52 protein-coding genes, 1 tRNA gene and 1 pseudogene (1 of these 54 only partly in view) are annotated in these 57,335 nt (G+C 69.2%); 31 read left to right on the top strand and 23 right to left on the bottom strand.

Annotation, left to right across the window (positions count from 1 at the left end; translation table 11 throughout):
* Nucleotides 1-104: 104 nt before the first annotated feature.
* Entirely contained in the window at nt 105-956 is an 852-nt protein-coding gene (locus LX88_RS22810; protein ID WP_258949836.1) for an alpha/beta fold hydrolase, read from the top strand.
* 8 nt (nt 957-964) lie between these two features.
* Here the strand turns inward: LX88_RS22810 and LX88_RS22805 are convergent, their stop codons facing one another.
* The 3 genes from LX88_RS22805 to LX88_RS22795 form a co-directional block, all read right to left on the bottom strand.
* Nucleotides 965-1,393, bottom strand: coding sequence for a hypothetical protein (locus LX88_RS22805; RefSeq protein WP_258949835.1), 429 nt, complete (start codon nt 1,391-1,393; stop codon nt 965-967).
* A 500-nt stretch (nt 1,394-1,893) separates the two neighbouring features.
* Nucleotides 1,894-2,379, bottom strand: coding sequence for a glutathione peroxidase (locus LX88_RS22800; protein ID WP_258949834.1), 486 nt, complete (start codon nt 2,377-2,379; stop codon nt 1,894-1,896).
* Nucleotides 2,380-2,393: 14 nt separating this feature from the next.
* Nucleotides 2,394-2,738, bottom strand: coding sequence for a hypothetical protein (locus LX88_RS22795; protein WP_258949833.1), 345 nt, complete (start codon nt 2,736-2,738; stop codon nt 2,394-2,396).
* Between the two features lie 89 nt (nt 2,739-2,827).
* Here LX88_RS22795 and LX88_RS22790 point away from each other — a divergent pair, with 89 nt between their 5' ends.
* Entirely contained in the window at nt 2,828-3,352 is a 525-nt protein-coding gene (locus LX88_RS22790; protein WP_258949832.1) for a M15 family metallopeptidase, read from the top strand.
* On the opposite strand, the gene LX88_RS22785 is transcribed toward LX88_RS22790, so the two are convergent.
* From LX88_RS22785 to LX88_RS22775, 3 genes are read right to left on the bottom strand one after another with little or no spacing between them, the layout of a single operon-like run.
* The gene (locus LX88_RS22785; RefSeq protein ID WP_258949831.1) at nt 3,349-4,173 is read right to left on the bottom strand and encodes a PaaX family transcriptional regulator; all 825 of its coding nucleotides are present in this window, start codon (nt 4,171-4,173) and stop codon (nt 3,349-3,351) included. The genes LX88_RS22790 and LX88_RS22785 overlap by 4 nt on opposite strands.
* A gap of 44 nt (nt 4,174-4,217) precedes the next feature.
* Entirely contained in the window at nt 4,218-5,075 is an 858-nt protein-coding gene (locus LX88_RS22780; protein ID WP_258949830.1) for a fumarylacetoacetate hydrolase family protein, read from the bottom strand.
* Nucleotides 5,076-5,133: 58 nt separating this feature from the next.
* Nucleotides 5,134-5,550, bottom strand: coding sequence for a RidA family protein (locus LX88_RS22775; protein WP_258949829.1), 417 nt, complete (start codon nt 5,548-5,550; stop codon nt 5,134-5,136).
* 40 nt (nt 5,551-5,590) lie between these two features.
* Here LX88_RS22775 and LX88_RS22770 point away from each other — a divergent pair, with 40 nt between their 5' ends.
* The 5 genes from LX88_RS22770 (at nt 5,591) to LX88_RS22750 (ending at nt 13,455) form a co-directional block, all read left to right on the top strand.
* Nucleotides 5,591-6,073 (top strand): cupin domain-containing protein, encoded by a 483-nt coding sequence (locus LX88_RS22770; protein WP_258949828.1) that lies wholly within the window; start codon nt 5,591-5,593, stop codon nt 6,071-6,073.
* Nucleotides 6,070-6,969, top strand: a complete 900-nt coding sequence (locus LX88_RS22765; protein WP_258949827.1) for an acyl-CoA thioesterase — start codon at nt 6,070-6,072, stop codon at nt 6,967-6,969. Before LX88_RS22770 ends, LX88_RS22765 begins: the two co-directional genes overlap by 4 nt.
* 25 nt (nt 6,970-6,994) lie before the next feature.
* Complete coding sequence (locus LX88_RS22760; RefSeq protein ID WP_258949826.1) at nt 6,995-8,581, top strand: AMP-binding protein; 1,587 nt, start codon at nt 6,995-6,997, stop codon at nt 8,579-8,581.
* On the top strand, nt 8,578-10,935 hold the full coding sequence (locus LX88_RS22755; protein WP_258949825.1) for a bifunctional salicylyl-CoA 5-hydroxylase/oxidoreductase: 2,358 nt from the start codon (nt 8,578-8,580) through the stop codon (nt 10,933-10,935). Before LX88_RS22760 ends, LX88_RS22755 begins: the two co-directional genes overlap by 4 nt.
* Nucleotides 10,936-11,136: 201 nt before the next feature.
* A complete protein-coding gene (locus LX88_RS22750; protein ID WP_258949824.1) occupies nt 11,137-13,455 on the top strand; it encodes a DUF7617 domain-containing protein in 2,319 nt (772 codons plus the stop codon).
* 18 nt (nt 13,456-13,473) lie between these two features.
* On the opposite strand, the gene LX88_RS22745 is transcribed toward LX88_RS22750, so the two are convergent.
* On the bottom strand, nt 13,474-14,106 hold the full coding sequence (locus tag LX88_RS22745) for a response regulator transcription factor (protein WP_258949823.1): 633 nt from the start codon (nt 14,104-14,106) through the stop codon (nt 13,474-13,476).
* On the bottom strand, nt 14,094-16,046 hold the full coding sequence (locus tag LX88_RS22740) for a sensor histidine kinase (RefSeq protein ID WP_258949822.1): 1,953 nt from the start codon (nt 16,044-16,046) through the stop codon (nt 14,094-14,096). Before LX88_RS22740 ends, LX88_RS22745 begins: the two co-directional genes overlap by 13 nt.
* Nucleotides 16,047-16,189: 143 nt before the next feature.
* On the opposite strand from LX88_RS22740, the gene LX88_RS22735 reads away from it, so the two are divergent.
* From LX88_RS22735 to LX88_RS22720, 4 genes are all read left to right on the top strand, one after another.
* Nucleotides 16,190-16,864: a hypothetical protein gene (locus LX88_RS22735; RefSeq protein ID WP_258949821.1), complete on the top strand. Its 675-nt coding sequence runs from the start codon at nt 16,190-16,192 to the stop codon at nt 16,862-16,864.
* Between the two features lie 72 nt (nt 16,865-16,936).
* Nucleotides 16,937-17,008 (top strand) — tRNA-Pro (locus tag LX88_RS22730).
* 22 nt (nt 17,009-17,030) lie between these two features.
* A complete protein-coding gene (locus LX88_RS22725) occupies nt 17,031-19,331 on the top strand; it encodes a hypothetical protein (protein ID WP_258949820.1) in 2,301 nt (766 codons plus the stop codon).
* Between the two features lie 95 nt (nt 19,332-19,426).
* Nucleotides 19,427-19,954: a DUF4232 domain-containing protein gene (locus tag LX88_RS22720; RefSeq protein ID WP_258949819.1), complete on the top strand. Its 528-nt coding sequence runs from the start codon at nt 19,427-19,429 to the stop codon at nt 19,952-19,954.
* Between the two features lie 19 nt (nt 19,955-19,973).
* Here LX88_RS22720 and LX88_RS22715 read toward each other — a convergent pair whose 3' ends face one another.
* From LX88_RS22715 to LX88_RS22695, 5 genes are all read right to left on the bottom strand, one after another.
* Nucleotides 19,974-20,555, bottom strand: a complete 582-nt coding sequence (locus LX88_RS22715) for a DUF3885 domain-containing protein (RefSeq protein ID WP_258949818.1) — start codon at nt 20,553-20,555, stop codon at nt 19,974-19,976.
* 444 nt (nt 20,556-20,999) lie between these two features.
* Entirely contained in the window at nt 21,000-21,350 is a 351-nt protein-coding gene (locus LX88_RS22710; protein ID WP_258949817.1) for a hypothetical protein, read from the bottom strand.
* A 108-nt stretch (nt 21,351-21,458) separates the two neighbouring features.
* Nucleotides 21,459-21,875: a hypothetical protein gene (locus LX88_RS22705; protein ID WP_258949816.1), complete on the bottom strand. Its 417-nt coding sequence runs from the start codon at nt 21,873-21,875 to the stop codon at nt 21,459-21,461.
* Nucleotides 21,876-22,311: 436 nt separating this feature from the next.
* Nucleotides 22,312-23,133: an SGNH/GDSL hydrolase family protein gene (locus LX88_RS22700; RefSeq protein ID WP_258949815.1), complete on the bottom strand. Its 822-nt coding sequence runs from the start codon at nt 23,131-23,133 to the stop codon at nt 22,312-22,314.
* A complete protein-coding gene (locus tag LX88_RS22695; protein ID WP_258949814.1) occupies nt 23,130-23,270 on the bottom strand; it encodes a hypothetical protein in 141 nt (46 codons plus the stop codon). Before LX88_RS22695 ends, LX88_RS22700 begins: the two co-directional genes overlap by 4 nt.
* Before the next feature lie 84 nt (nt 23,271-23,354).
* On the opposite strand from LX88_RS22695, the gene LX88_RS22690 reads away from it, so the two are divergent.
* The gene (locus LX88_RS22690) at nt 23,355-23,948 is read left to right on the top strand and encodes a PadR family transcriptional regulator (RefSeq protein WP_258949813.1); all 594 of its coding nucleotides are present in this window, start codon (nt 23,355-23,357) and stop codon (nt 23,946-23,948) included.
* Nucleotides 23,949-24,423: 475 nt separating this feature from the next.
* Here LX88_RS22690 and LX88_RS22685 read toward each other — a convergent pair whose 3' ends face one another.
* Complete coding sequence (locus tag LX88_RS22685; RefSeq protein WP_258949812.1) at nt 24,424-24,861, bottom strand: MarR family winged helix-turn-helix transcriptional regulator; 438 nt, start codon at nt 24,859-24,861, stop codon at nt 24,424-24,426.
* A gap of 87 nt (nt 24,862-24,948) precedes the next feature.
* On the opposite strand from LX88_RS22685, the gene LX88_RS22680 reads away from it, so the two are divergent.
* The gene (locus tag LX88_RS22680; RefSeq protein ID WP_258949811.1) at nt 24,949-25,758 is read left to right on the top strand and encodes an SDR family NAD(P)-dependent oxidoreductase; all 810 of its coding nucleotides are present in this window, start codon (nt 24,949-24,951) and stop codon (nt 25,756-25,758) included.
* Nucleotides 25,759-26,005: 247 nt separating this feature from the next.
* Here LX88_RS22680 and LX88_RS22675 read toward each other — a convergent pair whose 3' ends face one another.
* Entirely contained in the window at nt 26,006-26,293 is a 288-nt protein-coding gene (locus LX88_RS22675) for a DUF1330 domain-containing protein (RefSeq protein ID WP_258949810.1), read from the bottom strand.
* Between the two features lie 69 nt (nt 26,294-26,362).
* On the opposite strand from LX88_RS22675, the pseudogene LX88_RS44770 reads away from it, so the two are divergent.
* Nucleotides 26,363-27,300 (top strand): annotated as a pseudogene (locus LX88_RS44770) (AraC family transcriptional regulator).
* Nucleotides 27,301-27,440: 140 nt separating this feature from the next.
* Here LX88_RS44770 and LX88_RS22660 read toward each other — a convergent pair.
* Entirely contained in the window at nt 27,441-28,220 is a 780-nt protein-coding gene (locus LX88_RS22660) for an NAD(P)H-dependent oxidoreductase (RefSeq protein WP_258949807.1), read from the bottom strand.
* A 138-nt stretch (nt 28,221-28,358) separates the two neighbouring features.
* Here LX88_RS22660 and LX88_RS22655 point away from each other — a divergent pair, with 138 nt between their 5' ends.
* The gene (locus LX88_RS22655) at nt 28,359-29,201 is read left to right on the top strand and encodes a helix-turn-helix transcriptional regulator (protein ID WP_258949806.1); all 843 of its coding nucleotides are present in this window, start codon (nt 28,359-28,361) and stop codon (nt 29,199-29,201) included.
* A gap of 96 nt (nt 29,202-29,297) precedes the next feature.
* Here the strand turns inward: LX88_RS22655 and LX88_RS22650 are convergent, their stop codons facing one another.
* The 3 genes from LX88_RS22650 to LX88_RS22640 all read right to left on the bottom strand — a co-directional run bounded on the left by LX88_RS22650 (nt 29,298) and on the right by LX88_RS22640 (nt 31,472).
* Nucleotides 29,298-29,726: an STAS domain-containing protein gene (locus tag LX88_RS22650; RefSeq protein ID WP_258949805.1), complete on the bottom strand. Its 429-nt coding sequence runs from the start codon at nt 29,724-29,726 to the stop codon at nt 29,298-29,300.
* Nucleotides 29,727-30,129: 403 nt separating this feature from the next.
* Nucleotides 30,130-30,978 carry a helix-turn-helix transcriptional regulator gene (locus LX88_RS22645; RefSeq protein WP_258949804.1) on the bottom strand — a complete coding sequence of 283 codons (849 nt, stop codon included), beginning with the start codon at nt 30,976-30,978 and terminating at the stop codon, nt 30,130-30,132.
* Nucleotides 30,975-31,472 (bottom strand): SRPBCC family protein, encoded by a 498-nt coding sequence (locus tag LX88_RS22640; RefSeq protein ID WP_258949803.1) that lies wholly within the window; start codon nt 31,470-31,472, stop codon nt 30,975-30,977. The genes LX88_RS22645 and LX88_RS22640 overlap by 4 nt, the downstream gene beginning before the upstream one ends.
* 317 nt (nt 31,473-31,789) lie before the next feature.
* Between LX88_RS22640 and LX88_RS22635 the strand changes: the two genes are divergently transcribed.
* From LX88_RS22635 to LX88_RS44365, 6 genes are all read left to right on the top strand, one after another.
* Complete coding sequence (locus tag LX88_RS22635; RefSeq protein WP_258949802.1) at nt 31,790-33,376, top strand: pentapeptide repeat-containing protein; 1,587 nt, start codon at nt 31,790-31,792, stop codon at nt 33,374-33,376.
* A 104-nt stretch (nt 33,377-33,480) separates the two neighbouring features.
* Entirely contained in the window at nt 33,481-34,380 is a 900-nt protein-coding gene (locus LX88_RS22630; RefSeq protein ID WP_258949801.1) for a fibronectin type III domain-containing protein, read from the top strand.
* A gap of 124 nt (nt 34,381-34,504) precedes the next feature.
* The gene (locus tag LX88_RS22625) at nt 34,505-35,053 is read left to right on the top strand and encodes a TIGR03086 family metal-binding protein (protein WP_258949800.1); all 549 of its coding nucleotides are present in this window, start codon (nt 34,505-34,507) and stop codon (nt 35,051-35,053) included.
* A 174-nt stretch (nt 35,054-35,227) separates the two neighbouring features.
* Nucleotides 35,228-36,391: an IS110 family RNA-guided transposase gene (locus tag LX88_RS22620; protein WP_258949799.1), complete on the top strand. Its 1,164-nt coding sequence runs from the start codon at nt 35,228-35,230 to the stop codon at nt 36,389-36,391.
* Nucleotides 36,392-36,555: 164 nt separating this feature from the next.
* Nucleotides 36,556-37,668, top strand: coding sequence for a tetratricopeptide repeat protein (locus LX88_RS22615; protein WP_258949798.1), 1,113 nt, complete (start codon nt 36,556-36,558; stop codon nt 37,666-37,668).
* A 315-nt stretch (nt 37,669-37,983) separates the two neighbouring features.
* Nucleotides 37,984-38,826 carry a M15 family metallopeptidase gene (locus LX88_RS44365; protein ID WP_258949797.1) on the top strand — a complete coding sequence of 281 codons (843 nt, stop codon included), beginning with the start codon at nt 37,984-37,986 and terminating at the stop codon, nt 38,824-38,826.
* On the opposite strand, the gene LX88_RS22605 is transcribed toward LX88_RS44365, so the two are convergent.
* From LX88_RS22605 to LX88_RS22595, 3 genes are all read right to left on the bottom strand, one after another.
* A complete protein-coding gene (locus tag LX88_RS22605) occupies nt 38,754-39,440 on the bottom strand; it encodes an isochorismatase family protein (RefSeq protein ID WP_258949796.1) in 687 nt (228 codons plus the stop codon). The two genes, LX88_RS44365 and LX88_RS22605, sit on opposite strands and share 73 nt — an antisense overlap.
* A 108-nt stretch (nt 39,441-39,548) precedes the next feature.
* Nucleotides 39,549-40,277, bottom strand: a complete 729-nt coding sequence (locus LX88_RS22600) for a GH12 family glycosyl hydrolase domain-containing protein (protein ID WP_258949795.1) — start codon at nt 40,275-40,277, stop codon at nt 39,549-39,551.
* A 223-nt stretch (nt 40,278-40,500) separates the two neighbouring features.
* Entirely contained in the window at nt 40,501-41,526 is a 1,026-nt protein-coding gene (locus tag LX88_RS22595) for a LacI family DNA-binding transcriptional regulator (RefSeq protein WP_258949794.1), read from the bottom strand.
* Between the two features lie 188 nt (nt 41,527-41,714).
* Between LX88_RS22595 and LX88_RS22590 the strand changes: the two genes are divergently transcribed.
* The 9 genes from LX88_RS22590 to LX88_RS22550 all read left to right on the top strand — a co-directional run bounded on the left by LX88_RS22590 (nt 41,715) and on the right by LX88_RS22550 (nt 56,309).
* On the top strand, nt 41,715-43,619 hold the full coding sequence (locus LX88_RS22590; protein WP_258949793.1) for a glycoside hydrolase family 127 protein: 1,905 nt from the start codon (nt 41,715-41,717) through the stop codon (nt 43,617-43,619).
* 30 nt (nt 43,620-43,649) lie between these two features.
* Nucleotides 43,650-44,924, top strand: coding sequence for an ABC transporter substrate-binding protein (locus LX88_RS22585; protein ID WP_258949792.1), 1,275 nt, complete (start codon nt 43,650-43,652; stop codon nt 44,922-44,924).
* A 5-nt stretch (nt 44,925-44,929) separates the two neighbouring features.
* Nucleotides 44,930-45,889 (top strand): carbohydrate ABC transporter permease, encoded by a 960-nt coding sequence (locus LX88_RS22580; RefSeq protein WP_258949791.1) that lies wholly within the window; start codon nt 44,930-44,932, stop codon nt 45,887-45,889.
* Between the two features lie 14 nt (nt 45,890-45,903).
* Nucleotides 45,904-46,713: a carbohydrate ABC transporter permease gene (locus LX88_RS22575; protein ID WP_258949790.1), complete on the top strand. Its 810-nt coding sequence runs from the start codon at nt 45,904-45,906 to the stop codon at nt 46,711-46,713.
* A gap of 28 nt (nt 46,714-46,741) precedes the next feature.
* On the top strand, nt 46,742-47,578 hold the full coding sequence (locus LX88_RS22570) for a hypothetical protein (RefSeq protein WP_258949789.1): 837 nt from the start codon (nt 46,742-46,744) through the stop codon (nt 47,576-47,578).
* 97 nt (nt 47,579-47,675) lie between these two features.
* Nucleotides 47,676-50,162, top strand: a complete 2,487-nt coding sequence (locus tag LX88_RS22565; RefSeq protein ID WP_258949788.1) for a glycoside hydrolase family 127 protein — start codon at nt 47,676-47,678, stop codon at nt 50,160-50,162.
* Between the two features lie 27 nt (nt 50,163-50,189).
* Entirely contained in the window at nt 50,190-51,620 is a 1,431-nt protein-coding gene (locus LX88_RS22560) for a glycoside hydrolase family 43 protein (RefSeq protein ID WP_258949787.1), read from the top strand.
* Nucleotides 51,621-51,645: 25 nt separating this feature from the next.
* Nucleotides 51,646-54,945: a discoidin domain-containing protein gene (locus LX88_RS22555; protein ID WP_258949786.1), complete on the top strand. Its 3,300-nt coding sequence runs from the start codon at nt 51,646-51,648 to the stop codon at nt 54,943-54,945.
* Between the two features lie 140 nt (nt 54,946-55,085).
* Entirely contained in the window at nt 55,086-56,309 is a 1,224-nt protein-coding gene (locus LX88_RS22550) for a PP2C family protein-serine/threonine phosphatase (protein WP_258949785.1), read from the top strand.
* A 12-nt stretch (nt 56,310-56,321) separates the two neighbouring features.
* On the opposite strand, the gene LX88_RS22545 is transcribed toward LX88_RS22550, so the two are convergent.
* Nucleotides 56,322-56,900 carry a TetR/AcrR family transcriptional regulator gene (locus tag LX88_RS22545; RefSeq protein ID WP_258949784.1) on the bottom strand — a complete coding sequence of 193 codons (579 nt, stop codon included), beginning with the start codon at nt 56,898-56,900 and terminating at the stop codon, nt 56,322-56,324.
* A 65-nt stretch (nt 56,901-56,965) separates the two neighbouring features.
* Here LX88_RS22545 and LX88_RS22540 point away from each other — a divergent pair, with 65 nt between their 5' ends.
* Nucleotides 56,966-57,335: the start of a metal-dependent hydrolase family protein gene (locus LX88_RS22540; RefSeq protein ID WP_258949783.1), read on the top strand. 857 nt of this gene lie beyond the right edge of the window; only the first 370 of its 1,227 coding nucleotides appear in the window; the start codon lies at nt 56,966-56,968; its stop codon lies off the right edge, out of view.

The following is a 57,335-nucleotide window of genomic DNA, read 5'->3' as shown; positions in this document are numbered from 1 at the left end:
CAACAAGCGAGACATTAGCAGATTCTCACTCGGATCGCTTGCGGCGTGGAATCTAACGCGTATACGGTCGTTCTATCCATTAGAACGAACTGAGGGAGAACGACATGCCCGCGATCCGCCACCGCCACGTCGAGGTCGACGGCCTGAAGGTGTTCGTCCGCGAGGCCGGCGACGCGAGCAGGCCGGTCATCGTGCTGCTGCCGGGCTTCCCGTCGAGCACCCGCGCCTACGTGCGGCTGATCGACCGCCTGGCCTCCGACTGGCACGTCGTCGCGATCGACTACCCCGGCTTCGGCTCGTCCGACCCGCTGCCCGGCGACCCGACGTTCGACCGGCTGGCCGAGGTCACGGGCGAGGTCATCGACCTGCTCGGCATCGGCGACTACGCCGTCTACGTGTTCGACTTCGGCGCGCCCGTCGGCTTCCGGATCGCGCTCGAGCACGACCAGCGCGTCAAAGCCGTGATCACGCAGAACGGCAACGCCTACACCGACGGCTTCGGTCCTGATGTCGAGGCGCTCAACGGGTGGTGGAGCGACAAGGCCAAGCACCAGGACGCCGTCGACTGGGTCGTCAGCCTGGAGGGCACACAGCACCAATGGCTCGCGGGCGCGAAAGACCCCGAGAACATCGACCCGGAGCAGGCGCTGGCCGACCAGGCCGTCATCGACCTGCCCGGCCGCGCCGCCTACATGAAGTCCCTGCTGTGGAACTACCAGACCAATCCCGTCCGCTACCCGTCCTGGCAGGCCTGGCTGCGCGAACGGCAGCCCCACGTCCTCGCCGTCTGGGGCCGCAACGACACGTTCTTCGTCCCGGCCGGCGCCGAGGCCTACCGCCGGGACGTGCCCTCCGCCGAGGTCGTGCTGCTCGACACCGGTCACTTCGCCCTGGAGGAGGCCGCCGACGAAGTCGCCGCTCACGTGAACGCGGTGCTGGAGAAGACTTTCGCCTGACCTGACGCCTACATCAGGATGAAGTAGGGCGAGTACGCCGCACCGGTGCGGTCTTTCCAGTCCGGCATGGTGACCGAGGAGGGCTTGTCGGCGGGGTTCCCGGAGAACTGCAGCGGGAACACGTCGGTCGGATAGCTGTTGTGCTCGCCGAAGTACGCCCATTCCCAGGTGCCGCTGCCCGCGTCCTGGACGCTCAGCACCCGTCCGTGGGAATCCTTGATCACGTAGGGCGTGTTCGCGTCGATCTGCTCCGCGGGAATCGGATCGCTCAACGTGATGACCGGACCGTCGCCTCTGGCACGGCCTGTCGAGTCCTCGCCTCTTCTGGGGGCGTGGAGGTGTCCGGCAAGCAGGTCGCCCGGGTCGGCGTGCGGCTCGTGCTGCGCCGGGACGAGGAGGTCGATGGTCTCGGTCGGGGTGATGCGCAGAATCGTCATGGCGGCCTCGGAAACGAAGGGGGTTTGGACCCGTTCAACGTTCCGCCGGCCGCCGTGGCGCGACAAGATATCTATTGGTGCGACAAGCACGACTCGCGGGAGTCATGCCGGCGAGCCACCCGGACGTGTGTCGCCGCCGGGTGAAATCCGCCCGGAGTCCACTTGACCCGGTAAAGCAGTGACCCGGAACGTTGGCGAGGTAATCCACGCTCAGCAGGGCACCACGATGCACCCGTCTGACCGCGAATTCCCCCGGCAACCTTCCGGGCCACACCACTAGTGTCCTGCGCCGGAAATTCGTCATCAAAGTATGAAGGTTGATGAGGGGAGCTTTCATCAACCTCAGGTTTGGGAAAGCTCCCCTCATCAACGTCGCGGGGCCTCAGCCACGCCGTCATCAACTGCACGCGGGGCGCTTTCGTGCGCTCCACGCGCACGAAAGCGCCCCGCGTGCGGCACAAACGGCAGGGACTTCAGCGGCGGACTTCCGGCGTAGGGCACTAGCGCAGCGCGGCCTCGATCGCCTCGGTGATCGCGGCGTCCTCGGGCTCGGTGCTCGGCCGGAACCGGGCGATGACCTGCCCGTCGCGCGAGACGAGGAACTTCTCGAAGTTCCACTGCACGTCACCGGCGGTCCCGTCGGCGTCCTCGTGCTCGACCAGCTGCTGGTAGAGGGGATGCCGGTCGGGCCCGTTGACCTCGATCTTCTCGAAGAGGGGGAACGACACCCCGTAGGTGGCCGAGCAGAACGTGGCGATCTCCTCGGACGTACCCGGCTCCTGGCCCATGAACTGGTTGCACGGGAAGCCGACCACGGAGAAACCCTCGGCCCCGTACTTCGCCTGCAACCGCTCCAGGCCCGCGTACTGCGGGGTGAGACCACACCGCGAGGCGACGTTCACGACCAGCGCCACCTTGCCGCGCACCGCGCCCAGGTCGCCGGGCTCGCCCGCGAGCGTGCGGACGGGGATGTCGTAGATCTCCATCCCGCCAACGTAGTTCATGTCTTGCGCCCACCGGGAGCGGGCACGATCCGGGCGCTCACCGACGGCGGTGGAGCGGCCACACCAGGCCCGCCCGCGTCGACCCAGTCGATCACGTCCTGCACCACGTCGTCGTCCAGCACGGACCCCACCCACACCGGCCTCGCCCCGGCGGCGCGGGCGGCCTTGCCGGGCCGCACGACGACCACGTTGGACGCCTCGCACGCGTCCAGGCAGTCGGCCACCAGCACCGGTGCGAGCCGTGCGCGCAGCACTTCGAGCTGGTAGTCGTGGTCGACCTCGGGGTGCTTGCGCTCGGTGCCGCAGCAGCAGCCGCGGCACACGGTGATCCGTGAACTCATGATCACCGTTCTACGCAGTCGAGGGTTCGTTGCACAACGAGCACATTGCGCTCGCCGTCCGGCGACATCGCTCCTGAAAGCTCGAAGTCGTGGCTGGTAAAGGAATGTGGACGATGCTCCTGCTCGCGACCGTGACGGCTTGCACACCCGCTGGACCGCAGTCGGCCAGTGTCCAGGTGAAGGTGACCGACGACGGCAGCATCCCGAAGAACGAGAGCATCTCGCTGGACGACGAGCACGCCGCGATCGCCAACCTCGACCCCGCACTGCTCACGGCCATGCGGAATGCGGCCACGGACGCGAAGCTCGCCGGGGTCGAACTGCGGGTGACGTCGGGCTGGCGCAGCCGGGAGCACCAGCAGCGGCTGCTGGACGAGGCCGTCGAGCTGTACCGCAGCGAGGAGGAGGCGCGGCGGTGGGTGCACCCGCCGGACAAGTCGGCGCACGTCACGGGCAAGGCGATCGACATCGGGCCGACGAACGCCGACGACTGGCTCATCCAGCACGGCGCGGACTACGGGTTGTGCCAGGCCTATGCCAACGAGATGTGGCACTTCGAGCTGCTGACGACCCCTGGCGGCCAGTGCCCGCAGCCGCAGGGCAACGCGGGTTAACGACCGTGGATGACGGCCAGTGCGTGCTCGCGGGCCGGTGCGCTCAACGTCGTGTTGAGCCGCTCGAACAGGGCCTCGGCCGTGACGCCGTTCCAGCCGGGGGGCAGCAATGACAGCGGTAGGCCGGGGTCGCTGTACGGCAGGCGGCGCCACGCGGTGAGCATCGGCACGTACGTCTGGAACGCCTGCTCGGGAGAGGTGGTGCCGGCGTCGAGGAAGGGGCGGTGGCGGCGCAGGAAGTCGGCGTACAGGTCGGCCAGCTCGTCGAGGTCCCACCAGGCGCGGACCTTGGAGCGCAGGTCACCGAACGCGAAGTGCCGGCCCGTGAAGATGTCCACGTACTCGGACAACCCGCGGCGCTCCAGGGTGCGGCGGGTCTCGGTGGCCAGGTTGCCCGGTGCCACCCACACGCCGGGGGCCGTGGTGCCGAAGCCGAGCTGGGTCAGGCTGGTGCGCAGGGCGTGGCGCTTCTCGCGTTCGGACTCGGGTACGGAGAACACGACCACGAGCCAGCCGTCCTCGGTGGTGGCCCGGCGGCGTTCGAAGATGCGGGTGTCGCCCTCGGCCAGGGTCTCCAGCGTGGACTCGGAGAGGGCGTAGCCGGCGCCGTCACGGCGTTCCGCGCGGACGACGCCCCGGCGCTTGAGGCGGGAGATCGAGGACCGCACGGCCTGGCCCTCCACGCCGAGGTCGGCCATGAGCTGGACGACGGAGGCCACGGAGAGCCAGTTGTGCTCACCGCGCGCGTAGAGGCCGAAGATCGTGATGATGAGCGGGCCGAGCCGGTCGCGCCCGGCGGGAGCCGCGGCTTCCACGGTCATGTCCGCGACGTCCAGTGCCCTCTCCTCACCTTGGTCGGCCGAGCTTAACGCGCGCCGAGATCGGTCAGCGTGACGGTGTTGCGCAGCTCGCCCAGGCCGCTGACGCGCGTGACGACGACGTCGCCGTCGCGCAGGAAGAGCTGCGGCTCACGGGCGTTGCCGACGCCACTCGGGGTGCCGGTCAGGATCACGTCACCGGCGCGCAGGGTCATGCCGTGGCTGAGCTCGGCGATGATCCGCGCGAAGGAGAACGCCATCTGCGCGCTGGTCGCGTCCTGCAGCAGGACCCCGTTGACCTCGCACTGCACGCGCAGCCCGGTCAGATCATCGATCTCGTCGGCGGTGGTCAGCCACGGCCCGAGCGGCATCGTCGCGTCGAGGCTCTTGCCCTTGAGCCACTGGCCGCCGTGCGCGCGTTGCAGGTCGCGCTGCGAGACGTCGTTGGCGACGAGGAAGCCGAACACGTGGTCCAGCGCCTTCTCCTCCGGGATCGAACGGCCGTCGCGCCCGATCACCATCGCGATCTCGGCCTCGTAGTCCCACTTCTGGGACACCGAGGGGTCGTAGGCGATGGCGTCGTGCGGGCCGACGACCGTGTCCGGGCCCTTGGTGAAGAAGGTCGGGCGCAGCGGGCGCTCCACCGGATCCCGGCCCTCGCGCTTGCCGGCGGACTCCTCGAAGTGGTCCCAGTAGTTCCAGCCGGTGCACAGGACGTCGCGGTTGAAGCGGTGCAGCGGCGCCTCCAGCCGCACCTCGGACAACGGCAGGACCTCGGCGGTCTCGACCGGAGCGCCGCGCACGACGTCGTCGACCGTGCACGACAGCAACGAGACGGACCGTCTCGTCTCGTCGACGACCGCTCCCCGGCGCACGCCGCCGACGGTCACAGAAGCGAGCTTCACCCGCGGACCTCCTCGACTATCGCGTTCACGTTGCGTCGATCATGAAAGCGCTATCGATTCAGCTGGGCCTGACCAGCCGGTCTTCCGGGATCACGGCGACACCGAGGATCTCGATGAGTGCCTCCGGCTGCCACAGCGAGGTGCAGCCGATACCCGCCATGGCCGGGTAGACGGGGCCGGCGAGCTCTCGCCACACCTTCCCGATCTCTTTGCCGTGCGCCTGGTAGTCCGGGATGTCGGTGAGGTAGATCGTAATGCTGACCAGGTCTTCCGGCTCTCCACCGGCTGCGCGCAACGTCGTCAGCACGTTGCCGAACGCCTGGCGGAACTGCTCGACGATCCCGCCGGGGACGATCTTCATGTCGGCGTCGAGAGCGGTCTGCCCGCCCAGGTGGAGGGTGTTGCCGGCGAGGGTGCCGTGGGAGTAACCGCGCGGCACCGGAAGGCTGGCCGGATTCACTGCTGCAGGCCTCATGAGTATTGACACTATCTGACGGTCGTGAAGAATACGAGATATGGAGCCCGACCTGAGCAAGTACCAGCTCGACGGCGACAACTCGATGTACCGGCTGCCCAGCGGCCTGGTCGCGCCGGTCGTGACGCGCGGCGGCGCCGAGAACCCGGACACCGCGAACTCCGGCGGCGCGATCCGGGTCTCGGGCGTGAGCATCCAGCACACCCCGGCGACGAGGCTGTGGTTCGGGAAGGTCACCAACGAACCGGGCTACCGCTCGGTCTCCCACCACCACGGCGAGGCCGAGACCGGCGGGTACGTGCTGTCCGGCCGCGCCCGGATCTACTTCGGCGAGAAGTTCGAGGACTACCTCGACATGGAGGAGGGCGACTGGGTGTTCGTGCCGCCGTTCATGCCGCACATCGAGTGCAACCTCGACCGCAACAACCCGCTCACGTGGATGACCACACGGACGCCGGAGAACATCGTCGTGAACCTCGACGACGTCCCGGACGAGGACCTGCGCGACTGGGTGAGCCGATGACGGCCGCACCGACGTCCGCCGTCTTCACCGACGCCATCGCACTGGAGAAGGCCGAGCCGGAGCACTTCGACCTCGCCTTCACCGCCGTCACCCAGCCCTGCCCGTGGCCCAAGGCCTACGGCGGCGACCTGGTCGCCGCGGCCGCGGCCGCCGCCATGCGTTCGGTGACCGACGGCAAGACGCTGCACTCGATGCACAGCTACTTCCTGCGCCCGGCCGACATCGGCGCCGAGGTGCGCTACGAGGTCGAGCTGCTGCGCGACGGCCGCGGCTACAGCACCCGGCAGGTCCGCGGCTACCAGAACGGCAAGCCCCTCTACGCCTGCCTCGCGAACTTCGCCGCCGGTGAGCCAGGCGGAGGCTTCCGCGCCGAGCTCACCGGCGACCTGCCCGGCCCGGAGGAACTCGAGAGCTCCGCGGACTTCCTCGCCGGACGCTCCGGTGGCTCGATGACCGAGGAGTCGAAGGCCTACTGGTCCGGCGGCCGCAGCTTCGACATGCGGCACGCCCCCGGCCCGGTCTACCTCACGGTCGAGGGCGAGAGGGTCCCGCACCAGGCCGTGTGGGTCAAGCCGTTCGACCCGCTGCGCCCGGTCGACGGCCTGACCGACGCCCAGCGCGACCTCGCCGCGCTCGCCTACGTCTGCGACTACACGATCCTCGAACCCGTCCTGCGGGTGCTCGACCTGCCGTGGGCGCGGCCGGGACTCGTCACCGCGAGCCTTGACCATTCGATGTGGTTCCACCGCGAGGGCCCGGCCGGCGACTGGCTCCTCTACGTGCAGGAGGCCGTCGCCGCCGACGCGGGCCGGGGCCTCGGGCACGGCCGCTTCTTCACCCGCGATGGTCTCCACCTCGCCACCGTTGCCCAGGAGGGCATGATCCGCGCTTCCTGACCCGCCGCCCGGGAGGACTCCACCCATGGACAGCTTCGCTCGCGACCACTTACCCCCCGCGGCGCTGTGGCCCGCCATCGAGTTCACGACGCCGGAGCTGGACTACCCGGCCAGGCTCAACGCCGCCACCGAGCTCATCGACGTCCCGGTGGCGAGGTTCGGCCCCGACCGCCCCGCGCTGCGCACGCCGGCGGGGGAGACGTGGACCTACGGCGAGCTGCTGACCCGCACCGACCAGGTCGCCCAGGTGCTGACCGAAGAACTCGGTCTCGTTCCAGGGCAACGGGTCCTGCTCCGCTCGCCCAACAACCCGTGGACCGTGGCCGCGTGGCTCGGCGTCCTCAAGGCGGGCGGCGTGGTGGTGACGACCATGGCCGCGTTGAGGGCCCGCGAACTCGCGCCGATCGTCGAACGCACCCGTCCGTCGATCGCGTTGGTGGACCAGCGCTTCACCGAGGACGTCCGGGACCTGCCGTCGCTGACGGTGGTGAACTACGACGACCTCCGGGTGCTCGCCGCGACCAGGCCGGGGCAGTTCACCGCCGTGGACACCGCCGCCGACGACGTGGCGCTGCTGGCGCCCACGTCCGGCAGCACCGGCACCCCGAAGATCACCGCGCACTTCCACCGCGACGTCCTGTCCATCGACAACACCTTCGGCCGGCACATGCTGCGGCTGACCGGGGACGACCTCGTCGCCTGCACCGCCCCGTTCGCCTTCACGTTCGGCCTGGGCATGCTCGTCGTCTTCCCCCTGCGGGCCGGAGCCTGCGCCCTGCTGACCGAGGCCGCCACACCCGCCCAGCTCGCGGATCTGGTGGAACAGCACGGGGTCACGGTGCTCGCCACGGCGCCGACCGCGTACAAGGCGATCCTGCGCGACGGCATCGAGGCGAAGCTCGGCGGTCTGCGGACCGCGGTGTCGGCCGGCGAGCACATCCCCCAGGAGACCTGGCAGCGGCTGCACGACCGGCTCGGGCTGCGGGTGATCGACGGCATCGGTGCCACGGAGTTGTTGCACATCTTCATCTCCGCCGCCGGTGACGACATCCGGCCGGGCTCCACCGGCAAGCCGGTCCCGGGCTACCGCGCCACCGTGCTCGGCCCCGACGGCGAGGAACTAGGCCCCGGCGAGCCGGGACTCCTCGGCGTGATCGGCCCCGTCGGCTGCCGCTACCTCGACGACGAACGGCAGAAGGACTACGTGGTCGGCGGCTGGAACGTCACCGGCGACGTCTTCCACCGCGACGAGGACGGCTACTTCCACTACCACGCCCGCAGCGACCACATGATCGTGTCCTCCGGCTACAACATCGGCGGCCCCGAGGTCGAGGAGGCCATCGACACCCACCCGGACGTGCTGGAGTCCGCCGTCGTCGCCAAGCCCGACGACGAACGCGGCTCGGTCGTCTGCGCCTTCGTGGTGCTGCGCGACGGCGCGCTGGGCGACGAGGCGAAGGCCCGCGAGATCCAGGACCACGTGAAGCGGACGATCGCGCCCTACAAGTACCCGCGCGAGGTGCGGTTCCGCACCTCTTTGCCGCGCAACGCCAGCGGCAAGCTGCAGCGCTTCACACTCCGCAAGATCGTCGAGGACGAGGTACCGGCATGAAGATCGCCGTCGTCGGTGGTGGCCCAGGGGGCCTGTACTTCGCCGCGCTGATGAAGCAGCTCGACCCGTCGCACGACGTCACCGTCTGGGAACGCGACGCGGCCGGCGTGACGTTCGGCTTCGGCGTGGTGTTCTCCGACGAGACGCTCGGCGGGATCGAGAACGCCGACCCGGAGTTCGCCGACGCCATGTCACGCCGGTTCGCCCGGTGGACGGACATCGACATCCACCACCGCGGCGAGAGCCACACCGTGGGCGGGCAGGGGTTCGCCGCGATGAGCCGCAAGGAACTGCTCGGCCTGCTCCAGCGACGGTGCCGCGATCTCGGTGTGGTCGTGCACTTCTCGACGCCCGCGCCCGCCGCGGAGGTCCTGAGTGCGTCACACGACCTCGTGGTCGGCGCGGACGGCGTCAACTCGCTGGTGCGGCAGTCCTTCGCGGACGTCTTCCGGTCCACTGTGGACCCGCGCCGCAACAAGTACATGTGGCTCGGCACGGACCTGGTCTTCGAGGCGTTCCAGTTCTTCATCAAGGACACGCCGTGGGGAACCATGCAGGTCCACGGCTATCCCTACTCCGGCAGCGGTTCCACGTTCATCGTCGAGATGCACGAGGACGTCTGGCGCCGCGCGGGTTTCGACACCGCCCAGGAGTTCGCGCCGGGTGTCTCGGACGAACGCGCCGTGGACCGGATCCGTGAGCTGTTCGCGGAGGAACTGGCCGGGCACGAGGTGTTCGCCAACAACTCGAAGTGGCTCAGCTTCACCACCGTGCGCAACGAGCGCTGGCACCACGGCAACGTGGTCCTCGTGGGCGACGCCGCGCACACCGCGCACTTCTCGATCGGTTCGGGCACGAAGCTCGCGATGGAGGACTCGCTCGCCCTCGCCGCGTGCCTGCACGAACACCGTGACGTCGAGACCGCGCTGACGGCCTACGAGACCGAACGGCGTCCCGTCGTCGAATCCACCCAGCGAGCCGCCCAGGCGTCCCTGGAGTGGTTCGAGAACATCGGCATGTACGCGGACCAGGAGCCGACCCGGTTCTGCTTCAACCTGCTCACGCGCTCGCGCCGGATCACCTACGACAACCTGCGCACCCGTGACCCGGAGTTCGCCGACCGCGTCGACGCCGCTTTCGCCGCCTCCCAGGGACTCCGGACCACCGCTCCGGCGATGTTCCAGCCGTTCCGCCTGGGGCAGCTGGAACTCAAGAACCGCGTGATCGTCTCGGCGATGGACATGTACTCCGCCGTCGACGGCGTGCCGGGCGACTTCCACCTCGTCCACCTGGGGTCGAAGGCCATGGGCGGCGCGGGACTGGTGATGACCGAGATGGTCTGCGTCTCGCCCGAGGGCCGCATCACGCCCGGCTGCACCGGCCTGTGGACCGACGAGCAACAGGACTCCTGGGCCCGGATCGTGGCGTTCGCTCACGAGCGGAGCACCGCCCGCATCGGCCTGCAGCTCGGCCACTCCGGCCGCAAGGGCTCCACCCGCCTGATGTGGGAGGGCATGGACGAGCCGCTGCCCGAGGGGAACTGGGACGTCATCGGCCCTTCTCCGCTGCCGTACGGACCCGGATCGCCGGTGCCGGCCGAGGCGGGCCGCGAGGACCTGGACCGGATCACCGCCGAGTTCGTCGCGGCCGCGGAACGGGGTGCCCGAGCGGGATTCGACCTGCTCGAACTGCACTGCGCGCACGGCTACCTGCTGTCCTCGTTCCTCTCGCCGATCGCCAATCAGCGCACCGATGAGTACGGCGGTTCGCTGGCGAACCGGCTGAGGTTCCCCTTGGAGGTGTTCGACGCCGTCCGCGCCGTGTGGCCGGCCGAGCGCCCGATGATCGTGCGCATCTCCGCGACGGACTGGGTCGACGGCGGCAACACCGAGCACGACGCCGTGGAGATCGCCCGCGCGTTCGTCGCCCACGGCGCGGACGCGATCGACGTCTCCACCGGCCAGGTCACCGCGGACGAGCGCCCCGCGTACGGCCGCAGCTACCAGACGCCGTTCGCGGACCGCATCCGCCACGAGGTCACGGGCGCGGCCGTCATCGCGGTCGGCGCCATCGCCTCGTACGACGACGTCAACTCCATCCTGCTCGCGGGCCGCGCGGACCTGTGCGCGCTCGGCCGCACACACCTCTACGACCCGCACTGGACGCTGCACGCGGCGGCAGAACAGGGCTACCGGGCCGAGTGGCCGGTCCAGTACCGCGCCGGCAGCCGCAAGCCGCCGTCCGCGCGCACCGACGCCGTGCGACCGCGGCTGTCCCTGTTGCGGGCCGACCCGCCCGACCGTACCGTGCACCTGCGCTGGACGCCGCACCAAGAGCATTCGCTTCTCGCATAGGCACTTCAGCGGCGTTCAGGTGAAACTTCATTCGCCTATGTAATGGAATTTCCTGTCAGGTCACATGTTCCGCATTCGCACGTTGGTCTGATGGTGCAGACATCACGTGCACGCGGGTGAGGGGGTTTTTCCCGAACAGAGGACGTCCCTAGCGTCGGCGGTCAGTTCCCGAACGACTCCGCCACCGAAGGGATCATGCTCGTGCGAAGACGTTTGCCGGCGATGGTGCTAGCGGGCGTGCTCGCTGGCAGCACGCTCACCGCCGCAGTACCCGTGGCCGCCCAGCCACCCGTGTCCACTCTCACCAAGTCCGTGCAGGGCGTGTCCGATCCCGCCTCCCACGGAGACGTCGCCTCCTGGGTCGTGTCCTACGCGAACGGTGCCAACGGGCCCGCCTCGATCACCGACCCCATCGGCGCGGGCCAGACCCTGCTGGCCGGCTCGCTGCAGGTACCGCCGGGCTGGACCGGCACCGAGGGCAACCCCGTCACCGCCACGCACCCCGGCGTGCGCAACGGGGGCAAGGCCCTCTCCAGCCTCCTCACGCCACCAGTGCAGGCCAGCGCGAGCTCGACCGGCGGTGACGGGTTCATCCCGATCCTGCACCGCACGCCGGACGGCCGCCTTCAGGCGTGGAACGTCTACCACCACCTGGGTCTCACCGATCCGAAGCTGGTGTGCACCGATCTCGCGACGAGCTCGCTCTGCGCGGGCGGTCCGTGGCCGAAGCCGCTCAACACGGCACCCGGCCCGCTCGGGACGGGGTACACGGGCGACATCTCCAGCCCTCTCGCACCACAGTACGTCCGCGACCCGGCCAACTCCGCCCGCGTGTACTACTCGGCCACCACGGCGTCCTCGATCGGCGTCGGCTGCCTCGACCTCGCCGTGCCGGGCAACTGCGGGTACTGGCCGCTGATGAACCGGACCGGGCAGACGTTCGAGATGGCGGGACTCGTCCAGGTCGGTGGAAACCTGTACGGCGTGGCGAACTCCGGCCACGTGGTGTGCTGGACGACCGCCACGCAGAGCCCGTGCGGCGGCCAGCCCTACGCGCCGGTCGTGCCGTTCACCAACCACGGCGGCTACTACCTCGGCGCGCTGGCCGTCGCCGGAGGGAAGCTGTTCGCGTCGTCGTCGTTGTACGGCAGCGGCGTGCCCATGATGGGCTGCTTCGACCCCGGTACGACGAGCGCGTGCGCGGGCTGGCCGTCCCCGAAGACGCTCGGGCCCGCCGCCAACTACACCTACAACGCCTACACCGCTTACAGCGCGACGGGCCAGGAGACCGGTGCGTGCGCGAGCACGTCGGGCGCCACGAACGTCACGACCTGCTACGCCATCGACGGTTCGCCGCTGGCCGGTGGCCTGGGCGCGCTGGAGAGCCAGACCTGGGTGTTCACCCCGGAGGTGGTGCGCACCGGTGACCGCGTGCGCAGCTACTTCGGCATCTGGAACGGTCCGTACGTGGGCGCGACGATCTGCCACGACTGGACCACCGGGACGACGTGCGCCGGAACGCCTTCGCGCATCACGCATCCGACTGTCAACAACGGCATCACGAGAGATTACGGCTACGCCTACGACGCTCCCACCGGCTGCCTGCTCGGGCTGGGAGACGCGGGCGTGCTGTTCTCGCTGGATCCTGACACGGGGGCGTCGCCGTGCGTACGCAGTGGCGCCTCCGTGTCGCTCAACCCCTCGCAGTTCTACTGTGACGGCAAACCGCACGCCACCACCTACAGCAAGGCACGGCTCGTCGGCGTGACACCGGCGAACGTGAACCTCGGCGCGTCCACCGTGAAGGCCGTGGACGGCGGCGGGAACCCGGTCGGCGTTCCGGGTTTCGCTTCTGACGGCACGGTCGACCTGACCGGTGTCACGGCGTCCTCGCTGACGCTCACGACGTCGCTCGTGCTGAACAACGCCGCGGACTTCGGTGGCGGCAACCAGCCGTCCCTGGCCGTGGAGTTCAACGGTGACGCACCGCAGATGTGCTTCCGCACCACGATCTCCGCGGAGTGCACGGTCACGTCCGTCGCGAACACGGCGAACGGGACCGACGCGACCGGTGGCTTCGCGTCCGGCACGGTGACCCGTCAGGTCGCGCCGGGAACCGCGTGCCTGCCGAACGTGGTGGTGAACAAGGAGATCTGCGGTTCGCACACGCCGGCCAACTGCAAGGCGGGCGGCGCCGGTCCGTGGGTGAAGCAAGCACCCGTGGGCGTCCTCGGCCTGCTGAACGCGACCGCGTACTGGCGGGTCACCGTGACGAACAACGGCCCGATCCCGATCGTCGACGCGTACGTGGTCGACGACGTGGAACCGGCCTGCCAGACCGGGCCGTTCACGTTGCAGCCCGGTGAGTCCAAAGTGGTGCACTGCTCGACCTACGCGTTGCTGTCGCTGTTCCCCTTGACCAACAACGCGAAGGCCAAGTACACACCGGTCAACGGCACCCGGACGTACAGCCAGTGGTCGTCCGCGAAGGCCTGTTCACTGCTCTGCGTGCTGGGCTGAGCGTGAGGTGGAGGAGCATCAGCCGTACTCGGCCAGATAGGTCAGGACGGCCAGCACCCGGCGGTGCTCCTCCACGTTCGCGGCCAGCCCCAGTTTGGCCATGATGCTGCCGACGTGGGTCTCGACGGTGCGTTCCGTCAGCCAGAGCCTCCGCGCGATCGCGACGTTCGTGCAGCCCTCGGCCATCAATGCGAGCACCTCGCGTTCGCGCGGGGTGAGCGCCCCGGTGGTGGGCCGTCCCAGCAGCCGGCCCACCACCTCGGGATCGAGGGCCGACCCGCCGGCGGCGACCCGCGCGATCGACTCCAGGAAGTCGTCGACGTCGAGCACCCGGTCCTTGAGCAGGTACCCGAACGCGCCCTGGCTGACCAGGTCGACGGAGTGCTTCGTCTCCACGTGCTGGGACAGCAGCAGGATGGCCACGCCGGGCTGCGAGACTCGGATCCGGCGGGCGGCCCTCGCACCGTCGTCGGTCAGGTCCGGCGGCATCCGGACGTCCACGACGGCCAGATCGGGCTCGGTCCGCGCCACCACGTCGACGAGGGTCTCGGCGTCGGCGGCACGACCCACGACGTCGTGGCCCGCGTGGGACAGCAGGCTCGCCAGACCCTCCCGGAACAACGCCGAGTCCTCGCCGATCACGATGCGCACGGCAGCACCGCCTGGACCGTCGTGCCGGCACCCGGTCTGCTGTGCAGCCGGAACGTTCCACCGATCGCGGCGACGCGGTCGGCCAGACCGGCCAGCCCCGACCCTCCGCGCGGATCGGCGCCGCCGCACCCGTCGTCCTCCACCCACACGTTCACCTCGTCCGCCCGCTGGGTGACGCGCACGGTGATCGCGCCGGCGTGCGCGTGCTTGGCGGCGTTGGTGATCGCCTCGGCGGCGACGTAGTAGGCGGTGATCGCGATGTCGTCGGTCAGCGGCTCGGCCATGATCTCCAGCGCTACCGGGACCGGCAGCGTGGTCGTGAGCGCGGCGAGTGCGTTGTGCAGGCCGTCGTCGAGGCTGGTAGGGCGCAGGCCGTGCGCGATCTGCCGGAGCTCGGCGATGGCGGTGGCGAGCTCGGCGACACCCTGGTCGAGCAGCGCGTGCACGTCGACGGAGCCGCCGGGCAGCTGCCGTTGCGCCAGCCGCATCGCCATGCCGAGCGACACCAGCCGCTGCTGGGCGCCGTCGTGCAGGTCGCGTTCGAGCCTGTGCCGTTCGGCGTCCCCGGCCTGCACGATGCGGGTCCGGCTGGCCTCCACCTCGCGCAGGGCGGTGGCGAGTTCCCCGCGCAACCGCGCGACCTCGGCCAGGCTCGCGGCGGCGGTGGCGACGACCTCGAGCACGGCCGGTGTGGTGCCGGACGCGGCGAGAACGCCGATCTGCGTGCCGCCGAGGGTGATCGGGACCAGCCCCGTGCCGGACACCGAGGCGCCCTTCGCGTCGATGAAGCCCGTCGAGGAGGGGAGCAGCAGTCCCACCTGGAGAGTCGGATCGCGCAACGCCGTGCGCAGCGTCGCCTCGAGCTCTTCCGGCTGGGCGGACTGGGTGTGCACGCGGTGCCGCAGGTCCTCGACGGCGAGCAGGGCGGCCCTGGTCCGGGGGAAGAGCCGCCGGTCCACCACCCGTTGCAGGCGCCGGCGGACGGGCGTGAGCAGCACGGCGCAGACCGCGGTGGCGCCCGCCGCGGCGACGGGGGAGCCCTGGCCCGCGACGAGGCCGATCGTGAGCGCCGACAGGGCGTACGCGCCGACCAGGACCAGCAGGACGATCGTGTAGCTGATCGTGTCGGCCAGCACGCGGTCCACGTCGTAGAGGTCGTGGCGCAGCATGGCGATGCCGACCGAGCAGAACAGCGCGACGATCGTGACGACGCCGAACACCGTTGCCACGACACCACTTCGCCCGGTCACGACGATCTCGGCCAGGCACACGACCGGGTAGGCGGTCACGGCCAGCCCGGCGAACGCGAGCCACTTCAGCTGCGCCCGCGCCACCCCGGCGGACCGGCGGAACCGCACCGCCAGCGAGACCCCGGCCGCCAGGACCGTCAGGACCAGCCCGATGTTCACGACGTAGCTGAGCACGTGCACCACGTCGGACGGCGGCCCCCACGGCTTCGCGAGCCCCTCCATCGGCTCGGTGAACGGCTCCCTCGGAGCCGCGCCGAATCCCTGCTGCACCAGGCAGAGCACCACGATCAGCGGCGGCAGAGCGGACCACCGCCTGCCTGGCAGCTCGCCGTCGGGGAAGTGCAGCAGCAGCAACGCGACCGCGGCGAGCAGCCACCACCCGCTCTCGTTGAGCAATGCGACCACACGGGAGTCCAGCGGGACCGCACTCGGATCGGCGAGCCACGCGCGGTAGTAGACGTCGCGCGCGGCCAGGAAGACCACGATCGTGCCGACCCAGGCCAGGAGCGGCCCGACGAGGTTGGCACGCACCCGGAAGCCGATCGTCACGCCCAGCGCCGCCATCGCCAGACCGATCGCCGCGAACCCGGCGAAGGCACCTGGGGCCTGGCCCGGCACGCGGACCAGAACCCAGGCGCCGCCCGCCGTCAGCACGGCGGAGACGCCCAGAAGACCCGGTCCTACCTTCATCGCCCCAGGGTAAGGCCGGTGTGACGACATGGCCTCCGTGTCAGCACGGAGACGGGGTACCGGGCCGGCACCGATGTGTCCGGCCCCCCAGGGCCGGTTCCCTGGAGCCACCGGACCGCATCTCACCGAAGGAGCCAGAAACCATGTCCGTCGACATCACCGCGGCGCGCGACACCGCCGCAAGTTCCACTCGGGGCCGCGTGGCCGTCCTCGCGGTCGTCCTGGGCGTCACGTCCGTCGCCGCCGTCGCGGGCGGCCTGCTCTGGCCGGAACCCTCGGGCGGCGGCGAGACCTACTCGTACGCCGACATCGTGGCCGGCCGCGACCTGTGGTGGGGGCTGCTCACCGGCCTCGCGGCCATGCTGGTCCTGAACATCCCGTTGCAGGCGCTGGCCACGATGTTCCTGGTCCGCCGCCGAGGCAGCGACTGGGCCACATGGGGTGCCGCGCTCATGTGGATCGGCACCGGGCTGCAGGGCGCCGGCGGTGCGGGCTGGGCGGCGGCCTACTTCTTCCCGACCGACCCCGCGGTGGGCGCGGCGGCGGGCGAAGCGGTGATCCAGGCGGCCAACAACGACACCGCCCACCTGTTCGCGATGATGATCCCCGGTGCCGTGCTGGTGTTGCTGGGCACCGTGCTGCAGTGCGTGGGCCTGTTCCGCTCGCACGCGGTCCCGAAGTGGGTGCCGATCTGCCTGCTGTTCGTCGCGGTCACGTTCGTGGTCCCCGGCAACGGCCTGGCCGGGCTGCTGACCAGCATCCCGATGGCGGCCGGTGCGATCGGTCTCGGCTACCACGCCTGGCGCGCGGCAGCGTGAGAAGTGCGGCGCATGGGGCGTGTGGTAAATCGGAAGCGGCTGGTGCGAATGGTCGATACGATGCGCGCGCCTCATGGAGTAGATCAGTGGCAGATCACCCCGCTCGGGACGGGGAGGGCGCGGGTTCGATTCCCGCCTCCATGTCCGATCAACCGTGGAGTCCGCCGTGTCCGACCAGATCCGCACTGCTTCGCCGGGGTACGCGACCGGTCAGTTGGCGCGGGCGCTGGCCGCGGCGGTCTCCGCGGGCACCGAGGCGGACCGCGAGCGGGCGCTGCGGAAGTCGCGCCGCTGGGAGGACGTCGTCAGCGGGATGGCCGGCGGCACGCTCGCGGTCGGTTCCCGCACCCCGGTCGCGGACACCCCGGCGTGGGTGACGCTCGAGGTCGCGCACGGTGGCTTCGCGACCGGCAGGTACCTGGCCGAGGTGCCGCTGTCCGAGGACGAGACCGCCCGCGTCGCCTCCCTCCCGGACGAGGTGCCGGGTAGCAACGACCGGGAACGGCTCAACCTGTGGTACCTCGGCGACGCGGGTCAGGCCGAGCTCCTGGACGCCGTGCGCGCCGGGCGGTTCCGGGTCGAGCTGCCGGAGGACGGGGCGCTGCCCGTGGTGGCGTTGCTCCTGGACAAGGGCTTCCCGGAGCAGGCTCTCGACCTGGTCGCCGAGTTGCGGCCGCTGATGCACCGGCTGCGGTTGACGCCGCGCTTCGAACCGGTCGCCCGGCAGTCGGACGCCGCCGTCCGGGTGGCCTCGGTGCAGGATGCCGCCGCGTCCCTGCGGGCCGTGCGGGTGCCTGCGCAGATCGCGCAGATGCGCGCCACGTTGACGGCGTGGGACCCGCTGTACGACCGGCTGGTGGCGTTGTGGTGCCGCACCGTCGACGGTGAGCCACCGCGACTCGGGGAGAACGGATCCGTGCACGGCGGCTGGCCGTGCCGGACGTGGCCCGCGGACTGGGCGGAGGCCAGGGCGCAGTGGCTCGCGGACTTCGCCGAGATGTGCCGCACCGTCGAGCCCTCGGGAAGGCAGACCAACCCGAAGAGCAACTTCGCGGTACTTCGTCGCGCGCTGGAGTCCTGCTCCCACGGCAGCGACGCGCTCACCGCGCGGGAGGTCGGCCGGATCCGCCGTGCCATCGCGAACACGGTGAGCCGCCGGGGCGCCCCGGAGACGGCACAACGCGGCGCGTGGCACGCCGCCCGGACGGCGGCCGTCACGGCGCCGACGAACGCGGCGCTGGCCGATGTGCTCGCGTCCAGGCTCGACCGGTTCCCGTCAGACGGCGGCCTGCCGTCGCTCGACGTCGCGACGGCCGCGGTGTCCGACACCGAGACGACCGCCGAGATTCCTTGCGGCACAACGATGCCGGACGTCCTGGTGCACAAGGCCGCGCGGGCGCTAGAGGCGCCCGCGGACGAGTTGGTGCGCCTCGGGGTGATCACCTCGGGGGAGACGCTGGCGGTCGTGCTGCCGCAACTCACCTCGCGGTTGCTCAGCGCGACGTTCGACGACCCGGTCGTGGCGGGGCTGCACGAGCAGACCTACACGGCGTTCCGGCGCCGCCGCGGCCTGCTGTTGCTCAACCTCGAACACCAGGTGCAGTTCACCGAGCTGCCATGGGTCGAGGCCCTTGCGCCCTGCAGGTCACCCCAGCCGGACAACGCCACAGCCGCACATCGCGCCCTGCGGCAGATCACGATGCTGGCGCTCACCGCGTTCCCACAGGCAGTGCTGCCGAACCCGCTGGTGACCGAGATCAGGACGCTGGCGAAGCAGGCGGAACTGGAGCTGCCGCTCGTGGAGGAGGTGGCCGCGGACATCTTCATGGGCACGTTCACCACCAAGTGGCGCGCCGCCGCCGCGGTGGCCAGCCGTCTGCTGGAGGGCACGCTCTACGCGGACTACTACGACCTGCCCGCGAACTGGTCCAAGCCAGAGCGCACGCTCCTGCGCTGGGGCAAGAAGACCGCCGCGGACTTCACGGAGCTGTGCCGGCGGCGTGCGGGCACGTCCGGTGGCTCCGTCGCGGCCAACGGCATGCTGCTGGAACAGAGTCAGATCCTGACCACGCACAACCTCGCCGTGCTGGTCGATGCCCTGGACCTGACCGACGAGCTGCGCGAACGCGCGCCGGAGCTGGCACGGCGCACGCTCGGCTGGATCGTGCGCAGGCACGCCCAGCGCGCGGACCACCTGCACGCGGCGCTGATCCAGGTGAAGAACACCGCGTACGCGTGGCGGCAGGCCCTGTTCCTGCTCAGCTTCTGCGAACCCGCTGTGCAGACGTCGCAGGCGGAGCGGTGGAGGGACGAGGTTCGCGGCACCCGGCTCGAGCCCGCGGCAACAGGACTGCTGCAAGTGCTCGACGGTCATCGTTTCACTCCCGCCGGAACGATGCGACGAGGCGAAGGCAGGCGGTTCCTCGGCTGGGCCGAGGGAACGAACTCGTTCCTGGACATCGGCTGACCTGATCGATCACTCCACAACGGACTCGGCCGTCCTCGTGGAGGTCTTGTGAAGGTTTCGCCCGAGCCGCCCCTGCCGGTGGCATCCTCGGGTGCATGAGACATGGGGGCAAGGTCCTTGCCGCAACAGCCGTTCTGGCCGGTCTGGTCGCGAGCGGCCCGGCCGTGCAGGCGTCGGAGGATCCCGGCTGCACCGCCGGAGTGCGGTTCACCTCGAACTACACCGAGGCGGCGTCGGGGTTGCGCGTGATGTCCGTCGAAGTCGCCAACTGCGGTGCGGAAGCATTGCAGCTCAACGGTTATCCACAGGTGAGCCTGTCCGACGTGGACCGGCAGCCGCTGGACGTCGAGATCCTCGAAGGCACCGGCGGCATCACGATCCTCGACGGTTTCAACGACCCGCCGCAGCCGATCACCGTGCAGCCGGGGGAGACCGCCGGCAGCGCGTTCGTGTGGCGGAACACCAACACGTCACTGGAACCGCCGCAGGTCGCCAAGCACGTCGAACTGGCAATCGCTCCGGGCGCCGTTCAGCAACCGTTGATCGCCGTGTCGCCGCAGCGGAGCATCCACATCGACCTCGGCAGCACGGGACGGATGGGCGTTCGCGCCTGGTACCGCTAGCGACGTGGACTCCGGACGTTCAGAAGCCGCCGGGATGAAGTGACAGCCAGTCGCTGTGACGGTGTTTCACGGCGTCGCGGTCGACAGCCGTGGGCAGGAGGACGTCGGCGCCCCCGTCGTAGGGGTGGTGGATCCGGTCGAAGGTCAGGCTGGCGATCATCACTCCGGCGGTGAGGTCGTCGGCCACGGCACGGAGCAGGTCGTCCACCAGACCACGTCGCCAGGGCACGCGGCTTGTGTGTAGATGGATGTAGGTGATGAAGTCCGGATCTGTTTCGTCCTCGTCGGTGCGCAACGACGTCCAGTGACACGTGTCAGGATGCCAGCGTGAATGACGCTCGGGCAGCGCCGGAGGCTCAGGGCCGTCCGACCAGGTGGCTGTGACGATCCGGACCTCCTGCCCGCGGAACAGTTCGTCCAGGACCGTGTTGTAGCGGTGGAGCACGATGTCGTACTCGGAACTGTCATCGGGGTAGCGCTTGGATTCGGGCAGGCTGTGGAAGCGCACCCACCGGTCGCGGTAGGCGTGCTTCAAGTTGTCGGCCAGCGGAGGACAATGGGGCCACTGTTGTTGCCACAGCATCGACAGGTCGTCAGACACGTGGTTGTTTCTCCAATGGATCGTGGACCTGTCCAGCCGATGAGGCTTGCTGAGCCTACGCACGGAGTCATCTACGTGCAGTCCATTTCCGCTGCCGCCGATGTTCGCCCGTCAGCAGTATCGGACGTTGCGCGCCTGGCCGGGCTCGACAGCTGATGTGCTACAACACGCACAACCGGCAGGCCTTGGTCGGGAAGTCCTCGTGCGAAAGGACTTCGAGAATCGGACGACCTGGTGTTCGCCCTGAACCCTGCTGACCGCTACGGCCGGATCGCGTTCAACGTGCTTGGTGGGACCTGTTGGCAACGAAACGGTGGCGACGGATGGCCGACCACGAGCGAAACGCGCGCGCCAACGTCAACGACATCAGCGGTGTGGTGCACGGTTCGGCTGTGCAAGCCAGCTGCCGACGCTGGGTGCTGTTCCCAGATGAGGAGGAGGACGTTAGAAGGCGGAGGTTTCGATGATGGCGAGCGCGTCTCGGCTCAACTGGGCCGACTCGTCATCGTGAAGTTCTTCGTAGACAGCAATGCTCTTGCGCGCTTCATCGGCTGCAAATCGCCACTGAGCGGCTGTCAACCTGATGGAGATGATCTGGTTCATGGGCGGCCAATCCCCGTTCACCCACGGGACCTGGTCCCAGCCCGCCTGCCGGATGGTCTGCCCGATGTACATGGCCTGCTCGTCGCCGTCCTCAGCGGCAAGAGACACGACGTTGTCGACTCCGGCATCGATGCCGGCCCAGACTCGTGCGGGCATCTGCAACGTCACTGGTTCGTCCAAGAGACCGTCCATGTGCGGCATCCTTCATCTGAGCAGATCACCGTTCAAGATCTGCAGACTGGCGGGACACGTGGAGACGCTAGGAAGCCGCTGATCGCCTGTCGGCGGCATGAGAGCAAGTCAAGCCGTTGGTTCGGCGGTTCGGCGTGCTCGTGCCAGAGCGTCAGTCCATGCGTTGGTGTACTCATCTGCCATGACCCAGCGCAGGCTGTGGAACAGTTGTCCGCCGTTGCACTCCGCGAGGTACACCCGATCTTCTCGGCGCCAGATCAGGATGCCCCAGCCTTGGTCGAGGTCCGTGTACGGCTGCAGAGTGTTGCCAAGAGGGATGTTTTCCACAGTCCACCTACGAAGATCCTGGTCGACGTCGTCCCACCAGGGGAAGCTGGCGATCTCCTGGCCTTGGTCATCGGTGAACCGCAGCGCGGTACTGCTGCTGCTGCTGCTCTGAAACAGCTCGATCTTGAATCCGTCAACACGCGTGAAGAGTTCGAGATTGCTCTCCGCAACCACCTCCTCGATGCTCAGTTCGAACATCGGACACCTCCAGTTCGATCGAGCCGCATCCTCCTGCACCGGAGTCATCCTCCGCCACCGCGACCGAGGTCGTATCTACGCTCGGATCGCCAAGGCAGCACGGCTTCGGATGCGACCTGGTTCGGTGACAGTGGCTGGTGCGATGTCCGGCGACTTGCTGCGAGCGCGCTCACCTGCCTGACAGGGTGAATGCTCTCAGCCCAGCGCCAGAAGGGACGTGGGCAGTTGTCACCGCTCACTGGCCATAGGAGAAGCGAAGCTCAGCCAACAGCAGTTGGTTGAGCCGTCGCCGAAGGCGTCCGGTCTTGCTCTGATCGGAGGCTTCTTCGTGGTGAGCAAGATGAATCTCAAGCAAGCTGCTCCGTCGCGTCCTCCACGTCCGCCCGGCCGGTCTCCGAGCTTGTGCCTCGGTGGAGTCGACGGCTCGACCGAGCAGTCAGCTCCGCGGTCCCTCGATGCGGTGGAGTTGAGGGTGTTTGGCCGTGCGCTGGTCCCCGGAAGACTGGCCGCGCAGGCGCCTGCCGAGCCAAGGGCCGAGAAAGGTAGCTGCCCAACGCAGTTCAGCGGTGGCGCGCCATTGCGTTGACAGCGGGACGGGCAACGGTGGCGGGGACTCGTTCCAGGAATCGTTGCTGCCTGGAACCTGCAGGGCGTGCGCGACCGCGGCGGCGATCAGTTGATGGCCCAAGGGGCTGCAGTGCAACCGATCCTCGCTCCAGAAGCGACGGTCGGCGACGGAGGGGTGCCGAGCGATCTCCGCGACTGCGACTCCGTGCCGGGCGGCCGCGGCACGGATCCGGTCGTTGATGTCGAGGATGCGGGAGCGAACCGGTCGGGCGAGCGGGATGATCCTGGTGAGGTCGGGAAAGGTCACGGTCGCCACGCGGGCTCCGGAGTCGGTGAGTGCGGCGAACATCGCTTCCAGGTGATCGACCACCGTGGCGGGTTCGACTCGAAGCCGGAGCAGATCGTTGACCCCTGCGACAACGGTGGCCACGTCGGGACGCAGTGCGAGAGCCGGCCCCAGTTGCTCGGATCGGACTTCGCCCGCGCGGCGGCCACGGACGGCGAGGTTGGCGTACTGGAGATCGGGACTGTCGACGGCGAGGTGTTCGGCGAGCCGGTCAGCCCATCCCCGGAGGCCCACGACGTCGTCACCGTCACCGACGCCTTCCGTTTGGCTGTCGCCCAAGGCGACGTAGCGCAGGTACTTGCCGCTCCGAACGGGTTCCGGGACACCGTCCTCCCGCGGCCTCATCGGTTGGCCAGGGCCAAGCCGTCGATGACGACGACCAGGCCGGCACGTGCCGCAGTGCTGGTTCCCGCGGTGCCGCAGAACCGGATGGCGAGAACGCTGTCCCGCACCGCGGTTCGGACCTGTTCAGTGACTGGCACGTCGGCCTCCTAGTCAGAATGATGACTAATCATAACCATGGGTATCATGAGCCTGCCCCATGTCGACGACGAGGAGATGCGCCGATGAGCCTGCGGCATGCCGTGCTCGCGGCGTTGTTGTCCGGCGAGTACAGCGGCTACCAGTTGACCAAGGCGTTCGACGTGGGTGTCGCCAACTTCTGGTACGCCCGGCCGCAACAGCTCTACCTGGAGCTGTCCAAGCTCGAGAGCGACGGGTTGATCAGCGGCCGGGAGGTGGTCCAGGAGACCCGTCCCAACAAGCGGCTGTTCATGGTCACCGACGCCGGCCTCGCCGAACTGGAGCGCTTCGCCGCCGCCGTGAGCAAGCCGTCGTTCATCCGTGACGACCTGCTGGTCAAGGTCCAAGCCGTCGACCACGTCGACGTGGCACCGGTGATCGCGCAACTGGATCAACGAGCCGCGGCAGCCGCAGCCAAGGTGGAGATCCTCGACAAGATCCTGCGGCGTTTCCGCGGGGATCTCGACGAGGAGACCTACCTGCGCCACGGGTCTCCGATCGGGCCCTACTTGACGTGCTTGCGCGGCCGGCAGTTCGAGCAGGAACACCACGACTGGTCCGTGCGGGCGGCCGCACTCCTGCGTGATCGGGCAACCCGGAACGGTGATCCGCCGCCTGTCTCGGGTCAATCCCGGTAGCGCTGTCGACCGGCATCCGTTTCGAACTGCTGTGGCTGGGTGAGCGCACACCGCTGTGCGGGACGTCCGCTCATCGCCGCATGTGCGGACCGCCGCAGAAAGTCGCGCTGCGGCTGGACGAGGGCGAGGTCGGGCTGTGGGAGCTCGGCGCGGGCCGGGCGACCGCCGGGCCGATCGCGTTGGTGTTTCGCGGTGACGTCCGCGCACGGGTTACCGCAGGGGAGGTCGCCCTTGTTGGAACTGACGATCCAGGAGAACCACTCGGTCGGCCTCGTGGAGTCCTCGCCCCACTCGCTGCGTCGGGGATGGCCGGTTGGCGGTGCGAGCGGGCGGCCACGGCTTTGATCTTGCTGCCCTGGTGCTCCCGTTGGCCGGTGAGGCATTCGAGCAGCACGAGGCCGAGCGCGTAGATGTCCACCGCGTAGTGGATTTCCCCGCCGCGCACTTGTTAGGGGCGAGGTGGCGGCGGTGAGGTTCAACTGTCCCGCAGTCGGTCCAGGGTGGGGACGATCTTGTCCAGAATGGACAGCAGGGTGGCCATGTCGTCGGGGTCCAGCGCGGACAAGGGGCTGGACTCCACCGTCGTTCGCATGACCTGTGCGCGCACCTGCAGGCCCTTCTCGGTGAGGATGAGTGCGCGGGAACGCCGGTCTCGCGGGTCGGGGACCCGTTGGACGAGACCACGTGTGGCGAGCTGGTCCGCGACGAACGAGAGGTTCGGCGCGTTGCAGTGCAGGCGGTTCGCCACTGTCTTCATCGACGGTGGCTCCTCGTCCGGCTCCAGCGCCCAGAGCGCTTGAGCGGTCGCGGGGGTCAGACCCAGCTCCGCCAGCGGGCCGGTCGCGCCCGCCTCGGTGAGCATGAACACCTCGTGGATGGCGCGGATGGCCGCGACCGCCCCTTGCTCGTCCATGGAGGCAGTCTAGCAACTTGCTTCGAGTCTCGAACTTGTTAAGCTCCATTCGGAGATACTTCGAGACTCGAACAACTGGAGTGGGTCATGTACTCGTTCAGCGGTGTCACCGCGCTCGTCACCGGTGCGTCGAAAGGGCTTGGGCGTGCGTACGCGCTGGAACTGGCGAGGAGAGGGGCCGACCTCGTGCTCGTGGCGCGCACCACAGCCGCGCTGGAAGACGTCGCGGCGGAGGTGAGGGGCACCCGCGGGGTGACGGCGGAGGTCATCGGTGTCGATCTGGTGGACCCGGCCGGTCCCGAGTCGGTCGCCAAGGCTGTGGCCGACCTCGGCGTGCAGGTCGACCTGCTGGTGAACAACGCCGGTTCGGGCTCGGCCGGCCGGTTCTTCGAACGTCCCTACGAGCAGAGCGCCCGCTCGGTCGCGCTCAACGTCGGCGCGCTCATGGAGCTCACCTACGTGTTCGGCCGCGACATGGTGGCCAGGGGAGCGGGCGGCATCATCAACGTGGGCTCGACGGCGGCGTTCCAGCCGATGCCCTACCAGGCCAGCTACGCCGCGACGAAGGCGTTCGTCCTGTCGTTCACCGAAGCCGTCGCCGAGGAACTGCGAGGCTCGGGCGTCCGCGTCATGGCCGCACATCCGGGAGCGACCGACACGGGCTTCTTCGACGGCACCACGGCGACGATGGATCCTCGTGCGACTGATTCGCCGGAGTCGGTCGCAGCCCGCACGCTCGACGACTTCGCGCGCGGGCGCGCCGCCTCCTACCCCGGCCGCGGGGTGAACCGGTTGTCCACCCTCGTCGCGCGGGCGTTGCCGCGCCGGACGGTCACCAACGCCGTGGCCGCTCTCAACCGCAAGCTCGGCCTCGACGTGGTCACCGACCTGCCCTGATCTCGAACCGTTCGCGACCTCGCTGGGCGGGCCTTGAGACCGGTGCACCTTGATCAGCTCGGTCGACGTCCGCTGCGTCCGCTGGTCCGCCCACTTCTGCACCCCGGCGGCGGCGAACTGGAACTGCACACGGAGATCCTCCCGATCACCAGCGCGCCGGCCGGCGGCTCGTCGCCCAGCCGCCCGCACCGCGGTCCCGCTCCGCCGACGCCCTGGTGCTGCTGAGCACGCTGGCCGCCTGACGCGATCAGGCGGTCTCGCCGACCACGACCTTCACCGTGGAGTACTTGCGGCGCAGCTCCTTGAGCGGCTGGTACTCCGGCGAGTCCCAGAACTCCTGTACCGCGGCCCTGTCGCGGAACTCGTGGATCACGAGCGTCGGCGGGGTCCAGTCCCCTTCCAGCACGAGGGCGTCGCCGTCGGTCAGGACGTTGCGCGCACCGGCCTTCTCGATCAACGGCGTCACACCGTCGACGTACTGCTGGAAGCCGGCCTGGTCGGCGATGTCCAGGTCGATCACGACATATGCGGCCATGTCCGCGTCTCCTTCGCACGAGTTGTTGTTCGAGATACTCGATCGGACCGCCGGCCATGCCATGGAGTCATGGACGTCTTCAGCGACGTGATCGCCACCGTCCGGACGGGACGCGCCAAGTTCACAAGGTCCCGCCTGAGCGGCCCGTGGGGCTACGCGTTCGGGCCTTATCCGGGAGCCGGCTTCCACGTCGTACTCGAAGGCACCTGCTGGCTGATTCCCCGGCCGGTTCCCCGATCGCACTTGGGGCGGGCGACGTGGTGTTCCTGCCGCACGGCGCGGTGCACGGCATGAGCGACAGTCCGGACAGGACGATCGCCGAGCTGCTCCCGGCGCCGGAGGAAGGCCCACCGGACCACGAGCCCGCATCGGGCCAGGCCCAGTTGCTGTGCGGGGCCTACCGGCTCGACCGCGGACAGGCGCACCCCTTCCTGAGGACCCTGCCCGATGTCGTGCACCTCCCCGCCCGGCTCGGTGACCACTCCGCCCTGCGCAGCGCGGTGGACCTGCTGGGCGCGGACCTCATGGAAGCCCGTCCCGGCGCCGCCGCGGCGGTACCCGCGCTGATGGACCTGTTGCTCGTCTACCTCCTGCGCGCCTGGCTCGAGGACGAAGCGTCGCGCCACGGCCCGCGCGGAGGCTGGTGCACCGCGCTCACCGATCCCGTGATCGCCGCGGCGCTGCAGCACATCCACCGCTCGCCGGAGCGCCCGTGGACGGTCCAGCAGCTGGCCGCCGAGGTCGGACTGTCCAAGACGGCCTTCGCCCGCAGGTTCAGCTCGCTCGTCGGTCAGTCCCCGATGTCCTACCTGACCTGGTGGCGTCTGAGCACCGGCGCACGAATGCTGCGGGACGGCCAGGCGCCACTGGCCGTGATCGCCCGCACGGTCGGCTACACCTCGGAATTCGCCTTCTCCAACGCATTCAAGCGGGAGTTCAGCACGGCACCCGGCAAGTTCCGCCGCCAGCAGCGCGACATCACCGGCGTGGCCGCCTCGACCCGCTGACACGACGGAAGGGCGTCGAGATCGGTACCCGTGAGCTGAGGAACTCGTCGAGGACCGCTGTACGGGGCGACTCCCGCCGACCGTGAGCGGGTTCTTGCCTCCGGTGACAGCCGCCTTCGAAGCCGCTACGTGACCGGCGGTCAGCCGCGCACGTGCAGCCCGAAACCCGTGCGGCCCGCGGGTTCCAGTCCCTCCTTCAGGTGCAGCGAGGGGATCTCGTAATCACCGGAGTTCTGCCGCCGGAATGCGATCGGCTCGGTCGACTCCAGGGTGAGCAGGCGCTGCTCCCAGGCCTTCGCGACGTCCGCGTAGTCCTCGCCGGTCATCCGGTCGACGCCGTACAGCACGAACGGCGGCAGAGCCTCGATGCCGGGGTAGTAGAGGATGCCGTGATGGATCGGGAACAGCAGATCGTCGATGGGGCCGTTGATCCCGCGAGCGGCGTAGTGCGACTCCGGACCACCGGCGGTCACCGACAGCAGAGCCTTTCTGCCCGCGAGGGTGCCTTCGCCGAAGCGCTCGCCGTACTTGGTGTCGCTGTGCTCGCCGACGCCGTACGCGAAGTGGTAGGTGAACACCCGGTCGACCCAGCCCTTCAGGATCGCGGGCATCGTGTACCACCACAGCGGGAACTGGAAGATGATCGTGTCGGCCCACAGCAGCTTCTGCTGCTCGGCGAGGACGTCCGGGGTGAGCGTCCCCGCGTCGAACGCCCGGCCGGAGTCCAGGGCGACCTTCAGCGGACTTGAGGCATCGGGGCCGTAGTCCGCAGCGTCCACGACCGCCTTCCAGTTCATCGCGTACAGATCGCTCACCCGTACCTCGTGCCCGGCGGTCTCCAATGTGGACACCGCGAGATCCTTCAGTGAGCCGTTGAGCGAATTCGGCTCCGGGTGGGCGTGGACGATCAGCGTCTTCATGGGAACTCCTCCGGATCGGGTGCCTTCGATCCTGGGCGCCGCGGCGCCCGGCGTTCAGGGGCGCTTCTTCCATCGGACGGGACTTCCTGGTACCGGCAGGACCACCTTCACAGGCACCACCGAGGCCATACTGGCGGTATGGACGATCTTGCGGGCTTCCTGCGGACCCGGCGTTCCCGGGTCGACCCGGCGGCCGTCGGCATTCCCGCCGACAGCCGCCGACGCGTCGAAGGGCTGCGCCGCGAAGAGGTCGCACATCTGTCCGGAGTCAGCGTCGACTACTACGTGCGCTTGGAGCAGGGTCGCGCGACCCAGCCCTCCGAACAGGTCCTCGACGCGCTCGCCCGCGTCCTCGGCCTCGACGAGACCGAACGCGGGCACCTCTACCGGCTCGCCCGGCAGCGGCGCCGCAGAGCGAAGGCGCCGGGCGGGCGGGTCCGGCCGGAGCTGCTGCGCGTCCTCGACCTGGTCACCGACGCACCCGCGCTGATCATGGATCACCGCTTGGACGTGCTCGCCGGGAACCGCCTCGCCGGACTCCTCTACGGCCGGCCGATACCCGGCCTGAACACCGCCAGGCACATCTTCCTCGAGGAGGCCGAGCGCGGCCTCTACGCGGACTGGGAGAACTGCACCCTCGACGTGGTCGGACACCTGCGCCTGGCCGCGGGCAAGTATCCAGAGGACCCCCGCCTGGCCTCGCTCATCGGCGAGCTGGCGATGGGCAGCGAGCGCTTCCGCCGCCTCTGGGCCCGCGCGGACGTGCGCGCCAGGGCACATGGACGCAAGACGTACCGCCACCCGCTGGTCGGACTGCTGGAACTGCACCAGGAGAACTTCGCGCTACCGGACGAGTCAGGTATGGAGCTGCTGGTGCTGTCCGCGGCCCCAGGCAGCCCCGCCGAGGACGGGCTGCACCTGCTCGCGAGCCTGGGCACGCACAGCGGTGCCGCTCCCATTGCGTTCTCACGGCTGCCTTAGGATGGCAGATACGGCACGAATCGAGGTCGCCGGAAGATGGTTCGTCAGGGGTGCGGAAGACAGTCGCCTACTCGCATTCGGGTTGTGCGGCGGGGCTTACGGCCATGCCCCCGCGAACCCGATGTCGGTCGGGTCGTCCAGGCGGCCGGTGATGCGAGGGTAACGGCGTATCACGGCCAGCGCCTCCTCTCGGGTGCGCTGCAGGCGTAGCAGGTCCTGGGTGTCGGTCAACCGGATGGGCCGTGCCACCGTTCGCCGTCCTGCCACAACGGCGAATCTGATGCCCAGCTGGTCGGCGCGTTGCCGTGTCTCGAGCAGCACGGCGATGCCGATCGAACCGAAGAACCCCACGTCGTCGAGATCGACCACCAACGCGGCGGCCCGGCCAGCCATGCAGGTGAACAGCGTGTCCCGGATCTCTCGGAAGGTGTCATGGTCGACATCACCGTGCACAACGGCGACCACCACATCCTCAGCGGTGATGACCTCGACCATGGTCAAAGGCTGCTCGACCTCTTCATGCATGCTGCTCCCTCAACCCACAGACACGCGCTGGATCAGCTCCCGTTGCCGTCTGTACCCGTGCGGGACGCAGCTGACACCTCGACACCTTGGCCCGAGTGGCGTCGCAGCGTGCGACATGCGGCTGTGCGCGTTCGTTCAGCGGTAAGCCAAGACGCCTTCCCAGCAAATACTTCAGCTTCATCTCAGGCGTCGATCCGGTCGCGCAACCAGCTTGCGGCGATGGCAGAGGACAGGAGATCGGTGCGGCGCGACCGGCTACTGGCCCCGGATGACCGGGTGGGAGACCACCACGCTCAACACCACGGGATGGCCCTCAGCTGCCTGGGGAGCACGCCGCCGCCCCGCTTTCGGTGCCGGTGAACGAACTGGTGTCGCCGGCCCGGTTCCCTGGGCGGCTCGGTCGTCAGCGAGCCTCGCTGAGCCTGGACGCACGCAGGAGGTCGAGCTGGTCGGCGCCGCTGGTCTCCGGGGCTGCCGTGTAGGTGACGATGCGCAGGTCGACGCCAGGCACGGTCAGCACGTCGCAGTCCAGGGTGATGTCACCCAGTTCGGGATGGCTGATCGTCTTGAGGTCGCCGGTGAGCTGTCCCATGCCTGCCACCGGCCACAGCTCACCGAAGAAGGGTGAGGCGGCCCGCAAGCTGTCCACGAGCGCCGCCAGTTCCGGGTCGGCCGGGTAGCGGGAGACCGCTTCGCGCAGGTCCGCGACGATCGCCGTCTCGAAGGCGTACGGTCCGGCTGTCGAGGTGACCGGGCGCAGGTGCCAGCGGCCCTCGCCCGTGCCGAAGAGGGCGCGGGCGAGGTTGCGTTCGGCGGGCGGCAGGCCGGACGGGTCGCCGTGCAAAGCCGTCCACATGTCGTTCCACCACAGCAGGCTCCAATCAGCGGCGAACACGCCGATCGGGAGATCGCCGAGGCGGTCGACGAGGCGGCGGATGCTCGGCGGCACGTGGGTGCCGACGGTCTGGTCGCGGGGCGCGAGCAGACCAGCGGCACGGAAGAGCTGGTCGCGTTCGGCAGGGGAGAGCCGCAGCGCGCGGGCCAGGGCTGACACCACCTGGACGGACGGGTTGGTAGCCCGGCTCTGCTCCAGCCGCAGCAGGTACTCGTGGGAAAGGCCGGCGAGCTCAGCGAGTTCCTCGCGGCGCAGGCCGGGGGCGCGCCGGCGGGCTGACCGGGCGTAGCCGGCATCGGCAGGGTCGAGGCGGTCGCGCCAGCCGCGCACCAGGGCACCGAAGCTCAGGTCGCTCACTCCTCCATGATCGCACCGGGCGTGTCCTGCACCACGGTCACCATCCGGTCGAGCGCGGCGCTCATGTAGCGGGTCCAGAGCGGCTTGAACGGCCCGGCGACGATCCAGCGCCGGCCGGGCAGCGGCTGGAAGTCGTAGGTCCACCGGATCGACGTGCCGGGGCCGTCGGGGAGGAACGACCACTCGCCACGCACTCCGGAGACCAGCTTGGCCAGCACGTTGGTGAAACCGCTGAGCTCGTAGGCGAACCCGTGTCCGTCCACGATCTCGGTGAGCCGCTCGTCGGCCTTGGAGCCGTCGGTGAACCAGGTCTGGCGCGAGGTCCCCGGCCGGTCCCAGGTACCGGTCTGGTCGCGCACCTCCGCGACGCCGGGGAACGGTCCCCACGGCTTGAACACCCCAGGGAGGTCGATCGGCACGATGACCCGGTGGCTGTGGGCGGGGCTGGACGTCGTACGGGCGAAGACGGTGATCGGAACGCTCTTTTTCGTCATGCCACAAGCATCACGGCCCGTGCCCACCCGAGGCAGGCACCTGTCAGTACACACCTTCGAGGTCTCGCCGCCGCCCTCTGTCCCGCGGTCGGGATCGCTCCCGGCGAACCCACACCCGATCTCCGGTGCTCAGGACCGCACCAGGGCTAGCGGGGCCGCCTTGATCGCGGCGTATCGGCTCCTGCCGATCCGAGTTCGCTGCGATCGGGCGCACGCTCATCGGCATGGGCGTGCGTCGATGAGTCGAGCGTGTGCCGGGTAACCCGTGCCAGGTGTGCGGCGATTGCCTGGCCATGGAAGAGAGATCGGGACGTCCGGTGTACCGGGTTCTGTCCACCCGGACGGTGGTGTGGGCCGGGCTGGCGCTGGGTTCTGTCGGGGTGGCGGTGGCCGTGTGGCTGCTGTGGGCCTACGGGGGCGGATCACCGGCGGACACGGTGCGGTTGGCCGCGATCAGAACCGCGGGCACGATCGTCGTGGGTACCGGGGGCGCGGCGGCGCTGTGGCTCGCTGCGCGTCGGCAGCAGAGCATGGAGATCGCGCTACGGCAGAAGGACCTGGACCAGGAGCATCAGGAACGGGTCGCCTTGCTGACGCAGGACGACGCGGCCGAGCGACGGGTCACCGAGTTGTACACCAAGGCGGTGGAGCAGCTGGGGTCGGACAAGGCGCCGGTGCGTCTGGGCGGGATGTACGCCCTGGAACGGTTGGCGCAGAACGTTCCTGGTCAGCGCCAGACCATCGTGCACGTGCTGTGCGCGTACCTGCGGATGCCCCTCCCGCAGTCGGGCGACGACCCGGCGGAAAGCGCGCGCCAGGAGCAGGAGCGGCAGGTCCGGTCGACCGCGCAGCGCATCCTCGCCGCCCACCTCGTGCCAGGGCGGGAGACGTTCTGGTCCGACATCGACCTGGACCTGACCGGCGCTGCTCTGCACGATCTGGACCTGTCGCTGTGCCACGCGCGCTCCGCGCTGTTCGGGAAGGCCCGGTTCACCGGCTTCGCCGCCTTCTGCTCCGCGCGTCTGGCTGACCAGGCCGTGTTCAGCGGCGCGGTGTTCGAGGACACCGCGGAGTTCGACGGCGCGCAGTTCGGCCGGGACGCGATGTTCGTCGGCACGGTGTTCGGCGGCAAAGCCCAGTTCACCTGCGCGCGTTTGGCCAGGGACGCGCGGTTCGACCATGCCCGTTTCCTCGGTGAGACTTCGTTCGGCGGAGCCAGGTTCGCTTCGGCGGCGGTGTTCGCCGGTGCGCACTTCGACGGCACGGCGTGGTTCGACCGGCTCCACATCGCCGGGGACGCGAGATTCGAGCGGACGTGCTTCGGGTCGCACGTGACATTCGAACTTGCGCGGCTCTACGAGAACGGGTTGTTCACCGAGGCACGGTTCGCCGAAGACGTCACGTTCAGGCGAGCCGAGGTCGTCGGTACCGCCATGTTCGGCGACAGCATGTTCGAGGGATACACCGAGTTCGACGGCGCGCGTTTCGGAAGGGAGGTTCATTTCGGCGGCTTCCGCGTCCACGGTGGCGTGCCATATGGCGGCGATCACGGACTGGTCGGCGTGGAGCGAACCCGGTACCGCGGCCTTGGAATGGCGGGCAGTGGTGGCATGTCGTTCAGCAGCATGCGAAAACCAACCGCCGGCTTCGCACTCGAGCCGAGTTTCGAAAGGACGCGGATACGAGCGGACGCATCCGGACGATGCGTCCTGCCGAAAGGGGTGACCGTCGTCGAGCCGGCTCCGGACGACGACTGGGCCGAGCTCGTCTGCGAGTGGAAACCCTCGAAAGACGCCATCAAGCTCGACTCACCTCTCGCTGTCGAGGTGATCTCCGATGATCTGCCGAACTCGGACAGCAGCGCCATCCCCAGTACGTACCTCAGGTGGCCCCCAGGCCGCTGAATGCTCACACGTACCGCCCTGTCGGCGGCTGGGGCTGAATGGCCGACACGTACCGACGACGATGTGCGGGACGCTTTCCGTAGTCGAGTGAACACGGAGAGGACATGAAGTTGCGCAGAGAAGGGAACCCGTTCCGCATCACCGCCTTGTCGCTGGTATCTGCTCTGGCGGCCGTCGCGGCGCTGACGGGAGCCGCGACCTCGGCGTCGGCGCAGACGACCGCGGTGCGGATGGACTACACCTGCACGACCTCACTCGGGCCGAGCGCCCAGATGACCGTGTGGGTCGTCGGCGGTCTGCCGGACGAGGGCGCGGGCCTGAACACCGTCGCCAGGCACGAGCCTGCCTACATCGACGTGGACCTGGACCTGCGCGAGCTGCGCCCGGTCCTGACGATGGCCGGCGGGGTGCGCCTGGACACCGACAGCACCGCGACACTCGACGCGCACATCACCGGCCCGGACGGGACGCGGGCCACCCAGGCCTCGTTCACCGTCGCGCCCACGTGGCTGACGACCACCCAGGGGACCGCGGTGCGGGCCGCGGGCTCCTTCCCGACGCAGTACCTGACCACACCGGGCTACTACGACCTGCACGTGGACGACCTGGCGCTGACACTGCGCCCCGAGCGCGCCGACGGCACTCCTCTCGGCACGGTCACCGCGTCCTGCTCGCACGACCCGGCGCAGAACGACCTGCTGGGCACCGTGTGGTCGCAGTCCGCCATCTTCGAACGGCCGCCGCGCCCGAGCGGGTTGCGGGTGGTCTCGACGACCCCGACGTCCGTGACGCTGGCCTGGGAAGCCTCCTCCTGGTGGAACCCGACCCTGGGCTACGAGGTGTACCTGGACGGCGGGCACACCGGCTTGGTCACCGACAAGCAGGTCACGCTGACCGGGCTGACCCCCGACAGGCAGCACCGGGCGAAGGTCGTCACCAAGGACGTGCAGGGCATCCGCTCGACCACGAGCCAAGGCCTGATCTTCACCATCCCGCCGGCCTGACACCCTGACCCGCCGATCGCGGGGCCCGCGTCGCGACGGACCCTGCGAAGTGTGATCGATGAGTTTCGGTCCTGTCGACGGTCTGCACTTCCGACCGCGTCTGCCGGATGTGTGGAGGAAACCTGTGATCGATCTGAAGCCGGCCTGCCATCGGATGGCCGAGGTGTTGCACCGCGTGACCGATGATCAGCTCACGAGTTCCAGCCCATGCGCCGAATACACCGTTGCCGATCTCATCGACCACGTCGACCTGGTGTCTAGGGGCTCGGCCGCGCTGGCACGCCGGGATTCCGGCGAACTGCCGGACACCGAGGACGCACACTCCAGCCCTGGCTGGCGCGACAGCGTCGCTCAACACGTGCTCGCGCTGGGCAAGGCGTGGGACGAGCCAGCGGCCTGGCAGGGCAGGACCGACGTGGGCGGGCTGGAGCTGCCCAACGAGGTGTGGGGCAAAATCGCGCTCACCGAGCTGGTCGTGCACGGCTGGGACATCGCCAAAGCCACTGGCCAGCCCTTCGACCTGCCCGAGCACACGGTGCGAGCCTGCTTCGACCACGTGGCCGAGTTCGTCCCGGCTGCCCCGGTACCGGCCCTGTGGGGTCCCCCGGCGACCGTTGCGCCAGACGCCACGTTGCTCGACCAAATCGTGGCGATCACCGGCCGTGTTCCGTAACGCACACCACGACGGGCCGGGCAACCTCGTGGTGCGCACGCTCATCGGCTACTTGTTGACTGGCGGCACGATCGATGCCCGGCCAGGCTCGGTCGAGGTGTTCGACGGGACGCTCTCTCATCGGCTGCCCACCAGTGGTCCAGGGTGTGGCTCACTCATGGTGTGCGTCCCGTCGTGGACCGCGGCGGGGTTGTGGCTCAAGAGGGGTTTGCTCAGCTCGAAGTAGCGTTGCCCTCCTCGCCTCCCGTTCCCGGCTGGCAAGGAGACGACATGAGCCCAGTGATCATCGGTGTCGATCCGCACAAGCGGTCCGCCACAATCGAGATCGTCGACGGTCGGGAACACACCCTCGGCCAAGGACGTTTCGGCACCGACAACGACGGCTATCGGCGGATGCTCGAGGAGGGCCGTCGCCGACCCGACCGGGTGTGGGCGGTCGAGGGTTGCAACGGCGTGGGCAAGCACCTCGCGCAGCGCTTGGTCGCCGACGGTGAACCGGTTCTCGACGTTCCGGCCAAGCTCGCGGCCAGAGCCAGGGTGTTCGACACCGGTCACGGTCGCAAGACCGACGCCACCGACGCCCGCTCGGTGGCCCTGGTCGCGCTGCGCACCACCGGACTGCACCGCGTGAGTCCCGACGATCACACCGTGGCTCTACGGCTGCTGGTCGACCGACGTGACGAACTCGGTCGGGCCCGCACCGACACCGTCAACCGGCTGCACAAGCTGCTCACCGAGCTGATCCCCGGCGGTGCCAAGAAGTTCCTGTCCGCCACCCAGGCACGTGCCCTGCTCGCCACGGTGCGTCCACGTGATGTCGTGGGCCGGACCCGCCGGCGACTCGCCGCAGAGTTGATCACGGACCTGGCGACGATCGATCGCAAGATGACCGCGGCCGACACACAGCTGACCGAGCTTCTGGACGCGACCGGGACCGGTCTGCGCGCTCTCTACGGGATCGGCCCGTCCAGCGCGGCCAGGATCCTGGGTGATGTCGGCGACGTGGGTCGCTTCCCGGACCGCGGACGCTTCGCCAGTTGGAACGGCACCGCACCCATCGACGCCTCCAGCGGTGAGCACCAACGCCATCGACTGTCCCGTGCCGGCAACCGGCGCATCAACCGGGTTCTGCACATCATGGCGATAGTCCAGCTCCGCAACGACACTCCGGGCCGGGCCTACTACCGCCGCAAGCTCGCCGACGGCAAGTCGCCACGCGAAGCCATCCGCTGCCTCAAACGACGCCTCTCCGACACTGTCTACAAGCGACTCGTCACTGACGCCAAGATCCACACTGTCTCGACAGTCGAGCCGTCAAGCTCCTGCCTCTTGACATAGAGGGGAGCCATGAGCGGATGTTCATCGACGCTGCGCCGTTCCGCCGCGACGTACCTGTCCTGACCAGCGCCTTCAACCGGCCTTCGGGTATACCCGATCTTCGGGGGAGTGAGAGTCGATCTGCCTATGATTCGTGACCGGCGCAGGTTCGAGGGGAAGACAGCATGGATGCGGTCGCGGTGCTGACGGAAACGGTCGCGATGTGCCGGGCACGAGCGGCCGATGATCCGGTCCACCTGCCCGATCTCGCCACAGCGTTGCACAGCCTGGGTATCGCCTACCACCAGGGCGGTAGGCACATGGACGCGGTGGAGCAGACCGAGCAGGCGCTTGCGACGTGGCGTCGGCTGCCTGCGGACAACGCCGGACACCGGTTGAACCTGGCAAGCACGCTGAGCGATCTCGGCGCCATCTACGGCTTGGCCGGGCGATACGCGGACGCGATCGACCCGACTGAGGAAGCCGTCGCCCTGTGCCGGAACCTGGCGGCGGAGAACCCGGTGTTCACGGCGGACCTCGCGGGTGCCCTGACGAACCTGGGAGGCCTGTACCGCAGTGTCGGTCGGCGGGACGAAGCGGTGGTCGTCGCGGAGGAGGTCGTCACGCTCTACCGGGCCTTGAGCGCGCAGGATCCCGTCCATCTGCCCGACCTCGCAACGGCGTTGAACGATCTGGGCATCGAGTACGGCGATGCCGCTCGACACGTGGACGCCATCGGCCCCGCGGAGGAGGCCGTCCAACTGCGCCGGACGCAGGCTGCCCAGAACGCCGACCACCTGCCCGACCTCGCGGCCGCGTTGACCAACCTGGCCAACCGCTGCCAAGGCATCGGCCGGCGCGCGGATGCCCTTGCCGCTGCGGAGGAATCCGTCACGATCTACCGGCGACTCGTCAAGCGGAATCCCGTTCACCTCGGCAATTTCGGCACCGCGCTGTCGAACCTCGGCAATGCCCACGGAGCGGTCGGCCGACGTGTGGAGGCGGTCGCCATGAACGAGGAAGCGGCCAAGATCTTCCGCCGCCTGGCCGCGGGCGACTCCGCCCACCTGCCCGACCTCGCGATGGCCTTGAACAACCTCGGCCTCCATCTCGGCGAGACGGGGCGACATGCCGACGCGGCCGGTCTCCTCGAGGAAGCCGCGACGATCTACCGGCAGCTGGCCGCTGACAATCCCGCGTACCAGCAGAATCTGACTGCTGCCCTGGCCAGCCTGGCCCGCAGTCAGCAGAGCAGCGATGTTCAGCCAGCCAAGAAGCGCTTCTGGCGTCGAGAGTAGCGGCGCGATCGTCGCTCACGGACACGTTCGGCACGCTCACGCCCAGACCGGCCGACATGACCACTGTGCGAGCGAGACCGACATGGTCACCATGCCGAACCAGCACCGACCGACTCGTCCCAACCCGCGCGCTCGTCCGCATGAGCGGACGTTGTTCGCGCACCGCTGGCAGGCTCGATCCCGAGGGCGTCTTCGCGCGGCTGGGTGGAACAGCCGGGAACAGCCCACTGGCGATCGCGGTCGATGAGCTGCTTCTCCTACGTGGCCCGGTAGGTGGATTCCGCTCTGTCGTAGCGGAGATCGAGAGGAAGCACTGTGAAGTCGAGAACCAGAGTTTTGGCGCTCATCGCGCTCACTCTGTCCGTGGTCCTGGTCGGCACCACGCCGGCGCCCGCCTCCACTGTCCGGACCGTGGAGCTCGCCGCGCCGGCCGGCAGCGGCCTCCCGCCCTACGTCGCCGTCATCAAGCCGGTCACCACGAAGCGGCTCGCATCCAGCTGGCGCGAAGGCTGTCCCGTCGGGCCCGATCAACTGCGGCTGGTCAACCTGAACTTCGTCGGCTTCGACGGTGCGGTGCACCGCGGCGAACTGGTCGTCAACGCCGATCTCGCCACCGAGGTCGCCCGCGTCTTCGCCGACCTGTACTTCGGCCGGTTTCCCATCCAGCGGATGGAGACCGTGGAGAACTACGACTCCGACGACGACGCGTCGATGGCGGCGAACAACACCTCGGCGTTCAACTGCCGGCCGATCACGGGCGGCACCGCCTGGTCCAACCACTCCTACGGACGGGCCATCGACATCAACCCCGTGCAGAACCCGTACATCTCCCGCAGCGGCGCGGTCTACCCGCCCAACGGCGCGCCCTACGTCGACCGCACCCAGAACGTGCCCGGCATGATCCACGCGGGCGACGTCACCGAGCAGGCGTTCACCACGCGCGGCTGGACGTGGGGCGGCTCTGGGACACGCCGATCGACTACCAGCACTTCGAGAAGCCCTGACACCAGCCCAAGGGCCGGTCCCGGGCGCCACGACGGCGTCCAGGACCGGCTGGTGGTGCCCCCGGCCAGTCTCGCGGCAGGTCATGCGGTCTCGTGCTCTTCGAGCATCGCCGTCACCTCGGACGTGGGGCGGACATCGCCGAACGTCCGATAGATGGTGTACAGCGTGGCGTTGTGGTCTTCGTCGCGTCGTGCGGCGTTGGCGTCGGCGATCATGATCACACGCAGTCCCAGGGTGCTCGCATCACGAGCCGAGGACTCACAGCACACGTTGGTGACCGTTCCTGTGATCAGGACGGTGTCGATTCCTCGATGCTCCAACAACTCCGGCAGCGGGCAACGGCCGGGGAAGAAGGCGCTGGGCGCGGACTTCTCGACCAGGACGTCGTCGTCGTGGACCGTGAAGTCCCGCCAAAGACGTTCCGTCAATGGACCCGTACCGCCAGAGGTGCGGAACACCTCAGCCACTTCCGGACCGAAGAACTCCTCAGCTACCGCCTTCTGTTCCGTCACCGCCGGCAGGACCCACGCCACCGTGCCGCCGGCCGTCCGGAGGGTCTGCGCGAGGCGGCTGATGTTGGGCACGATGCCCCGGCAGTACGGATTGTCGGCCACGAAGAACGGCACCATGTCGATGACCACCAGCGCGGTCCGCGCCGGTATTAGGCGGGTGAACGCGAAACGCCTGCCGCGACGCGCCTCCTGCCGGGCGTATTCACGGGCTTCGATCCGCCATGCGTGCAGCTTCTCTTCTGCGACCGGTGACACGCTTTCCCGCTTCCTCGCAGACAGCCGTGATGGTCGTCTGTCTGTTTGAGACACAGCACGCGACGGCCTGGACAAGGCCGTCGCGTGTTGTGTCAATGTCCGTTCGTTTCAGCCGCTGACCGACGCCGAGAAGTTGTCGACCGCCAACCCGACACCACCGTTCCAAGGCTCGAACCCGGCCTGGATGCTGGTCAGGTACCAGGAGTTCGTGATCGCACCGCGGGCGCGCACGTCGTTGATGAAGTCGAGCACGCTGAACGACCACGAGTTGATCGGGGACGGCGCGACGTAGGAGATGACGTTGTTGCCGCCGTTGTTGCCGCGCCACACCTGCCAGCTGCGCCCACCGATGTTCGTCGTGCCGACCGCGCTGCCGATGGGCTGGATCGAGCCCTGGCGGTTGAACCAGATCATGATCTCCATCTGGTTCACGCCGTTGGTCTTCGGGGTGGGGTCGAGCCAGATGTCGTAGGAGGCGTTGTAGGTGCCGCCGGTGTACCGGTAGTTGATGGACGACGTGGCGCTGCGGATCCGGCTGACCTGCATCGGCAGGGTGGAGCCGGGGGAGCAGTTGGTGTAGTGGCAGCCGAGGAACGCCGACGGGTACGACACCGGCGCCCCGTTGGTCGGGGACGAGCCCTGCTGGCGGGTGATCTGGAAGCCGGATGACGTGACGTTGATGCACTGCTGGGCCGAGGTGCCCCACCGGTTGTTCTGCACCACGTAGCGACCCTGGATGGTCGTTGAGCCGTACTGGTCGCAGATGGTCACGTCGGCGTGAGCGGGGCCGGCGGTCGCGACGAGAGTGCTCGCGACCAACAAGCCGGCAGCAGCCACTGCACGGATGGTCCTTCGCATGATGACTCCAATGACAGAGGTCTGGGAGCGCTCCCAAGATACCGGGATGTCAACAAGCGCGCAGATCGTCGAATGGACGTGAATGCGTTCGTGCGAAACAAAATTGGCTGTTCATATGAGGCTTTTGCCGGTTGCCTCGACTTCTACCGAGCAGTCGAAGACCGCGTCGATTCGACGAATGATGCTCAGCCAGGCGAACAACTCACCGGGAGGGGAGTGGTGCTGTGGACTCGCGGACGACGAGCCTGCACGGCTGGCGGATCACGCCGGAGCGGGTCTGCCCGTCCAGTGCGGCGAACAGGTGGGTGGCCGCCGTCGTGCCCAGCTGCTCCAGGTTGAGGTCCACAGTGGTCAGTGGGAGCCGGCAGTCCGCGGCGAAGATCTCCCAGTTGTCGTAGCCGACGACGGCGACGTCGTCGGGGATGGTCCGGCCGAGGTCGGTGAGCGTGTCGGCGACGCCGGTCGCGATCTGGTCGTTGCCGCAGAAGACCGCGTCGACCTCCGGGCTGCCGGCGAGGAGCATGCGGGCGGCCTGCCTGCCCCAGCGCTGGGACCACTCGCCGTACAGCGGCGCGCCGCCCGCGAGGGTGAGGCCGTGTTCGGTCAGCACGTCGGTCAGCCCGGTGACCCGGTCGCGTGCGGCCCGGTAGGACTCGGGTCCCGTGATGTGGGCGATGTGCTTGCGCCGCAACGACACCAAGTGTGCCGCGGCCAGTCGTGCGCCGCCCTCGTCGTCGGCCAGCACGGAGAAGTCGTCCGGGTCGGTGGACTCGCAGTAGACGTAGACGACCGGCACCGGGATGTCACGGGTGAGCGAGGGGCGGAGGTCGTTGCTGTCGCCGAGGATGATGAACCCGTCGACCTGACGGGCGAGCAGGGTGCGGATGTAGTGCTGGCGGCGGATGGCGTCGCCGCGGGCGTCGCAGAGCAGCACCGACATCTGCTCGTTCGCCAGCGCGTTCTCCGCGCCGAGCAGGATCGGGATGGAGAACCGGCCCGCGAGCTCGTCGGTGAGCAGCCCGATGGTGCGGGTGCGTCCGGAGATCAGCCCCCTGGCGAGTGCGTTGGGCTGGAACGAGAGTTCGGCCGCCGAGCGCAGCACGCGCTCGCGCGTGGCCGGGGCGACCTGGGCGCGTGCGTTGAGCGCCTTGGAAGCGGTGGCGATCGAGACGCCTGCCAGCTTGGCCACGTCGCCGAGGGTCACCACGTCGGACCGTCTCCTGCTCACCGAAAACCTTTCGAACGATTTCGACCGCCGATTCGACTGTAGCCGGGCGGCACGGCCTGTGTAGAGAGCGCAGCGGGTGACATTCCCGTGACACGAATGGCAGATTGCCGAAAAGGATTTCGGTCGCCATCGTGACTGCAGCACGACGGTTGGGAACGTTCCCAGCACTAGGTGGCAGGAGGACCCGGATGACTGTGACGTCGCGGAACGCCGATCTCGTCGGTGGTCGCCCGGTCGTGCCGTCCCGCGGGGCCCTGCGCCCGCTGGGGCTCGGCGAGGTGCGGATCACCGGAGGTTTCTGGGCCGCGCGCCAGCAGGTCAACGGCGACGCCACGCTGCAGCACGCCCGGTCGTGGATGGACCGGCTCGGGTGGATCGGCAACTTCACCACCGGCGGCCTCGGATCGCCCGACCGGCGGGGCCGGGAGTTCTCCGACTCGGAGGTCTACAAGCTCGTCGAGGCCATGGCCTGGGAGTTCGCCCGCACCGGCGAGCGCGACCTGGTCTCCGGCATCGAGGAGCTGACCGCCGCCATCGCCTCGGCGCAGTCGCCGGACGGCTACCTCAACACGGCGTTCGGCCGCGAAGGCCAGCGGCCCCGGTACAGCGACCTGGCGTCAGGGCACGAGCTGTACTGCACCGGCCACCTGCTCCAGGCGGCCGTGGCCGCGGCGCGGACCGACGTCGGGACTCCGCTGCTCGACGTCGCCCGCCGCGCCGCCGACCACGTGTGCCGGACGTTCGGGCCGGACGGGGTGTGGGGCCTGTGCGGGCATCCGGAGATCGAGGTGGCGCTGGTGGAACTGGCGCGGCTGACCGGTGAGCAGCGCTACCTCGACCAGGCCGCGCTCTTCCTCGAACGGCGCGGTCACCGGACCCTGCCGCCACACCACTTCGGCTGGGCGTACTCCAATGACGACGTCCCCGTGCTGACCGCGACCGTCCTTCGTGGACACTCGGTGCGGTCGCTGTACCTGGCGTGCGGTGCCGTCGACGTCGCGGTCGAGAACGGCGACGACGAACTGCTGGCCGCGGTCGCCGAGCAGTTCGACCGCACCCTCGCCCGGCGCACCTACCTGACCGGCGGGATGGGGTCGCGGCACGAGGACGAGGCGTTCGGCGACGACTTCGTCCTGCCCGCCGACCGCGCCTACTCCGAGACCTGCGCCGGGGTGGCCGCGGTCATGCTCGCCTGGCGCCTCCTGCTGGCCACCGGCGAGGGGCGTTACGGCGACTTCATCGAGCGCGTCCTCTACAACGTCGTCGCCACGGCCATCGGCGACGACGGCCGGTCCTTCTTCTACGCCAACACGTTGCACCAGCGCGTCCCCACCGCGACGCTGCCCGGCGACGAGGAGCAGCTGGGGTTCGGTGGCGGCCCCAGGGCCCCGTGGTTCGAGGTGTCCTGCTGCCTGCCCAACGTCGCCCGCCTCCTGGCGAGCCTGTCGACCTACCTCGTCACGGCCGACGACGCCGGCCTGCGCGTGCACCAGTACGCCGACGCCGAGGTCGACACGGCGCTCGCGGACGGCCGCCGGGTGGCGCTGACGATGCGCACGGACTACCCCGACGACGGCGTCGTGACCGTGCGGATCACCCGGACCGACGGCGGGCTGTGGCCACTGACCCTGCGGGTGCCGCGGTGGGCGGACGGTGCGGTGCTCGTGACGGCGGACGGACGCCGCACCGTCCCGGCCGGCGATCTGGTCGTGCGGCGCGACTTCGCGGTGGGGGAGGAGGTCCGCCTCGAACTGCCGGTGCGGCCCCGCTTCACCCGTCCCGACCCGCGCATCGACGCGGTACGGGGCTGTGTCGCCGTCGAACGAGGGCCGGTGGTGTTCTGCGCGGAGTCCGTCGACGGCGAGAGCGGTGACCTCGACGCCCTGCGAGTCGAGGTCACCGCCCAGCCCGCCGACGACGGCGGGAAAGTCGTGGTGCGCGCGTGGTTCGTCGTCCCCGCCGAGGCGCCGTGGCCGTACGGGGCGGTCGAACCGGCGTTGAGCACCGGCACGGCGTTGCTGCGCCTGGTGCCGTACCACCGCTGGGCCCGCAGAGGTCCGTCGACCATGCGCGTGTGGCTGCCGACCACCTGACCCACCCGTCAACGCAAGAGGGGACACCCGGTGAACTTGAGAGGTCTTCGACTGGCCGCCGTCGTGACGGCGGGCCTGCTCGCCGTGACGGCCTGCGGCAACGGCACCGCGCCGGACTCCACCACCGCGAGCGCCGACGACGGGGCGACCCTGACCCTGTGGACCCGCGCCGCGACCGAGTCGGTGTCGAAGGCCCTGGCCGACGCCTACAACGCGACGCACCGCAACAAGGTCGAGGTGACCGCGTACCCGAACGAGGAGTACCCGGCGAAACTCGCGTCCGCCGCGGGCGCGAAAGCCCTGCCGGACCTGTTCGCCGCCGACGTGGTGTTCGCCGCCCAGTACGCCTCCCAGGGCCTGTGGGCCGACGTGACGGAGCGGTTCGCGGCCTTCCCCGCCAAGGACAGCGTGGCGCCCTCGCACGTGAAGGCGGCCACCTGGGACGGACGCAACTTCGCGGTGCCGCACACCATCGACATGTCGGTGATGCTCTACGACAAGGACCTGTACGCGAAGGCGGGCCTCGACCCGGAGAAACCGCCTGCCACGCTGCGGGAGTTCGCCGGCCACGCACGGAAGATCGACCAACTCGGCGGCGAGGTCAACGGGACCTACTTCGGCGGCAACTGCGGCGGCTGCGTCGAGTTCACCCTCTGGCCGTCGGTGTGGGCGGCCGGCGGCGAGGTGCTCGACGCGGACGGCAGGAAAGCGAAGGTCGACTCGACCGAGATGGCCGAGGTGTTCGCGCTCTACCGCTCGCTGTACGAGGACGGGGTGGCGGCACCGGCCTCGAAGGACGAGGCGGGCCCGACCTGGCTGGGCGCGTTGCAGGGCGGGAAGGTCGGCATCGCCCCCGGCCCGTCCGCCTGGCTCGGGGCGATGGAGGCCAAGGGCGTGAAGGTCGGCGTCGCGCCGATCACCGGGATCACCGGCGGTGAGTCGACGTTCGTCGGCGGCGACACGATCGGCATCGGTGCCACGAGCGGGAAAGCCGCGCAGGCGTGGGACTTCCTGGCCTGGACGATGTCGGACGAGGCGCAGGTCGAGGTCGTCGCGAAGAGCAAGGGCGTCCCCACCCGCACCGACCTGGCGTCCAACAGGTACTCCTCGGCCGATCCGCGGCTCGTGACGATCAACAGCCTGGTGTCGAAGGGCAGGACGCCGTACGCGCAGAACTTCAACGCCTCCTTCAACGACTCTCAGAGCCCGTGGCTCCAGACCGTCCGGGGCGCGCTGTTCGGCGACGCGGGCAAGGCGCTCACCGAAGGCAACTCCGCCATCACCAAGTCGCTCCAGCAGGGCTGAGTGCCATGCCCGTGACGATGACGTCACCTCCGCGGGAGCGGGCGGAGCCGGAGCGCCGGCCGGCACCTCGCACGCGCCGTCGTTCCCACGGCGGCAGGCGAAGGCGCGCATTGACCGGCGCCGCGTACGCCGCGCCGACGGCGGTGATGGTGGGCCTGTTCTTCCTGGTGCCGCTCGGCCTCGTCGTCTGGATGTCGTTGCACCGCTGGCCGTTGCTGGGCAAGCCGACGCTCAACGTCCCGAACAACTACGCGGGCGTCGCCGACAACGAACTGGTCGTGTCGGCGGCCTGGTTCACTCTCAAATACACCGCGATCATGACCGTGCTGCTGTTCGTGGTCGCGTTCGGCCTGGCCCTGCTGGTCCAGCACCGCAGGCCTGGCGTCGGGTTCCTGCGGGCGGCGTTCTTCCTGCCGATGGCCGTCGGCTTCGCCAGCGCGTCGCTGCTGTTCCTCGGCCTGCTCAGCGACGAGATCGGCCCGGTCAACGACCTGCTGTCCTGGCTCGGCGTCGTCGACGGCTACGTCTCGTGGACCAGCGGCAGCGCCGGGTCCGCGCTCGGCTCGGCGGTCGTGCTGGTGCTGTGGCGGTTCGCGGGGTTCAACATGCTGATCCTGCTGACCGGTCTGCAGGCCATCCCGGTCGACGTCTACGAGGCCGCCCGCATCGACGGGGCGTCGCGCTGGCAGACGTTCCGGCGGATCACCCTGCCGTTGATGCGGCCGACGATCGCCCTGGTCCTCACGCTGATGTCGACCGGGTCGCTGCTCGCGTTCGACCAGTTCTGGATCCTCACCCGCGGCGGCCCGGACAACAGCACCACGTCGCTGGTGATGGTGATCTACCGGGAGGCGTTCATCCGCCTCGACCTCGGTTCGGCCGCGGGCATCTCGGTGGTGCTGCTGGCGGTGCTCCTCGTGTTCAACGCGGTCCAGTTCGGCGTGCTGCGCCGTCGCTCCGAGTGAGAGGTCCCGAAGCCATGCCCGGATCCAGCACCGGCTCGCGGTGGGGCTACTACGTCACCGGCGCGGCACTCGCGATCCTGTTCCTGTTCCCGCTGCTGTGGAGCGGGTGGGCGTCGGTGCGCACGGACACCGGGTTCGGGCTCGAGAACTACGACCGGCTCTTCACCTCCGACAACGGCATCCGGCCCTACCACGTGCTCAACAGCCTCGCGGTCAGCGCGTTGACCGTCGGTGGCACGTTGTTCGTCGCGACGCTGGGCGGCTACGCGTTCGGCCGGTTCCGGTTCCCCGGCCGCGACGCGCTGTTCCTGCTCACGCTGGCGATCCTGATGGTGCCGTACGCGACGATCCTGATCGCGCTGTACGTGCTGCTGGGCTGGCTCGGTCTGGAGGACTCGCTGATCGGGCTGAGCCTGGTGCTGATCATGTTCCAGCTGCCGTTCTCGATCTTCATGATGCGCAACTCCTTCGAGGCCGTCCCCCTGGAACTGGAGGAGGCCGCACGTGTTGACGGCTGCACCACCTTCGGCACGCTGGTGCGGATCATGCTGCCCGCCGTCCGGCCAGGGCTGATCACGGTGGGGCTCTTCGCGTTCCTGACGTCGTGGAGCGAGTTCTTCGCACCGCTGATCCTGCTCAACTCGACCGACAAGTTCACCACCACGCTCGCCGTGGTCAACCTGCGCACCGCGAGTCACGGCTCGATCGACTACGCCGCACTGGAAGCGGGCGTCGTCTTCATGGCCGTGCCCTGTCTCCTGCTGTTCGCCTTCATGCAGCGCAGCTACGTGCGCGGGTTCACCTCCGGTGCACTGAAAGGCTGAATCCCTGCTACTGCAAGGAGTATCAACGGTGATACGACTGTGGAAAGAGCTCCTACTCGCCTGCGTCCTCGTCGCGACCGGCGCGGGTGTCGCCCAGGCCGGTCCCGCTACGATCACGGCGGCGGACACCTGGAACCCGCCCGCCAACCTCGTCACCCCGCTCAACCAGGTGTGGTCACACCAGGAAAGCACCTACGGCAACCTCTACGGCTTCCGCAACTACGGCTGGGACCAGGTCTTCGCCAACGGCGGCTACCTGAACTTCTGCGTGCGGTGGGACTCGCCCGCCAGGGTCTCCGCCGCCCAGCGCGACCAGATCCACGCCCAGCTCGCCCGCCAGTACAAGAAGTGGATGGACGTCATGGCGGGCCACAACAACTGGCCCTACGCCACCGTGCCGATCAAGGTCGTCGGCTGGGCGGTGCGCGACCGCGCGCAGTTGCAGTGGACGGACAACTCGGTCGACATCTACGTCGGCAACATCCGCGAGAACGCGCCGCAGTGCGCCGAACCGTGCGGCCGGTTCTTCGTCCGCGACGGCCAGTACCGCAACTGCCCCGGTGGGGTGGCCCGGCACTACGACCAGTCGCTGTGGCTGACCGCCGGGATGGGCGGCGGAGCCGGCGGTGACTGGGGCCAGCGGATGGGCAGCGAGTACTTCCTGAACAACCTCAACGCCGACAGCGTGACGATCCTGCTGCACGAGATAGGCCACACGTTCGGGCTCGACGACTTCTACGACTGGACGCCGTCGGGTGTCAGCAACTTCATCATGAAGGCGGGCAGCTCCGCCACCATCACCGAGTTCGACAAGTGGATGCTGCGCGACTGGTGGCGTCACCTGAAGAACCGCTACGGCCTCTGATCTCCCCCCGCGCGACCGTCCCGTGATCCCTGCCGCGTCACGGGACGGTGGCCTCGCCCTGCCCTTTTTCGTGTCATCCCCCTGAAAGGTGACGCGCATGTCCCTGCCCACCCCCAGCCGCCGGTCCGTCCTGCGGGCCGGGATGCTCGTCGCCGCAACGGCCACGGGCACGTTCCCCACCGCTGCCCGCGCTTCCGGCGCCGCGGCCCGCCCGGACGCCGGCGTGTCGGCGGACCCCTTCCCGCTCGGCGCGGTGGCCCTGCTCGCGGGCCCGTTCCAGTCCAGCACCGCCCGCACCCACGCCTACCTGAAGTTCCTCGACCCCGACCGGCTGTTGCGCACGTTCCGGCTCAACGTCGGACTGTCCTCTTCGGCCGTCCCCTGTGGAGGATGGGAGTCGCCCACCACCGAACTGCGCGGGCACTCCACGGGCCACGTGCTCACCGCGCTGGCGCAGGCCTACGCGAGCACCGGCGACACGGCGTTCTCCACCAAGGCCAACTGCCTCGTCGCCCAGCTCGCCACCTGTCAGGACCGGGCCCAGACAGCGGGTTTCACCTCCGGCTACCTGTCCGCGTTCCCCGAGAGCTTCATCGCCCGTGTCGAGGCCCGCGAGCCGGTGTGGGCGCCCTACTACACGTTGCACAAGATCATGGCCGGCCTGCTGGACGTCCACCTGCTCGCGGGCAACGCCCAGGCCCTCACCGTGCTCACCCGAATGGCGGGCTGGGTGCGGACCCGCAACAGCGCCCTGACCTACGCCCGCCGCCAAGCCATGCTGCAGACGGAGTTCGGCGGCATGAACGAGGTCCTGGCCAACCTGTACCAGGTCACCGGCGACCCGGACCACCTGACGAGCGCCCAGTACTTCGACCACGCCGAGATCTTCGACCCCCTCGCGGCGAACACCGACGCGCTCAACGGCTACCACGCCAACACCCAGATCCCCAAGGCGATCGGGGCCATCCGCGAGTACCACGCCACCGGCACCACCCGATACCGCGACATCGCCGCGAACTTCTGGACCATCGTCACCGGCCGGCACACCTACGCCATCGGGGGCAACTCCAACGGCGAGTACTTCAAAGCCCCTGGCAGGATCGCGTCGGAGCTGTCGGACAGCACCTGCGAGTGCTGCAACTCCTACAACATGCTCAAGCTGACCCGGCAGCTCTTCCGCACCCAGCCCGGTCGCGCGGACCTCTTCGACTTCCACGAGAAGGCGCTGTACAACCACCTGCTCGGCGGCCAGAACCCGAACTCCGCGCACGGGCACCACAGCTACTACGTGCCGCTGCGACCGGGCGGCATCCGCACCTACAGCAACGACTACAACGACTTCACCTGCTGCCACGGCACCGGCATGGAGACGAACACCAAGCACGCCGACAGCATCTACTTCCACTCCGGCAACACCCTCCACGTCAACCTTTTCATCCCGTCGGTGCTGACCTGGCCGGGCCGCGGCATCACCGTCCGGCAGGACACCACGTTCCCCGACGCCGCGTCCACGAAGCTGACCATCACCGGCTCGGGCGCAATAGACCTGCGCGTCCGCATCCCTTCGTGGGCGACGGGAGCCCAACTCCGCGTCAACGGCGTGGCACAACCCGCCACCACACCCGGCACCTACGCGCGGATCAACCGGACGTGGGCGAGCGGGGATGTCGTCGACCTCACCCTGCCGATGACCCTCACCAGGGAGAGCACCCCTGACAACCCGGCCGTGCAGGCGGTGAAGCACGGTCCGATCGTGCTCGCGGGCGCCTACGGCACCACGAACCTCACGACGATGCCCACCCTGCAGGCGTCGACGCTCCGGGCGACCCAGACCCCGTTGCAGTACACGGCCACCGCGAGCACCGGCCCGGTGACGCTCTCGCCTTTCTACCGGCTGCACGGCCAGCGGTACACCGTCTACTGGAACGTTGGGGAGACACCACAACTTCCGCCGTTCGTGGCGCACTACCCCTTCGACGCGGGATCGGGCACCACCGCCGCGGACGCCACGGGCAACGGCCGCACCGCCACCCTGGCAGGCGGCGCCGGGTGGACCACGGGACGCTCCGGCGCCGCTGTCGACCTCTCCGGTTCCGGCGCGCACGTGGTGCTCCCGTCAGGGCTGCTGGCGGGCGCGACCGCGTTCAGCGTGACGGCGTGGGTGAAGCTCGACGCGGTCACCACGTGGGCGCGGGTGTTCGACTTCGGTGCGGGCACCGGCGCGTACCTGTTCCTCACCCCGCGCAGTTCTGCCGGTGGCGCCCGGTTCGCCATCACCGCCACCGGCGCCGCGGGAGAGCAGCAGATCAACGCTCCGTCCCCGCTGCCGGCCGGGGTGTGGACGCACGTGGCCGTGACGCAGCAGGGAGACTTGGGCGTCCTGCACGTGAACGGCGCCGAGGTCGCGCGCAACTCCGCGATGACGGTGCGCCCGGCAGCGCTCGGCGGCACGGGCCAGAACTGGATCGGGCGCTCGCAGTACGCGGGCGACCCCTACCTCGACGGCGCGGTGGACGGCTTCCGCGTGTACAGCCGCGCCCTGTCCGCGGCCGACGTCGCGGACCTGCACGCGACCGGCCAGTAGCACTTCCTCCAGCCTGAAGGAGAAGCCATGCCGTTCCGGCACAGGGCGGTGAAGCTGGGCGCCGCGATCGCACTCGTGACCAGTGCGCTCGTCCCGCCTTCCGCCCACGCGTCGAACCCGATCGTCACCTCCTACTACACCGCAGACCCGGCGCCACTCGTCGTCGGCAACACCCTGTACGTCTACGCGGGCCGCGACGAAGCCGCGCTGGGAGGCAACAACTTCCTCATGCGGGAGTGGCGGGTGCTCTCGTCGACCGACGCCGCCTCGTGGACCGACCACGGCGCCAAGGCCGGCATCGGCACGTTCAAGTGGGCCGGCGCGGACGCGTGGGCCAGCGAGGTGGAACCCCGCAACGGCAAGTACTACTGGTACACCTCGGTCAACGGCAACGGCGCCGGGTGGATGGACATCGGCGTCGCCGTCGGCGACAGCCCGCTCGGCCCGTTCACCGACGCCAAGGGCGGGCCGCTGGTCAGCGACAGCACCCCGAACTCGTCGGGCCTCAACATCGACCCCACCGTGTTCACCGACGACGACGGCCAGGCCTACCTGTACTGGGGCGGCTACTGGGGTGTCCGCGCGGTGAAGCTCAAGCCGAACATGATCGAGCTGGACGGCCCGGTCGTCACGCCCACGGGGCTGACGGACTACTGGGAAGCGCCGTGGATGTTCAAGCGCAACGGCCTCTACTACATGGTCTACGCCGCCAACGACACCAACGGCTGCGTGACGTCGTCGAGCTACGCCTGCCAGCGGTACGCCACCGCGACCAGTCCGCTCGGCCCGTGGACGCACCGCGGCGTCGTGCTCGGCCAGGTCTCCTCGACCACCAACCACGCGGGAGTCGTCCAGTTCAACGGGCAGTGGTACATGGTCTATCACAACGCCAACGCGCCCGGAGGCGGCAACTTCCGCCGGTCCGTCGCCGTCGACCTGCTGCACTTCAACGCCGACGGCACGATGCAACGCGTCACCCAGACCACCACCGGGCCACCGCCCAACCCCGGCACGGGAACCGGGCCTGGCACCAACATCGCGCCGTCGGCGACCCGGTCCACCTCGTTCGTCTCGGCGTGGGAGAACCTGGCGGCGATCAACAACGGCGGCGTGCCCGCGAACTCGGCGGACCGCGGCAACCTGGCGTACGGCAACTGGCCGGAGCGCGGCACGCAGTGGGTCGAGTACACGTGGCCTTCCAGCCGGTCGATCAACAAGGTCGCCACCTACTGGTTCGACGACGGCCAGGGCATCGACCTGCCCGCCTCCTGCCAGGTCCAGTACTGGAACGGCAGCGCCTACGTGCCGGTGCCCGGCCAGTCGGGCTGCGGGGTCGCGGGCAACACCTTCAACACCACCACGTTCACCGCCGTCACCACCACCCGGCTGAGGCTGAGCATCACCTCCGCGCCGGACCACTCCACCGGAGTCCTGGAATGGCAAGCGTTCCAGGCCTGACCGCTCGTTCCCGGAGGTGCACGACATGACCCTCATCAGACGCGCCAAGCGGTCGAGGTGGACGGTGCTGCCCGCCGCGATCCTCGTCCTGACGGGTGCCGCGGTCGCCACGACCACCGCGCAGGCGGCGCAGACCATCGGCTACCCCACGTTCTCCGGACCCGCCATCCCCGCCCCACCGGTCGGTTACAGCACCGGCAGCACCATGAAGGCCATCTACGACGCGGAAAGCGCCGGAACCGACTTCTGGATGGACCGGCTGCTCGCCCGGCCCGGCAACGACCCGGCGGGCACGTGGCTGATGACCCGCGGCCGCGGCCTGTACATGAACACCCACGACCCCGGTGTCATCGGCTTCGGCGGCAACGCGGCCTACTGGGACAACATCAGCAGCCAGAACGCCTACGCCGTCACGATCTCGCCGGGGACGTTCGCCGAGCAGGTCAGCGGCCGCGTCCAGACGCCCAGCCACTGGAGGGGCGTGTTCACCAGCGGATCGCTGCGGGTCGACATGGCGAAGTTCATCACCCACAACAACGTCGCCGTCACGAACCTGACGATCACCAACAACGGCAGCGCGTCCTCCACGCTGCAACTGCGGGCGACCTCGCCCTACGCGACCACCGCCTCCGGTTCCGAGCTGACCGGCAGCAGGCTCGTGAAGAACAACCTGACCACCATCCGCCCACGCCTGTCCGGTGACGGGTTCACCGTCGCGGTCGGCGGCCTGGACCGATCGATCACCGTCGCCGCGGGGCAGACCGCGACGACCAAGGTCGTGATGGGGTTCCTCACCGACGAGATCCCCGAGTCGGCGACGGAGTACAACGCCTACCGCGGCCACACCCCCGCGACCGCGTTCGCGACCCACGTGCGGGCCTACAACCGTTGGTGGGCCGACAACATCCCCTACATCGACGTACCGGACCCGGCGATCAAGAAGAACATCTACTACCGCTGGTGGCTGATGCGGTACAACTACCTCGACGTCGACATCCCCGGCCAGGACTACCAGTTCCCGGTCTCGATCGAGGGCGTCACCGGCTACAACAACGCGATCGCGCTGACGCAGCCGATGCACATCGACGACCTGAAGTACCTGCGCGACCCGGTCTTCTCCTACGGACCGTGGCTGTCGGCGGGCCAGACGTCCAGGGGCGGCCGGTTCATGGACAACCCCGGCGACCCGGAGAACTGGTCCAACTCCTACACCCAGTACATCTCCGAGGCCGCGTGGCGCAGCTACCAGGTCCACGGCGGCCAGCCCGTGATCGCCGGCACCCTGGCCAGGTACGCCGAGGGCGACGCCAAGGGCCAGCTGTCCTACTACGACTCCAACAACAACGGTGTCATCGAGTACGACTGGGGCGCGCTGACCGGCAACGACGCGGACGCGGTCTCCTTCGACTGGCGCGCGGGCAAGCTCGACCGCGCCGAGACCGCGTACGTCTGGAGCGGCGCGGTGGCCGCGCAGCAGGCCTACGCGACCGTCGGCAACACCGCCAAGGCGAACGAGATGCAGGCGCTGGCCGACCGCATTCGCAACGGCGTGATCACCACGCTGTGGAACCCCGGCCGGAGGTTGCTGGAGCACAAGCACGTCGCCACCAACGCGCACGTGCCGTGGAAGGAGATCAACAATTACTACCCGTACTCGGTGGGCATGATGCCCAGCACCGAGCAGTACCGCGAGGCCCTGCGGCTGTTCGACGACCCGGCCGAGTACCCCGTCTACCCGTTCTACACCGCGAACCAGCGCGACAAGGCGGCCGCTGCGGCGGCGGGCTTCCCCGGCAGCAACAACTTCTCCACGATCAACTCGACGGTGCAGTTCCGGTTGTACTCCTCGGTGCTGCGCAACTACCCGAACCAGTGGATGTCCAACGAGGACTACAAGAAGCTGCTTTACTGGAACGCCTGGTCCCAGTACGTCGGCGGCAACACGCAATGGCCCGACGCCAACGAGTTCTGGGCGAACTGGAACGCCGGCACCCGCACCATCGACTACCGGTCGTGGATCCACCACAACATCCTCGGCAGCAGCAACTGGACCGTCATCGAGGACGTCGCCGGTCTGCGTCCGCGCAACGACGCCCAAGTGGAGCTGGCGCCGATCAACATCGGCTGGTCGCAGTTCGCGGTGAACAACCTACGCTGGCGCAACATGGACCTCAGCGTCGTGTGGGACGACCCCGCCGACGGCGTCACGCGCTACGCAGGCGTTCCCCAGGGTTATTCCGTGTACCTCAACGGAACGCGCGCCTTCACCGTCGACCGCCTCACCAAGGTGCTCTACAACCCGGCCACGGGCTCGGTCACGTTCCCGTCCGGAGCCGGGGTGGTCAACTACAGCACGGCGATCTCCGGGGCGCAGGCGCCGCCGAACGTCGTGCAGAACAGCAGCCGCATGGTCGACGTGTTCGCCAAGGCGGGCGCCGACCTGACATCGGCGACCCCCAACCTGGCCCAGGGCGCGGGCGTGTCCGCGTCGTACACGGCCTCGGGCACCTCGACCGGTGCGGCGGTGGACGGGTTCCCGATCAACGACCCGGTCTGGGGCAGTTCCGGCTCGCCCAACGGCACAGATTGGTACGAGTTGGACCTCCGGCAGTCCCGCACGGTCGACGAGGTGCGGCTGTACTTCCGCGACGACCGCGCAGGAAACCGCTACCGGGCGCCCAGTTCGTACAACGTCCAGTACTGGAACGGCGGTGCGTGGGTCGACGCCGCCGCCCAGTCGAGATCGCCCGGCACCCCGAAGGCCAACTACAACGTCGTCCGCTTCACCCCGGTGGGCGCGCAGCGGATACGGGTGCAGATGACGCACGCGCCGGGTTTCAAGACCGCGCTGACCGAGGTGAAGGTCTACAACCGGGGCGGTGGAACAGATCCAGGTCCGACGACGAACCTCGCGTTGACCGCGACCCCGTCGGCGTCCTACACGTCGGCGTGGGAGAGCGTGACCGCGTTGAACGACGGGATCGATCCGCCCTCGTCCAACGACACGGTCAACCCGCGGTGGGGAACGTGGCCGAACACCGGGGAGCAGTGGGGTGAACTGACCTGGGCGGCGGCGCAGACCGTGAAGTCCGCCCAGGTCTACTTCTTCGACGACAACGGGGGAGTGCGCCTGCCCGCGTCGTGGAAGCTCCAGTACTGGACCGGCACCGCCTACGCGGACGTGCCGGGAGCGAGCGGCTACCCGGCCGCGATCGACCAGTACAACCAGGTCACCTTCCCCGCGGTGAGCACCACCCGGTTGCGGGCCGTGCTCCAGAGCGGGGCGAACTCGGTCGGCGTGCTGGAGGTGAAGGCCTTCGGCTGACCGGCGTCAGGATCCGCTGGGCGGGCATCGCTCCGCTCAGCGGGCCACCCCACGTGGTGGACATTTCGCCGGTGACCTCCATGTGTTCAACCTGGGCGAGTGATGCGGTTAGGGTGGTCCCAACTGCTCGGAGGTTGCCCGTGGATGGCGATGTGTTGCGACCGGGTGATGTGCTGGCAGCGGCCGAGAGCGCACCGCCGGTGGAGTCGGTCGAGGTCGTCGCACGGGACCTGGCGAAGCGGTTCGAGGCCGTCGACGTGTCGTTCCTGTTGATCGACGTCGGTGACGAGCGGCTGGTGCGGCTGGCTTCGACCACCCGTGATCTTCCCGGGCGCGGCGCGGAGAGCGTTGATCTGCGGGACAGCGTCTACGAAGAGGTGTTGCGCACCCAGCGGCCGTGGCAGGGGCCGGACGGCGGCGGGGTGCGGGTGGTGCTGCCGGTGACCAATCGCGGCGACTGCGTCGGGGTGCTGGAGGTGACGGTGCCCATGCTCGACGAGGAGGTGCTGTCGCAGCTGGGGGAGGCCGCGCACGCGCTGGCCTACGTGATAGTCACCGACCGCCGCTTCACCGATCTCTACCACTCCGGCAGGCGCACGACGCCGATGAGCCTGGCAGCGGAGATCCAGCACCAGCTGCTGCCCACGGCGTCCTGCTGCGAGGCCGCCCAGTTCACCGTGGCCGGCGCTCTGGTGCCCGCCCACGACATCGGCGGCGACACCTACGACTACGCCCTGGACCGCGACGTCCTGCACCTGTCGATGACCGATGCCGTCGGCCACGACGTGGGCTCGGCGATGACGGCGACCCTGCTGGTCGGCGCGCTGCGCAGAGCCCGCCGGGCGGGTGACGACCTGGTGAAGCAGGCCCAGCAGGCCAACCACGCCCTGCTGGACCACCGCCTGGGAGCACTGGCGACCGGGCTGCTGGTGCGCGTGGACCTGCGCGACGGAGCGGTCGAACTGGTCAACGCCGGTCACCCGGCACCACTGCTGCTGCGCGACGGCGCGGTGACCGAGCTCGAGCTGAAGATCGACCTGCTCTTCGGCGTCCAACCGCATGCCTACCGCGTGCAACGGCTGAACCTGCGCCCCGGAGACCGGCTGATGCTGCTCACCGACGGCATGTTCGAACGCGACGCCGAAGCCGTCGACCTCCCCGCGCTGCTCCGCAACACCGAAGCACTGCATCCCCGGGAGGTGGTGCGGGCGGCGACCAGGGCGGTGAGGGGCGCTTACCGCGATCACCTCCAGGACGACGCCACCGTGCTCTGCCTGGACTGGCACGGAATCGGCCGCACCGAACGCCAAGCGGACAACGGGGCCGACACGGACTCCGCCTCGCCCTCGCGCCCAGCCTCCTGAGCGCGCCTGAGTTCAAGCCCTGGGACCGGACCGCTCCCCCCTCATGCCCAGGATCAGCGCGACCGCGTCCTTCGAGCACGCCCCCGGCGTCAGGACCTCCTGCAGCAACAGGCCACGGATCGCGGCGACGGCGACGGTGGCCCTGGTCAGCGCTGCCCCGGCGTCGAGCCCTTCGCGTTCCGCCAGCGAGGCCAGCATCCTGGTGAGGTCGTCCAGCGACGAGATGAACTCGCTGAAGTCGTCCGGGCTGTACGCGGCCAGCCCCACCACGTGGAAGAACCCGCGGACGCGCGACAGCTGCTCCGGGCGGGTGTAGGCCCGCCAGATCGCCAGGACGAGGTCGTCGAAGGTGCCCTGCCCGGCGTCGCGGAACAGCGCCTCGTTGTCGCGGGTCCGCTGTGCCGCGAGCATGGCCGCCAGGACGCCCGTGAGCGACCCGAAGTGGTACCGCAGGAGCGCGTGGCTGGTCTCGGTCCGGGCCGCGATCTCGCGCAGTGAGGTCTCCGGAGGCGGGAGGCCTTCGTCGAAGACGTCGAGGAGACGCGCCAGGAGGCGCTCGCGTGCATCGCCGCTGCGTGCCGTGCTTGACATGACCACCCCCGTAGTTTATCCATTGGACAAGAGATTTTTCCATTGGATAATCGACCGGAGGGCTCGTGGGACGTTTCCAGGTGGTGGGCGCGACGGTCGTGGACGGGTCAGGCCGCGATCCGTTCCCGGCCGTCGCGGTCACGGTCGAGGACGGGCGCATCACCGAGCTCGGTGCCTCCGGCGCGAACGGTGAGCGGCTCGACGCCGACGGGCTGACGATGACGCCCGGCCTGATCGACGCCCACGTCCACCTCGGCTTGTCGAGCCTGGTCCAGCCGCAGTTCTCGTTCCAGATCAGTGCCGCCGAGATCGCGGCGGACATCTTCGCCACGGCCGGCGCGGCGCTCGACGCAGGCTTCACGACCGTGCGGGACACCGGCGGCATCGACGGCGGTGTCGTCACCGCGATCGCGAAGGGCAAGGTCAGGGGGCCAC

The organism is Lentzea californiensis (assembly GCF_024648825.1).
GTDB lineage: Bacteria > Actinomycetota > Actinomycetes > Mycobacteriales > Pseudonocardiaceae > Lentzea > Lentzea californiensis.
This window is presented reverse-complemented; position numbering and strand designations above follow the sequence as displayed.

What these genes read in the sequence shown, in the direction of transcription:
- LX88_RS22810 (WP_258949836.1), top strand. Translation starts at nt 105, where the DNA reads ATGCCCGCGATCCGCCACCGCCACGTCGAGGTCGACGGCCTGAAGGTG.
- LX88_RS22805 (WP_258949835.1), bottom strand. Translation starts at nt 1,393, where the DNA reads ATGACGATTCTGCGCATCACCCCGACCGAGACCATCGACCTCCTCGTC.
- LX88_RS22800 (WP_258949834.1), bottom strand. Translation starts at nt 2,379, where the DNA reads ATGGAGATCTACGACATCCCCGTCCGCACGCTCGCGGGCGAGCCCGGC.
- LX88_RS22795 (WP_258949833.1), bottom strand. Translation starts at nt 2,738, where the DNA reads ATGAGTTCACGGATCACCGTGTGCCGCGGCTGCTGCTGCGGCACCGAG.
- LX88_RS22785 (WP_258949831.1), bottom strand. Translation starts at nt 4,173, where the DNA reads ATGACCGTGGAAGCCGCGGCTCCCGCCGGGCGCGACCGGCTCGGCCCG.
- LX88_RS22775 (WP_258949829.1), bottom strand. Translation starts at nt 5,550, where the DNA reads ATGAGGCCTGCAGCAGTGAATCCGGCCAGCCTTCCGGTGCCGCGCGGT.
- LX88_RS22770 (WP_258949828.1), top strand. Translation starts at nt 5,591, where the DNA reads ATGGAGCCCGACCTGAGCAAGTACCAGCTCGACGGCGACAACTCGATG.
- LX88_RS22765 (WP_258949827.1), top strand. Translation starts at nt 6,070, where the DNA reads ATGACGGCCGCACCGACGTCCGCCGTCTTCACCGACGCCATCGCACTG.
- LX88_RS22760 (WP_258949826.1), top strand. Translation starts at nt 6,995, where the DNA reads ATGGACAGCTTCGCTCGCGACCACTTACCCCCCGCGGCGCTGTGGCCC.
- LX88_RS22755 (WP_258949825.1), top strand. Translation starts at nt 8,578, where the DNA reads ATGAAGATCGCCGTCGTCGGTGGTGGCCCAGGGGGCCTGTACTTCGCC.
- LX88_RS22740 (WP_258949822.1), bottom strand. Translation starts at nt 16,046, where the DNA reads ATGAAGGTAGGACCGGGTCTTCTGGGCGTCTCCGCCGTGCTGACGGCG.
- LX88_RS22735 (WP_258949821.1), top strand. Translation starts at nt 16,190, where the DNA reads ATGTCCGTCGACATCACCGCGGCGCGCGACACCGCCGCAAGTTCCACT.
- LX88_RS22720 (WP_258949819.1), top strand. Translation starts at nt 19,427, where the DNA reads ATGAGACATGGGGGCAAGGTCCTTGCCGCAACAGCCGTTCTGGCCGGT.
- LX88_RS22710 (WP_258949817.1), bottom strand. Translation starts at nt 21,350, where the DNA reads ATGGACGGTCTCTTGGACGAACCAGTGACGTTGCAGATGCCCGCACGA.
- LX88_RS22705 (WP_258949816.1), bottom strand. Translation starts at nt 21,875, where the DNA reads ATGTTCGAACTGAGCATCGAGGAGGTGGTTGCGGAGAGCAATCTCGAA.
- LX88_RS22700 (WP_258949815.1), bottom strand. Translation starts at nt 23,133, where the DNA reads ATGAGGCCGCGGGAGGACGGTGTCCCGGAACCCGTTCGGAGCGGCAAG.
- LX88_RS22690 (WP_258949813.1), top strand. Translation starts at nt 23,355, where the DNA reads ATGAGCCTGCGGCATGCCGTGCTCGCGGCGTTGTTGTCCGGCGAGTAC.
- LX88_RS22685 (WP_258949812.1), bottom strand. Translation starts at nt 24,861, where the DNA reads ATGGACGAGCAAGGGGCGGTCGCGGCCATCCGCGCCATCCACGAGGTG.
- LX88_RS22680 (WP_258949811.1), top strand. Translation starts at nt 24,949, where the DNA reads ATGTACTCGTTCAGCGGTGTCACCGCGCTCGTCACCGGTGCGTCGAAA.
- LX88_RS22675 (WP_258949810.1), bottom strand. Translation starts at nt 26,293, where the DNA reads ATGGCCGCATATGTCGTGATCGACCTGGACATCGCCGACCAGGCCGGC.
- LX88_RS22660 (WP_258949807.1), bottom strand. Translation starts at nt 28,220, where the DNA reads ATGAAGACGCTGATCGTCCACGCCCACCCGGAGCCGAATTCGCTCAAC.
- LX88_RS22655 (WP_258949806.1), top strand. Translation starts at nt 28,359, where the DNA reads ATGGACGATCTTGCGGGCTTCCTGCGGACCCGGCGTTCCCGGGTCGAC.
- LX88_RS22650 (WP_258949805.1), bottom strand. Translation starts at nt 29,726, where the DNA reads ATGCATGAAGAGGTCGAGCAGCCTTTGACCATGGTCGAGGTCATCACC.
- LX88_RS22640 (WP_258949803.1), bottom strand. Translation starts at nt 31,472, where the DNA reads ATGACGAAAAAGAGCGTTCCGATCACCGTCTTCGCCCGTACGACGTCC.
- LX88_RS22630 (WP_258949801.1), top strand. Translation starts at nt 33,481, where the DNA reads ATGAAGTTGCGCAGAGAAGGGAACCCGTTCCGCATCACCGCCTTGTCG.
- LX88_RS22615 (WP_258949798.1), top strand. Translation starts at nt 36,556, where the DNA reads ATGGATGCGGTCGCGGTGCTGACGGAAACGGTCGCGATGTGCCGGGCA.
- LX88_RS22590 (WP_258949793.1), top strand. Translation starts at nt 41,715, where the DNA reads ATGACTGTGACGTCGCGGAACGCCGATCTCGTCGGTGGTCGCCCGGTC.
- LX88_RS22580 (WP_258949791.1), top strand. Translation starts at nt 44,930, where the DNA reads ATGCCCGTGACGATGACGTCACCTCCGCGGGAGCGGGCGGAGCCGGAG.
- LX88_RS22575 (WP_258949790.1), top strand. Translation starts at nt 45,904, where the DNA reads ATGCCCGGATCCAGCACCGGCTCGCGGTGGGGCTACTACGTCACCGGC.
- LX88_RS22565 (WP_258949788.1), top strand. Translation starts at nt 47,676, where the DNA reads ATGTCCCTGCCCACCCCCAGCCGCCGGTCCGTCCTGCGGGCCGGGATG.
- LX88_RS22560 (WP_258949787.1), top strand. Translation starts at nt 50,190, where the DNA reads ATGCCGTTCCGGCACAGGGCGGTGAAGCTGGGCGCCGCGATCGCACTC.
- LX88_RS22555 (WP_258949786.1), top strand. Translation starts at nt 51,646, where the DNA reads ATGACCCTCATCAGACGCGCCAAGCGGTCGAGGTGGACGGTGCTGCCC.
- LX88_RS22545 (WP_258949784.1), bottom strand. Translation starts at nt 56,900, where the DNA reads ATGTCAAGCACGGCACGCAGCGGCGATGCACGCGAGCGCCTCCTGGCG.